This is a genomic window from Vibrio sp. QJM3NY_35, assembly GCF_057785915.1.
This window is the reverse complement of record NZ_CM173507.1, coordinates 1038085-1094157: the sequence shown is the minus strand read 5'-3', so window position 1 is coordinate 1094157 and position 56073 is coordinate 1038085. Positions and strand designations below refer to the sequence as shown.

The 56073-nt window shown below is 44.7% G+C and carries 54 protein-coding genes, 8 tRNA genes, 1 other RNA gene and 1 pseudogene (1 of these 64 only partly in view); 27 read left to right on the top strand and 37 right to left on the bottom strand.

Features of this window, described 5'->3' with window-relative positions; translation table 11 throughout:
* Positions 1-141 precede the first annotated feature (141 nt).
* Both AC3CH3_RS04990 and AC3CH3_RS04985 read left to right on the top strand, forming a co-directional pair.
* Complete coding sequence (locus AC3CH3_RS04990; protein ID WP_488537866.1) at positions 142-1227, top strand: porin; 1086 nt, start codon at positions 142-144, stop codon at positions 1225-1227.
* A gap of 197 nt (positions 1228-1424) precedes the next feature.
* Positions 1425-2450: a LacI family DNA-binding transcriptional regulator gene (locus AC3CH3_RS04985; RefSeq protein WP_488537865.1), complete on the top strand. Its 1026-nt coding sequence runs from the start codon at positions 1425-1427 to the stop codon at positions 2448-2450.
* Between the two features lie 68 nt (positions 2451-2518).
* Here the strand turns inward: AC3CH3_RS04985 and AC3CH3_RS04980 are convergent, their stop codons facing one another.
* Together AC3CH3_RS04980 and AC3CH3_RS04975 are read right to left on the bottom strand one after the other, a co-directional pair.
* Positions 2519-4021: an arylsulfatase gene (locus tag AC3CH3_RS04980; RefSeq protein WP_488537864.1), complete on the bottom strand. Its 1503-nt coding sequence runs from the start codon at positions 4019-4021 to the stop codon at positions 2519-2521.
* A 9-nt stretch (positions 4022-4030) separates the two neighbouring features.
* Complete coding sequence (locus AC3CH3_RS04975; protein ID WP_488537863.1) at positions 4031-4420, bottom strand: DUF4345 domain-containing protein; 390 nt, start codon at positions 4418-4420, stop codon at positions 4031-4033.
* Positions 4421-4562: 142 nt separating this feature from the next.
* On the opposite strand from AC3CH3_RS04975, the gene AC3CH3_RS04970 reads away from it, so the two are divergent.
* The gene (locus tag AC3CH3_RS04970) at positions 4563-5333 is read left to right on the top strand and encodes a DUF481 domain-containing protein (protein ID WP_488537862.1); all 771 of its coding nucleotides are present in this window, start codon (positions 4563-4565) and stop codon (positions 5331-5333) included.
* Between the two features lie 111 nt (positions 5334-5444).
* Here the strand turns inward: AC3CH3_RS04970 and AC3CH3_RS04965 are convergent, their stop codons facing one another.
* The 3 genes from AC3CH3_RS04965 to AC3CH3_RS04955 form a co-directional block, all read right to left on the bottom strand.
* A complete protein-coding gene (locus tag AC3CH3_RS04965; RefSeq protein WP_488537861.1) occupies positions 5445-5864 on the bottom strand; it encodes a globin family protein in 420 nt (139 codons plus the stop codon).
* A 154-nt stretch (positions 5865-6018) separates the two neighbouring features.
* A complete protein-coding gene (locus tag AC3CH3_RS04960) occupies positions 6019-6399 on the bottom strand; it encodes a VOC family protein (RefSeq protein ID WP_488537860.1) in 381 nt (126 codons plus the stop codon).
* A 78-nt stretch (positions 6400-6477) separates the two neighbouring features.
* A complete protein-coding gene (locus AC3CH3_RS04955; protein WP_488537859.1) occupies positions 6478-7362 on the bottom strand; it encodes a LysR substrate-binding domain-containing protein in 885 nt (294 codons plus the stop codon).
* Between the two features lie 102 nt (positions 7363-7464).
* On the opposite strand from AC3CH3_RS04955, the gene AC3CH3_RS04950 reads away from it, so the two are divergent.
* Together AC3CH3_RS04950 and AC3CH3_RS04945 are read left to right on the top strand one after the other, a co-directional pair.
* Entirely contained in the window at positions 7465-8805 is a 1341-nt protein-coding gene (locus tag AC3CH3_RS04950; RefSeq protein WP_488537858.1) for a 6-phospho-beta-glucosidase, read from the top strand.
* 76 nt (positions 8806-8881) lie between these two features.
* Positions 8882-9646 (top strand): carbohydrate deacetylase, encoded by a 765-nt coding sequence (locus AC3CH3_RS04945; RefSeq protein WP_488537857.1) that lies wholly within the window; start codon positions 8882-8884, stop codon positions 9644-9646.
* A gap of 15 nt (positions 9647-9661) precedes the next feature.
* On the opposite strand, the gene soxR is transcribed toward AC3CH3_RS04945, so the two are convergent.
* From soxR to AC3CH3_RS04925, 4 genes are all read right to left on the bottom strand, one after another.
* Positions 9662-10102, bottom strand: a complete 441-nt coding sequence (gene soxR / locus AC3CH3_RS04940; protein ID WP_004736387.1) for a redox-sensitive transcriptional activator SoxR — start codon at positions 10100-10102, stop codon at positions 9662-9664.
* 146 nt (positions 10103-10248) lie between these two features.
* The gene (locus AC3CH3_RS04935) at positions 10249-10788 is read right to left on the bottom strand and encodes an NADPH-dependent FMN reductase (RefSeq protein WP_488537856.1); all 540 of its coding nucleotides are present in this window, start codon (positions 10786-10788) and stop codon (positions 10249-10251) included.
* 252 nt (positions 10789-11040) lie between these two features.
* A complete protein-coding gene (locus AC3CH3_RS04930) occupies positions 11041-12603 on the bottom strand; it encodes a glutamate synthase-related protein (protein WP_488537855.1) in 1563 nt (520 codons plus the stop codon).
* 225 nt (positions 12604-12828) lie between these two features.
* Positions 12829-13386, bottom strand: a complete 558-nt coding sequence (locus tag AC3CH3_RS04925) for a YceB family lipoprotein (RefSeq protein WP_239917472.1) — start codon at positions 13384-13386, stop codon at positions 12829-12831.
* 282 nt (positions 13387-13668) lie between these two features.
* Here AC3CH3_RS04925 and AC3CH3_RS04920 point away from each other — a divergent pair, with 282 nt between their 5' ends.
* Positions 13669-15012: a sigma-54 interaction domain-containing protein gene (locus AC3CH3_RS04920; RefSeq protein ID WP_488537854.1), complete on the top strand. Its 1344-nt coding sequence runs from the start codon at positions 13669-13671 to the stop codon at positions 15010-15012.
* 86 nt (positions 15013-15098) lie between these two features.
* Here the strand turns inward: AC3CH3_RS04920 and AC3CH3_RS04915 are convergent, their stop codons facing one another.
* On the bottom strand, positions 15099-16889 hold the full coding sequence (locus tag AC3CH3_RS04915; protein ID WP_488537853.1) for a hypothetical protein: 1791 nt from the start codon (positions 16887-16889) through the stop codon (positions 15099-15101).
* A gap of 396 nt (positions 16890-17285) precedes the next feature.
* Here AC3CH3_RS04915 and AC3CH3_RS04910 point away from each other — a divergent pair, with 396 nt between their 5' ends.
* The 4 genes from AC3CH3_RS04910 to AC3CH3_RS04895 all read left to right on the top strand — a co-directional run bounded on the left by AC3CH3_RS04910 (position 17286) and on the right by AC3CH3_RS04895 (position 20309).
* Positions 17286-17672, top strand: a complete 387-nt coding sequence (locus tag AC3CH3_RS04910; RefSeq protein WP_488537852.1) for a thiol-disulfide oxidoreductase DCC family protein — start codon at positions 17286-17288, stop codon at positions 17670-17672.
* 221 nt (positions 17673-17893) lie between these two features.
* Complete coding sequence (locus AC3CH3_RS04905) at positions 17894-19213, top strand: ABC1 kinase family protein (protein ID WP_488537851.1); 1320 nt, start codon at positions 17894-17896, stop codon at positions 19211-19213.
* Positions 19214-19299: 86 nt separating this feature from the next.
* Positions 19300-19845, top strand: coding sequence for a glutathione peroxidase (locus AC3CH3_RS04900; protein WP_488537850.1), 546 nt, complete (start codon positions 19300-19302; stop codon positions 19843-19845).
* Positions 19842-20309, top strand: a complete 468-nt coding sequence (locus AC3CH3_RS04895; RefSeq protein WP_488537849.1) for a DUF3429 domain-containing protein — start codon at positions 19842-19844, stop codon at positions 20307-20309. The genes AC3CH3_RS04900 and AC3CH3_RS04895 overlap by 4 nt, the downstream gene beginning before the upstream one ends.
* 56 nt (positions 20310-20365) lie before the next feature.
* Here AC3CH3_RS04895 and AC3CH3_RS04890 read toward each other — a convergent pair whose 3' ends face one another.
* The 5 genes from AC3CH3_RS04890 to AC3CH3_RS04870 form a co-directional block, all read right to left on the bottom strand.
* Positions 20366-20800, bottom strand: a complete 435-nt coding sequence (locus AC3CH3_RS04890; protein ID WP_488537848.1) for a GNAT family N-acetyltransferase — start codon at positions 20798-20800, stop codon at positions 20366-20368.
* A gap of 48 nt (positions 20801-20848) precedes the next feature.
* Positions 20849-21463, bottom strand: coding sequence for a LysE family translocator (locus AC3CH3_RS04885; protein ID WP_488537847.1), 615 nt, complete (start codon positions 21461-21463; stop codon positions 20849-20851).
* Positions 21464-21567: 104 nt separating this feature from the next.
* Complete coding sequence (locus AC3CH3_RS04880; RefSeq protein WP_488537846.1) at positions 21568-21903, bottom strand: hypothetical protein; 336 nt, start codon at positions 21901-21903, stop codon at positions 21568-21570.
* Positions 21904-22039: 136 nt separating this feature from the next.
* Entirely contained in the window at positions 22040-23476 is a 1437-nt protein-coding gene (locus AC3CH3_RS04875; protein WP_488537845.1) for a lipopolysaccharide biosynthesis protein, read from the bottom strand.
* 16 nt (positions 23477-23492) lie between these two features.
* A complete protein-coding gene (locus AC3CH3_RS04870; RefSeq protein WP_019825989.1) occupies positions 23493-24419 on the bottom strand; it encodes a glycosyltransferase family 2 protein in 927 nt (308 codons plus the stop codon).
* 316 nt (positions 24420-24735) lie between these two features.
* Here AC3CH3_RS04870 and AC3CH3_RS04865 point away from each other — a divergent pair, with 316 nt between their 5' ends.
* Positions 24736-25881, top strand: coding sequence for a glycosyltransferase (locus AC3CH3_RS04865; protein ID WP_488537844.1), 1146 nt, complete (start codon positions 24736-24738; stop codon positions 25879-25881).
* A gap of 109 nt (positions 25882-25990) precedes the next feature.
* Here AC3CH3_RS04865 and AC3CH3_RS04860 read toward each other — a convergent pair whose 3' ends face one another.
* The 5 genes and pseudogenes from AC3CH3_RS04860 to AC3CH3_RS04840 all read right to left on the bottom strand — a co-directional run bounded on the left by AC3CH3_RS04860 (position 25991) and on the right by AC3CH3_RS04840 (position 29794).
* Positions 25991-26782: a ribonuclease H1 domain-containing protein gene (locus AC3CH3_RS04860; protein ID WP_488537843.1), complete on the bottom strand. Its 792-nt coding sequence runs from the start codon at positions 26780-26782 to the stop codon at positions 25991-25993.
* 191 nt (positions 26783-26973) lie between these two features.
* Positions 26974-27465, bottom strand: a pseudogene (locus AC3CH3_RS04855) (DUF2059 domain-containing protein).
* Positions 27466-27799: 334 nt separating this feature from the next.
* Positions 27800-28129 carry an AzlD domain-containing protein gene (locus AC3CH3_RS04850; RefSeq protein ID WP_017084573.1) on the bottom strand — a complete coding sequence of 110 codons (330 nt, stop codon included), beginning with the start codon at positions 28127-28129 and terminating at the stop codon, positions 27800-27802.
* The gene (locus AC3CH3_RS04845; protein ID WP_488537842.1) at positions 28126-28860 is read right to left on the bottom strand and encodes an AzlC family ABC transporter permease; all 735 of its coding nucleotides are present in this window, start codon (positions 28858-28860) and stop codon (positions 28126-28128) included. The genes AC3CH3_RS04850 and AC3CH3_RS04845 overlap by 4 nt, the downstream gene beginning before the upstream one ends.
* Positions 28861-28960: 100 nt before the next feature.
* A complete protein-coding gene (locus tag AC3CH3_RS04840) occupies positions 28961-29794 on the bottom strand; it encodes an AraC family transcriptional regulator (RefSeq protein WP_488537841.1) in 834 nt (277 codons plus the stop codon).
* A gap of 303 nt (positions 29795-30097) precedes the next feature.
* On the opposite strand from AC3CH3_RS04840, the gene AC3CH3_RS04835 reads away from it, so the two are divergent.
* A complete protein-coding gene (locus AC3CH3_RS04835) occupies positions 30098-30436 on the top strand; it encodes a hypothetical protein (RefSeq protein WP_488537840.1) in 339 nt (112 codons plus the stop codon).
* Between the two features lie 75 nt (positions 30437-30511).
* On the opposite strand, the gene AC3CH3_RS04830 is transcribed toward AC3CH3_RS04835, so the two are convergent.
* The 3 genes from AC3CH3_RS04830 to AC3CH3_RS04820 all read right to left on the bottom strand — a co-directional run bounded on the left by AC3CH3_RS04830 (position 30512) and on the right by AC3CH3_RS04820 (position 33047).
* A complete protein-coding gene (locus tag AC3CH3_RS04830; protein ID WP_488537130.1) occupies positions 30512-31849 on the bottom strand; it encodes an IS4 family transposase in 1338 nt (445 codons plus the stop codon).
* A 161-nt stretch (positions 31850-32010) separates the two neighbouring features.
* Positions 32011-32107: signal recognition particle sRNA small type (ffs, locus tag AC3CH3_RS04825), an RNA gene on the bottom strand.
* 196 nt (positions 32108-32303) lie between these two features.
* A complete protein-coding gene (locus AC3CH3_RS04820) occupies positions 32304-33047 on the bottom strand; it encodes a VP0952 family biofilm-associated protein (RefSeq protein WP_488537839.1) in 744 nt (247 codons plus the stop codon).
* 51 nt (positions 33048-33098) lie between these two features.
* Here AC3CH3_RS04820 and AC3CH3_RS04815 point away from each other — a divergent pair, with 51 nt between their 5' ends.
* The gene (locus AC3CH3_RS04815) at positions 33099-33401 is read left to right on the top strand and encodes an MGMT family protein (RefSeq protein ID WP_048664234.1); all 303 of its coding nucleotides are present in this window, start codon (positions 33099-33101) and stop codon (positions 33399-33401) included.
* Between the two features lie 93 nt (positions 33402-33494).
* Here AC3CH3_RS04815 and AC3CH3_RS04810 read toward each other — a convergent pair whose 3' ends face one another.
* The gene (locus tag AC3CH3_RS04810; RefSeq protein ID WP_048664235.1) at positions 33495-33935 is read right to left on the bottom strand and encodes a YbaY family lipoprotein; all 441 of its coding nucleotides are present in this window, start codon (positions 33933-33935) and stop codon (positions 33495-33497) included.
* Between the two features lie 168 nt (positions 33936-34103).
* Between AC3CH3_RS04810 and tesB the strand changes: the two genes are divergently transcribed.
* Positions 34104-34964, top strand: coding sequence for an acyl-CoA thioesterase II (gene tesB / locus AC3CH3_RS04805; protein ID WP_029405291.1), 861 nt, complete (start codon positions 34104-34106; stop codon positions 34962-34964).
* 120 nt (positions 34965-35084) lie between these two features.
* Here tesB and AC3CH3_RS04800 read toward each other — a convergent pair whose 3' ends face one another.
* Positions 35085-35750, bottom strand: a complete 666-nt coding sequence (locus AC3CH3_RS04800; RefSeq protein WP_019820401.1) for a hypothetical protein — start codon at positions 35748-35750, stop codon at positions 35085-35087.
* Between the two features lie 90 nt (positions 35751-35840).
* A complete protein-coding gene (locus AC3CH3_RS04795; RefSeq protein WP_017062025.1) occupies positions 35841-36314 on the bottom strand; it encodes an Lrp/AsnC family transcriptional regulator in 474 nt (157 codons plus the stop codon).
* A gap of 129 nt (positions 36315-36443) precedes the next feature.
* On the opposite strand from AC3CH3_RS04795, the gene AC3CH3_RS04790 reads away from it, so the two are divergent.
* Entirely contained in the window at positions 36444-37511 is a 1068-nt protein-coding gene (locus AC3CH3_RS04790) for a PLP-dependent cysteine synthase family protein (RefSeq protein WP_019820402.1), read from the top strand.
* Between the two features lie 90 nt (positions 37512-37601).
* On the opposite strand, the gene AC3CH3_RS04785 is transcribed toward AC3CH3_RS04790, so the two are convergent.
* The 3 genes from AC3CH3_RS04785 to AC3CH3_RS04775 all read right to left on the bottom strand — a co-directional run bounded on the left by AC3CH3_RS04785 (position 37602) and on the right by AC3CH3_RS04775 (position 42253).
* Positions 37602-37922 (bottom strand): DUF1244 domain-containing protein, encoded by a 321-nt coding sequence (locus AC3CH3_RS04785; protein WP_019820403.1) that lies wholly within the window; start codon positions 37920-37922, stop codon positions 37602-37604.
* Between the two features lie 141 nt (positions 37923-38063).
* Positions 38064-41177, bottom strand: coding sequence for a vibriobactin export RND transporter permease subunit VexH (gene vexH, locus AC3CH3_RS04780; protein WP_488537838.1), 3114 nt, complete (start codon positions 41175-41177; stop codon positions 38064-38066).
* On the bottom strand, positions 41177-42253 hold the full coding sequence (locus tag AC3CH3_RS04775; protein WP_139137168.1) for an efflux RND transporter periplasmic adaptor subunit: 1077 nt from the start codon (positions 42251-42253) through the stop codon (positions 41177-41179). Before AC3CH3_RS04775 ends, vexH begins: the two co-directional genes overlap by 1 nt.
* Positions 42254-42642: 389 nt before the next feature.
* Between AC3CH3_RS04775 and AC3CH3_RS04770 the strand changes: the two genes are divergently transcribed.
* The 8 genes from AC3CH3_RS04770 to AC3CH3_RS04735 all read left to right on the top strand — a co-directional run bounded on the left by AC3CH3_RS04770 (position 42643) and on the right by AC3CH3_RS04735 (position 44038).
* Positions 42643-42727, top strand: a tRNA-Tyr gene (locus AC3CH3_RS04770).
* Positions 42728-42830: 103 nt separating this feature from the next.
* Positions 42831-42915: transfer RNA gene (locus tag AC3CH3_RS04765), tRNA-Tyr, on the top strand.
* Positions 42916-43018: 103 nt separating this feature from the next.
* A tRNA-Tyr gene (locus AC3CH3_RS04760) sits at positions 43019-43103 on the top strand.
* Between the two features lie 102 nt (positions 43104-43205).
* Positions 43206-43290: transfer RNA gene (locus AC3CH3_RS04755), tRNA-Tyr, on the top strand.
* A 102-nt stretch (positions 43291-43392) separates the two neighbouring features.
* A tRNA-Tyr gene (locus AC3CH3_RS04750) sits at positions 43393-43477 on the top strand.
* A 102-nt stretch (positions 43478-43579) separates the two neighbouring features.
* Positions 43580-43664, top strand: a tRNA-Tyr gene (locus AC3CH3_RS04745).
* Positions 43665-43766: 102 nt separating this feature from the next.
* Positions 43767-43851 (top strand) — tRNA-Tyr (locus AC3CH3_RS04740).
* A gap of 102 nt (positions 43852-43953) precedes the next feature.
* Positions 43954-44038 (top strand) — tRNA-Tyr (locus tag AC3CH3_RS04735).
* Between the two features lie 160 nt (positions 44039-44198).
* Here the strand turns inward: AC3CH3_RS04735 and AC3CH3_RS04730 are convergent.
* Positions 44199-44354, bottom strand: a complete 156-nt coding sequence (locus AC3CH3_RS04730) for a hypothetical protein (RefSeq protein WP_162926809.1) — start codon at positions 44352-44354, stop codon at positions 44199-44201.
* Positions 44355-44686: 332 nt separating this feature from the next.
* Positions 44687-45607: a Tim44 domain-containing protein gene (locus AC3CH3_RS04725; RefSeq protein ID WP_488537837.1), complete on the bottom strand. Its 921-nt coding sequence runs from the start codon at positions 45605-45607 to the stop codon at positions 44687-44689.
* 200 nt (positions 45608-45807) lie between these two features.
* Here AC3CH3_RS04725 and AC3CH3_RS04720 point away from each other — a divergent pair, with 200 nt between their 5' ends.
* The 3 genes from AC3CH3_RS04720 (at position 45808) to AC3CH3_RS04710 (ending at position 49357) form a co-directional block, all read left to right on the top strand.
* The gene (locus tag AC3CH3_RS04720) at positions 45808-46398 is read left to right on the top strand and encodes a TetR/AcrR family transcriptional regulator (protein ID WP_017064073.1); all 591 of its coding nucleotides are present in this window, start codon (positions 45808-45810) and stop codon (positions 46396-46398) included.
* Positions 46399-46415: 17 nt separating this feature from the next.
* A complete protein-coding gene (locus AC3CH3_RS04715; RefSeq protein ID WP_488537836.1) occupies positions 46416-48290 on the top strand; it encodes an MFS transporter in 1875 nt (624 codons plus the stop codon).
* 146 nt (positions 48291-48436) lie between these two features.
* Complete coding sequence (locus AC3CH3_RS04710; RefSeq protein ID WP_146491727.1) at positions 48437-49357, top strand: YeiH family protein; 921 nt, start codon at positions 48437-48439, stop codon at positions 49355-49357.
* 106 nt (positions 49358-49463) lie between these two features.
* Here AC3CH3_RS04710 and AC3CH3_RS04705 read toward each other — a convergent pair whose 3' ends face one another.
* Both AC3CH3_RS04705 and AC3CH3_RS04700 read right to left on the bottom strand, forming a co-directional pair.
* The gene (locus AC3CH3_RS04705; protein ID WP_186728075.1) at positions 49464-49628 is read right to left on the bottom strand and encodes a hypothetical protein; all 165 of its coding nucleotides are present in this window, start codon (positions 49626-49628) and stop codon (positions 49464-49466) included.
* Positions 49629-49734: 106 nt separating this feature from the next.
* Positions 49735-50613, bottom strand: a complete 879-nt coding sequence (locus AC3CH3_RS04700) for a LysR substrate-binding domain-containing protein (RefSeq protein ID WP_146491726.1) — start codon at positions 50611-50613, stop codon at positions 49735-49737.
* A gap of 193 nt (positions 50614-50806) precedes the next feature.
* On the opposite strand from AC3CH3_RS04700, the gene nagE reads away from it, so the two are divergent.
* Positions 50807-52252, top strand: coding sequence for an N-acetylglucosamine-specific PTS transporter subunit IIBC (gene nagE / locus AC3CH3_RS04695; protein WP_186728077.1), 1446 nt, complete (start codon positions 50807-50809; stop codon positions 52250-52252).
* A gap of 110 nt (positions 52253-52362) precedes the next feature.
* Here the strand turns inward: nagE and menE are convergent, their stop codons facing one another.
* The 4 genes from menE to menH all read right to left on the bottom strand — a co-directional run.
* Positions 52363-53793, bottom strand: a complete 1431-nt coding sequence (gene menE, locus AC3CH3_RS04690) for an o-succinylbenzoate--CoA ligase (RefSeq protein ID WP_146491725.1) — start codon at positions 53791-53793, stop codon at positions 52363-52365.
* A 52-nt stretch (positions 53794-53845) separates the two neighbouring features.
* Positions 53846-54853 carry an o-succinylbenzoate synthase gene (gene menC / locus AC3CH3_RS04685; RefSeq protein ID WP_146491724.1) on the bottom strand — a complete coding sequence of 336 codons (1008 nt, stop codon included), beginning with the start codon at positions 54851-54853 and terminating at the stop codon, positions 53846-53848.
* 75 nt (positions 54854-54928) lie between these two features.
* Entirely contained in the window at positions 54929-55795 is an 867-nt protein-coding gene (gene menB, locus AC3CH3_RS04680) for a 1,4-dihydroxy-2-naphthoyl-CoA synthase (RefSeq protein WP_017060170.1), read from the bottom strand.
* Positions 55796-55897: 102 nt separating this feature from the next.
* Positions 55898-56073 carry the final stretch of a 2-succinyl-6-hydroxy-2,4-cyclohexadiene-1-carboxylate synthase gene (gene menH / locus AC3CH3_RS04675; protein WP_146491723.1) on the bottom strand. The gene runs 625 nt beyond the window's last position, so 176 of the gene's 801 nt are visible here — the last part of the coding sequence; the start codon falls outside the window, past its right edge; it ends in the stop codon at positions 55898-55900.

Genomic DNA, 56073 nt, shown 5'->3' with positions numbered 1-56073 from the left:
GAAGCAACCAATTCATTATTGCTCCACTAATAATTGAATCCACTAGTGCCTCATGGACGGGGTACACCCTGCCAAACCATTACTAATATAACGGGCTCGAAAGCACGGTGGCTTTCTGCGGCCTGAATAAAGAGAATAACAATGAAAAAGTCGATTCTTTCAGCAGTGATCCTGACAGCACTTACCTCAGGTTCTGCTTTTTCTGCACACACTTTTACCAATGACGCGGGCGATAGCGTTACTTTAGACGGTCGTTTCGACGTTCGTTACCAAGATAAGGGCGGCGACCACAACGGTGAGTGGAACAGCGGTAGCTCTCGTTTCGGCCTTAAAGGTCAAATGGGACTCGATAACGGCTGGACTGGCTTTGGCCATGCTGAATGGGGTTACAACTCAGGTGCTAACGGCGACAATATTTACGACCGACTTCTATACGCAGGCGCAGAGCACGACAAATACGGCAAGATCGCAGCAGGTACTAAGCAATGGTCTACTTTTTATGACGTAGCATGGTACACCGACTTAGGTCGTGTCTTCGGTACTCGCGGCTCAGGTGTTTACAACCTTTCTGACTGGGGTATTGCATCTGGTACAGGTCGAGCAGAAAACTCCATTACTTACCGTAACTCAATCAACGACCAAGTAAGCTACGGCTTCACTTACCAAACGACACGTGAAGAAGTGGCACTAGCGAGTAATGCGACAGCTTCATTGAAAAACGGTATGGGCGCGTCAATCACTTACAAACCGGTTGATGGTGTAACACTTGGTGCAGCTTACCACCAAAATGAAATTGCAGACCTAGACTCAGGTGTGGTTGGCGTAGAAAATGGCGACAACATGCGCATCATGCTATTGGGTGCGAACTACAGCAACGGTGGCTTCTACGCAGGTGCCACTTTCCATGTTGGCGAAAACTGGGAAGCAGTAAGCCAAGGCGGTACGGATGTAATGTTCGATACCCTAGGTGGTGAAATCTACACTTACTACCACTTCGACAATGGCCTACGCCCTACGTTGAACTACAACTACATGGAAGATCGTGATGACGAGACAGATGGCTATGAGCGTAACTTGCTTATCCCTGGTGTTGAATACCACTTCCAGAAGAACAAATTCCTAGTTTGGACTGAGTACCAATTCGACCTAGGTAAAGATCAGTTCGTTGGCGGTAAATTCGAAAACAGAGACGACCAGTTCGCTGCAGGTATCCGTTACTACTTCTAAGCTCCAGTTGGTCGATTCATAAATTCTTTAAACAAAGCTCTGCTCTTAACGCAGAGCTTTTTGGGTCATACCCAGAATAATATTCAACACTCTCTATTAACCCTTATTTTTCATCCAATCATGGCATATTGTATTTTTGAGTACGTACCTAATTATGTTACTCTATGCACAATCAATTTGGTTCAAAAGTATGGTATATGAGCTCTCCAAAACACTCCACGGCGTCAAAGCCAACCGTCACATCTAAAGATGTCGCTAAACTTGCTGGCGTTTCTCAATCAACTGTATCTCGTGTATTTGTCCCAGGCAGTTCAGTGTCTGAAAAGACCAAGCAAAAAGTGTTCGATGCAGCAAAATCGTTGAACTATCGTCCCAATGCCTTTGCCCGCAGTCTGACGACAAATGAGTCCAAATTGATTGGCTTAGTTTTCCCAGATGCTGATTACCCAATTCACATGAAAACCCTACAACTCATCTCTACTGAGTTACAAAAACAGGGATATTCTGCGGTATTGATCCCTTGGCAAGTGGATGGCAACGATAACCACTCAATTCCCAATATCTTCCAATACCGAGTTGATGGCGTGATTGCTGCTTCTGCGACCTTTAATAAGTCGCTTTATGAAGAGTGTGAAGAGTTTAACATCCCCATTGTTCAGTATGCTCGTGTAGTTGAGGGGACTAAGAGTAGCCATGTAATAAGTGACAACTACGCCGCTGGCCAAGTCGCCGCTCAGCATTTACATAGCGTAGGAACAAAGTCAGCGGTTTACCTGACAGGTAACGTGCCAACCTACACCAACGGCGAGCGTGAATCGGGCTTTTGCTCAGAATTCGAAGATCTAACAGGCAAGCAAGCTCGTGTTATTGAAGCTGACTATGACTACCTTGATGCTCTAGATACCATTCGGACTCTGTTTTCAGAACTCACACATCCTCAAGCGATTTTTTGTGCGACAGATAACCTCGCGATGGCAGTAATGGATGTGGCGCGCTTAGAATTTAACCTGCGTATTCCAGAAGATCTTCAAGTGATTGGTTTTGATGATATCCCACAGACTCAATGGTTGAACTACCAACTCACTACCTTCAAGCAAGATTTCAGACGCCTTGCACGTGAATCCGTGAAAATTGTCGTTAGCCAGATTCAAGAGCAAGACACGAGCTTGGTTAAGCTGATGGTGCCAGTGAAGTTCATTGAACGAAAAACGACGCTAAAATAGAACCAACGTTAAGACGCTTTCAAACAAAAATCCCGCTCAGTGTGAGCGGGATTTTTTATGATATCTAACTAGTTACCTACACCACCGGTCTTCTCTGCCGGAGAATCAGGCGTTACTGGAGGCCACTCTTGGAAGGTTGCTAAGTGTTGTTGGACAGCAGCTTGTGCCGGGCCAAATGCCCACATTTTTTGTCCCATCCATTTTAGGTACATGCCCGACTCTTCCGCCGCTCGCTCGTATGGGTCACGACGTAAGTTAAACAATAATGGTGCATTTAGCTCCTCTTTCGGACCACTCCAGCCATGATTTTGGACCACAAAGTGCGCCTTCCAATCACCAACACGAACCGCTTGCAGCTTGTCTCGTTCGTAGTAGTAGATCTCTTTACGGTTTGACTCGCCTTTCTCAGTCAGCATATCCACTTGGTTGTAACCATCAAGGTGCGCTTTAAAGCCATCGTGACCTTTCAGCAGTTTTTCTTTTAGATCCGTTGGACCACCAGCCGCAGCGACCAGAGTGGGTAACCAGTCCATACCATCAAAGATGCCATTGCCTACAGTACCCGCAGGGATTTTACCCGGCCAGCTAACCAGAGCAGGGGCTCTTACGCCACCTTCCCAAGTTGTGCCTTTCTCACCGTGATAAGGTGTCATGCCGCCATCAGGCCAAGTCATGATCTCAGGGCCGTTATCGGCAGTGAAAATGATGATGGTGTTGTCGGCAATACCGAGTTCTTCCATCTTCGCCATCATCTCACCGACGTGATCATCAAGATCTTTCATGACCACTTCTTGAAGCCCCCAACCGTTTTGGCCGAGCATCGCTTCGTATTCAGGTGAAAGATGCGTCCAAACGTGACCGCGTGATGGACAGTACCAAGTGAAGAAGGGCTTATCCGCCTCAACCGCCCTTTCGATGAAGTTGATCGCGTGTTTATTTACTTCGTCATCGAGTGTACGCATACGCTCGATCGACAATGCACCATCGTCTTCGATCGTTTGACCACCTTTACCGTCTGATCTTGCGTATATGACATTACGAGGTGCAAAGGCATCCAAAGATCCATCTCTTGGCCAATCTGGATCTTCTGTGTATTCCATTGCATTCAAGTGATACAACCAACCCCAATACTCATCAAAACCGTGCATTGTCGGTAGGAATTCATCTCTATCACCAAGGTGGTTTTTACCAAACTGCCCCGTGACATAACCCATGGTTTTAAGAATCTCAGGAAGCGTTGGCGTGTCGGCACTTAAACCAACTGGGCCACCCGGTAACCCAACTGAGTGCATGCCTGTTCGAACAGGAAGTTGCCCAGTTAAGAATGCGGAACGCCCCGCCGTACAAGAGGGTTGTGCGTAATAATCAGTCAATAGCATGCCCTTTTCAGCAATACTATCGATGTTCGGTGTTTCGCTGCTCATCACACCATTGTGATAAGCACTCAGGTTTGAGATCCCAATATCATCAGTGAAGATAACAAAAATATTCGGTTGCTCTTGGGCTGACCATGCCGATAGCGAAAAGCTACTCAACACACTCATCACAACAAGGTGGAAAATCCTTTTCATAGAATGTCCTTATACTGTTTCAGATTGCTCTTTGTGAACCATTTTTATTCCTACCAAACCAAAGCCAAGCTCCAATAGTAGATAGACGACAAGTAGCCAGTGAGGCATGCCATCTATCACCAAGCTAATGACTCGGCCGGCAGCCAAACCCAACATGAAGACCACCAAACTGTAGAGTGCTGGCAGTCGGTATTTCTTTAGTAACGCCCCTGCTATCCAAAACAGAGCCAACGCTAAGTACAACCCCATCACAGCACGAAAGATATGAGTGACATTGATAGGGCTAGCATCAATTCCGAAAAGATAATCAAGGGAGACAACGGGGGCATAACCGTACGACAACGCAATCGGTGTTAAACCCAAAACAGAGACGAACAAAAAAACACTTTGTGGCTTCATATCCTTACTCTTTTAATTTGGCTCTTTTCAAAAAACATAGTCTACAATCAGCAATAATATACAAGTTGCATATGTGGAAAATGGATAGTTAAAACACACATTCACATTCGTGCTATTTCACATCGAAGATAAGGATATCAATATGGCTAAATGGCATTACCTACTCGCATCAGCATTGGCTGCCAGCTCAAACGTAAATGCTCAGGAAGCAAGCACACAAGCGGATACAAAAAAGTGGCAACATAGCTTCGAAATTTACGCGCTCGCACTCAACATCCGCGGAGACAGCAACATTGGTGATTTGTCTGCAGATGTCGATGTTGATCCTGCATTCATCATGGATCACCTTGATATGACCGCAATGGTGCGTTTAGAGGGTATCTATGACAATCAGTGGGGCTATTACATTGACTATAGCTTCATGAAGCTAAGCGGAAAAACAAACTCAGTGTTAGGTAGCAACCTAGAGGTATTGAGGGGCAACCTTGATATCCGACAAGGTGTTTTAGATGTGAAGGGTTTTAAGCGCTACCAGTACGATTTTGGCACGATTGATTATCTGTTTGGGCTTCGTTGGTGGGATAACGACATTGATGCCAAGCTTTACGGTTCAGGTGGCAATCTAAGTACAGACCGATCACTCGATGAAGATTGGGTTGACTACCAAATAGGTGTGAGATGGATAACGCAGATCAATAAGGATTGGAAGTTTCACGCAACCATTGATGCAGGGCTTGGTAGTGACACCAACTTTACCTCATCTCTCTTAACTGGCGTGCGATACCAGATAAACAGTTGGTCTGACTTAAATGTTGCCTACAAATCAACCTGGGTTGATTACGAAAACAAAGGTACCTTTGAATACGATACCGCATCGCAAGGGTTCCTGATTGGTTGGGCTGCTCATTTCTAGTCAAACAATAAGAGGTAAGCCTGATATCGTTAGGCTTACCTGACAATGTCAATCTTTCAAGAGTTAATGCCGGTTTTAACTAACGAACAAGCAAAACTACCCATCAACGACCTAGTTATTCACAGTGTTTGGAACTACGCACTCTTTCTTCATGATAGTTAAGCCGGCCTCGAGAGTTTCTGTCCAAGCTTGTTCAACGCTTTCATCGTAGTGAGGGTCGTATTTTTTAACTGTATTGAGTAACGAATTGAACCACTCGTTGAGTTCAATCTCGGAAATATCCAGCCCTAGGTCTTTATGCCTTTTACCCAGTTTCTTGACCGAGTTCCGCACACTTGGCAGACCAGAGGAATTATAAATAAGAATGATCGAGGCCTTAAGCATCTTAGTTTGCTGCTCTAACCCTATTTTTTCAAAACGTTCTGAAAACCTTGGGTTATGCTCGCAGAAGTCTGCCAGAAAGCTTTCCAAGAATTCTTGATCAATCCGGCAACGCTCAAAGCTTTCATAAAACAGTTCATTCGGTTTCATCTAGCAAGTCCTTTGCAATAGTCAGCCAGTCTTTAAAATAACGTGTTAGTTCAGAGCATCATAAACTCACCCTGAACAATCAATATGACTTAATTATACGCCACTGTGGCATAAAGTTAACTATGATATAAAGTGAACTGTGGAATAACGTAAACTATGGCATAAAGTGAGTTGCACAAATCTTGTTTCCATCAGGGTCTCGCAAGTAAGCCATGTACAAGCGACGCTCGTCAGAACCTCTCGCTCCGGGGCCACCTTCAATGCTAGTACCACCATTTTCGACGCCGATGCGATGCCAATCATCCACCATTTCTGGTGAAGTTGCCAAGAATCCTACTGTCATACCATTGCCATAAGTCGCTGGCTGACCATCAATCGGTTTGGTTAAACCTAGTACACCCGTTTTGCTCACGTAAACACAACGCCCTTTAGGGTCGATTGAGCCTTCGTTGTAACCAAGCATCTTCATAATTGGATCATAGAACGACTTCGCACGTTCAATATCTTCGGTTCCGAGAAAAACATGGCTGAACATAACTCACCTCTTTTTATTGAAAGAAAGAACCACCCAAACTAGACCTTAAATTCGCTTTTGTCTAGGCATGCTATTCTGTCATAACTGCTGCTTAACCCATTGAGTAAACACTTGAAACTTAGTCCGTTGCTCCATCCCTTTCGGACATACAAGATCGTAACCTTTACCCGACTCAATACTCATAAAAGGAGCAACTAACCCACCCTGTTCAATTTGAGTTGTCGCAAACTCGAGTCTTCCTAGTGCTACACCCATCGATAACCTTGCCGCGTCCATCGCTATACGGTTGTCACTGTAGTAATCACACTTTAGAGTACAATCAACCTCACTTTGAGCCGCTTCCAACCAACGCTGCCAAGCCGTCACGTCTCCACTATGAATAAACTGCACACTATCCAATTGTTGCAAGCCCTTCTCAAGATTGAACCTCTTCGCATATTCAGGACTGCATACAGGCATTCTAATTCCTGAAAATAGTCGCTCACTATAATGATTCGGATAGTGACCCTCGCTGTAGAAAATTGCCACGTCATAAGGTTCAAACTGAAAGTCAGATTGGTTCTGTTTGGTTTGTAATTTGATGCTTAGATTCGGATACAAGCGTCTGAATTCTGACAAGCGTGGCATTAACCACGAGGAAGCAAAATAAGGCGATGTCGCGATGTACAACTCCCCACTTAGCTCTCCAGTTTGAATGTCCATCAGTTCAGAGAAAATAGATTCGAATGAGACACTCAGCATCGAGAGAACGCGTTGTCCTTCTGGGGTCAATTCTAGCTTTCTCGTTTTACGCACAAATAGATTAAATTTAAGCTGCTGCTCAAGTTTCTTGATGCGATGACTGACTCCACCTTGAGTCAGAAATAGTTCATCGGCGGCAAGGGTGAAGCTTAAATGTTTAGCCGCCACACAGAAGGTGTGCAGCAACGACAATGTTTGTTGGCGATTTTCAAACAGCCCCATAGATTAACCCCACTAATTCATAAATCATCAATATTGGTTTGTAGACGTACTGACTCATCATATAGATTAAACCATGTAATCTACATAATAATGGTGAGTCAAATGAAGCAAGCACAAAAACTCAAAGTTGCGGTCATTGGCGGTGGATCAAGTTACACCCCTGAGCTGATCGAAGGCTTACTAAAACGCTATCACGAATTACCTATTTCTGACCTTTGGCTTGTCGATATCGAAGAAGGTATGGAAAAAGCTCAAGTGATTGCAGATTTGACGCAGCGAATGATTAGAAAAGCGAACTGTGACATCACAGTGCACCTCACGACAGACCGAAAAGCAGCGCTTGTGGACGCGAATTTTGTCTGTTCTCAATTTAGGGCTGGTCGATTAGAAGCAAGGCTACGTGATGAAAGAATTGCATTAAAGTATCGCATGATAGGGCAAGAAACTAACGGATTGGGTGGTTTCTCTAATGCTTGTCGAACCATACCAATTGCATTAAAGATCGCCAAAGAGATGGAAGCACTTTGCCCCAATGCGTGGCTGCTCAACTTTACCAATCCATCAGGTATGGTGACCGAGGCCTTGATTAAGCACTCAACCATCAAGACGGTCGGCTTGTGCAATATCCCCGTGAACATGGAGCGCGGAGCAGCAAAAATGCTTGGCGCTGTACGCGAAGACATCACCATGCAAATCGCAGGTTTGAATCACCTAGTGTGGGCCCGAAAAGTACTTCATAACGGCGAAGACAAGCTCCAAGAAGTGATAGACCAACTCCTCGGAGGCAATGACCAAATGATGCCTAAAAACATCCCACCCTTTGAATGGGATGCCGAGTTGATTCGCTCATTGAACCTGGTGCCGTGCGCTTACCTACGTTACTACTACCAATCACGAGATATTCTAGACAAAGAATTTGCGGCGTCTGAAAAGAGCGAAAATCGCGCCGACTTGGTTGCAAAAGTTGAACAACAATTGCTCGAAATCTACAGAGACCCGATGCTGGATACCAAACCGAAATTATTAGAAGAACGAGGTGGTGCCCATTATTCTGAAGCAGCTTGTGAACTAATGAGCAGTATTCACAACAACAAGCGTTCTATCATGCACGTTAACACTCGCAATAATGGGGCGATTCAAGGGCTTCCTGATGACTGCGCGGTAGAAGTCAGCTCAGTTATTACTAACAGCGCGATCCTTCCATTGAATGTCGAACCTTTTGATAGCGATACGTTACGCCTAATCCAACAAATGAAAGAGTTTGAAACCTTAACAGTGAAGGCCGCGATGACGGGGGATATTGCATTAGCTAAACGCGCTTTGATCCTTAATCCTATTGTTGATAGCGGCTCACACATTGATGAGGCGTTATTAGAAACAATTAGAGAGAACCTAGACTTCATGCCTGCGTTTGCTCATCGATCAACACAAAGTGAGCAGTAACCTTATGTACATTAACTCAGTCGAAATTAGATTAATTCAAGTTGTTCACAATCCATTTTAGTCACCAGAGGTCACGATGAAACTAATACTGAACGCCGATGATTTCGGCCTCACTGAAACGGTAAATCATGGCATTGTTGAGTGCTTCAAAGCAGGCGTAGTAAAGTCAACCACCATCATGATGAACCAACCTGGAACCCAACACGCCATTGAGCTTTATCACCAAGGTTTGGTTCCGGAAGTAGGCTTGCACTTTACGGTTACAGCGGGAAAACCTCTTAGCGCACCTGAATTAGTACCAAGTTTGGTTGATGATCAAGGTAATTTCTTAGACAAAGCGGCCTTGTTCAACAAAGTCGATGTGGTCGAAGGCGAAGTTGTGCTTGAACTTAACGCGCAATATCAAGCGGCTATCAATGCAGGTTTAAAGATCAACCATATCGATAGCCATCATTTTGGGGGCGTATTTAAACCTCTCAAAGCGGCGTTTACTCGATCAGCTAATACGATTGGCCTGCCTGTAAGACGCATCGACAACATTGTGAACGGGCAAGATTCTCTCTTAGTACCGACACCTAATGCTTTTGACATGCGTTTCTTTGACGAAGGCGTATCGCTGAATGGCCTGCAAGATTTATTACTGAGCTACCAAGCTATGATGCCTGACGGTGTGCTTGAGTTAATGTGCCACCCTTCATCAGTGGCAAGTGAACAGCTTAAGTCCCTATCAAGCTACAGTGATAAACGCGTCAAAGAACATCAGCTTCTCACTAGCCCTGCGCTAAAACGGTGGTTGGCTGACCATCAGATTGAGTGCATTGGATTCGACGATCTCAGATAGTTTTTTAATTCAGGGCTACTCAACGATCCGTTGTGCACCCTGCCCTTGGTCATGCAGAATATCTTCAGGGTTCAACAAGTGGCATTTCTGCATGCTCAAACAACCGCAACCGATACAGCCGGTTAGGTTTTCTTGTAGCGATTTAATCTGCGCCATTTTGCTGTCGAGTTGTCCTTGCCACTTCTTCGCAACTCGCTCCCAATCTCGCTTAGTCGCGGTATGGTTCATAGGTAAGGTAGATAACTCTTCGGTAATCTCTTCCAGCGTGAAACCTATCGACTGCGCCACTTGTATCAACGCTATTCGTCTCAACATCGCCGACTGATAACGGCGTTGATTTCCATTAGTGCGAATCGAAGCAATCAACCCCTTGGTTTCGTAAAAACGTAACGCTGAAGGAGCCACGCCGCTACGCTCTGCCAACTGGCCTATGGTGAGATATACGATGTTTCTCATTGTTACACTATCCTTGAGATCATAAATAATTAAAGCTTACTTTAACTTTAGAATAGCGGCCTATTCCAGCCCTCACCAATGATTGACCTTAAACTTTGACAGAGAGCTCAACGAAAATCAGCCACGATCATAACTGCTTTGTTGAATCAGATGTCATTCGATTTCGAAATCTGACTCATGATCGATTTCAAGTTCTCTGCTATTTCGGCATTGATGATCTCACCCGTTTCTACATTAAAGTTGTCGTAGAAACTTGGTACCGACATCGAGCCCTTCACATCAGCATCAAAGTAAGGTGCAGAATGTACCGCAGACGACAACACAGAGCTTGCGCCACCTGGGCCTGGTGATGTGGAGAGCATCACAACAGGTTTGCCTTGGTACACTTTCATGTCGATTCGTGATGTCCAATCAAACACATTCTTAAAGGCTGCGGTGTATGAACCGTTGTATTCTGCAAAAGAGATGACCACAGCATCTGCTTCGCCAATCTTGCTAAAAAAATGCTGCGCGTGTTGATGAACGCCAGACTCTTTTTCTCTGTCTTCACTGTAAATGGGCATCTCGAAATCATTGAGATCGAGCACCTCTACTTGCGCGCCCTCGACTAAACTTGCGGTGTACGCTGCTAATTGTTGGTTAATCGATGCTTTACTGTTGGTCGCGCCAATCGCTAGTACTTTCATTGTTGGTTCCTAATTCATTTGTATCACCTTTCCACATTCATGGATTCAGAGGCGATTGTCTGTGTATTTAGATTGGGGAGGATGATAAAACCTCAAGTTAACTTGAGGTAAAGCGATATTTTCAAAAAACAGAAAATAATTTTAAAGTGCTTATAAAGCAGCCAATTACGACGAGTGATGTATGACGTTGTATGCCACAGGAAAAATAAGCACACCTACAAATGCAGTAGATGTGCTTTATCGAAAGGTTATTTACTTAAGTTTATTTAATGAGCTGATACCCGAATAAGCAACGCCCGATAGCTCTGCCATCTCGCGATTCCATGTTGCCAAATCATGAGGGTTAAATTGATTCAAATGATCATGACCACATGCTCTCGCCATCACTTGCATTAATTCTGTCGAGGCTTCGAAGAAGTTCTTAAGCTGATTCGATGCTTTCTCTACATTCAAACGCTGGCGTAAGTCGGCCTTTTGAGTCGCAATACCCGCAGGGCAATTATTGGTGTTACACATTCGGGCAGCAACACACCCAATAGACTGCATGGCACTGTTTGAGATAGCGACACCATCTGCACCAAGCGCCATCGCCTTCACAAAGTCCATCGGAACACGCAGCCCACCGGTAATGATTAAGGTGACTCTGTCACTTACACCTTGCTTGTCTAGATAGGCTCTGGCACGAGCGAGTGCTGGAATGGTCGGCACACTAATATGGTCACGGAACATCTCTGGCGCCGCCCCAGTACCACCGCCACGCCCATCCAAGATGATGTAATCTGCACTAGCATCGAGTGCGAACTGAATATCCTCTTCAATATGATTGGCACTGAGCTTGAAGCCAATAGGAATTCCGCCCGTCACTTCTCGAACTCTATCGGCAAATTTTTTGAAATCCTCGGCGGTTTTTAGATCAACAAAGGTCGGTGGAGAAATCGCAGCTGTACCCGCTTCAATGCCACGCACCTCTGCTATCTTGCCAATGTTCTTCGCTCCCGGTAGGTGACCGCCTGTTCCGGTTTTAGCACCCTGCCCACCTTTAAAGTGGAAAGCTTGAACGTTTTTGAGCTTAGATTCATCGTAACCAAATTGTGCGCTGGCTAATTCATAAAAGTAACGAGAATTCGCAGCTTGCTCTTCGGGCAACATTCCGCCCTCTCCCGAGCAGATCCCCGTTCCCGCAAGCTCCGCGCCTGTTGCTAAAGATATTTTCGCTTCTTCAGATAACGACCCAAAACTCATGTCAGATACAAACAAGGAGATGTTCAATTTAAGCGGCTTTTTCGCTTTTGGCCCAATAATAAGCTCAGTACCGACTGGCACATTTTCCAATAACGGTTTCGTCGCCATTTGTGCAACCATCACTTGAATATCATCCCAATGAGGTAATAGATATCTTGGGACGCCCATTGAGGTCATTGGCCCATGATGACCCACTTTGGATAAGCCATCTCGTGCCAGTTGATGAATGAACTCAACTGTGGGCTCTTCTTTGGTTGCAGAAGCCGCTGGCGAGAGGTCGGGCGTTACCGCTTGGATATGAACATCAGGGCCTTCTTGCCCAACTTGTTCAGCAGTAAACTGTTTATGAGTGCCATCGCAGAAAGGAAGGTTGTTGGAATACTTACAGCGGCAAAGGTAGGCGTCTCCGCTTTCTTCGGCGACAAAGCTTTTCGGTTTGAAACCCGTCCCGGCATGGGAACCGTCACAAAAGGGCTGACTTTTAGATCGGCCGCAGGTACAAAAGTAATACTCTTCTCCCTCTGTCAGCTCGACTTTGACGGGTTTGTTATCCGCGATTACTGGACTCTTCATAGTTCGTTCACCTTTGCTTTCTTATGATTTGATGACTAAAGCGATGATTTGCTCACAAGAATAAAGTAAAGGTGAGATACGCGGCTAATTCAATAAATGAACCTGAGAAAACAAGCTTAATAAACAGCCCAAAAACAGAAGTCTTGCTTGTTCAACACAAACAAAAATGGCCACCGAATCGGCAGCCATTGTATTTTTATGCTGAATCTAAGCTTATGTGAAAGATTAATCGAATAACTCGATGACCAGCTTATTGTCTTTAATCACCAGATTCGGTTCCGATGACTTGATCAATGACTCTTGCACCTTGTTACTGTCCAATTTGTAAACTGGCGACTGGGACAACGCAAAACCAATCATAGAAACGGCAGGCTTAAGTAACTTCTCTATTTCAGGAGAGAGCTGTTTTCCCTTTTCCTCAAAGCGCTCTAGGCGCAGAGACTTTAAGTAGACCTCACCACTCTCTTTGTCGTATTCGGGAATCGCACTGAACTCGATATCAAGATCCAACCCCATGTTCGGCATGTTAAACACCTGAACTTTTGCATTGGTATTCGCCAGAACAGACACACGCTCGGCATCAGTTCGGCCAATTTGCACCGCTAAGTCATCAACAGCCACTTGCGCATACATAACGTTTTGCACACCGACTTCTTGTTCTAACATCACCGAATCTTGCAGATAGTTCGTCATTTCTTGTTCAGTAACGCTATAGCTCACACAACCACCTAGCACCAGCGCAGAAGCTGCTAAAATGAACTTTTTTGCTACGTTAATTATCATCAATATCAGCTCTTTATCGTTAGTGATTAGCGCGGAGTTTACCTTGTGAACATCAATAAACAAAACAGTAAAAGCAGCAAACACACGATATTCATGGATGCCTTTACTCTCAGTAAGTAAAGCACCTGATTGACTTCCCCGCTTGAGACAATGCTACTTGCTAGATCAACGCTAGCAGATTTGTGTACTCGAATTAATTGAATTTTGCTTCTAAGCTTATGGGATATTTAGGGGGCTTACTGTAGGTTTCATCATGGAGTCGAAACATGAAGAGTGAGCACAATGCCATCAAAAAGAGTATCACCTGAGCCAATAACTCGTTCTGTGATTTTGTTATGCAACACCGCATGCCTGCACCATAGTCAGTGGGTTGGAGAACTGCGTCTCCATAACTGGGAAGCTCAAGTTGCAGAAACAACCGAACAGGCCATTCACTTACTCGATACACGCAGCGAAAGCTACGCACCAATTGTAGTTTCTTGTCTAACATCATCCTCGATCGACAAACAATGTGAGCAAATATCAGCGTTAAAGGTTCACTCTCCAAATTTAAAAGCAATCGCTATCTGCAACCAACCACCAAGCCGCAACTTATCGCTCATTAAACAAACCTTTTGGGATTATTACCACCTCCCTATTGATACAGAATGGCTTTGTCGAAATTTAGGACATGCGTATGGCATGGTCGACACCAAGCAAACTAAACCTAAGCCTGCCTCGTGCCATGAATGTCAATTGGTAGGGCAATCCAGAACCATCCAACAACTTAAAAAGAAGATAGCCAAGATCGCTGACAACGATTTTCCAGTGCTGATTCAAGGGGAAACAGGTACAGGAAAAAGCCTCTGTGCACGTTTAATACATGAGGCCTCAACCCGCTGTCAGAAACCGTTTATCGCTGTAAATTGTGGCGCAATACCACAATCCCTGATTCACTCCGAGTTATTTGGTTTTGAAAAAGGCTCATTCACGGGAGCAAACAAACGCTACGTCGGACATGTAGAAAGAGCGAATGGGGGGACTCTATTTTTAGATGAAATTGGCGACCTTGAACTGTCGCTTCAAACCTATTTACTCCACTTTCTAGAAAATAACTTGATAGAGCGATTAGGCAGTAGCAACCAATTGCCCGTAGATTGCCGTGTGATTTTTGCCACCAACGTCAACATCGAACAAGCCGTTGCTGCGGGTAAATTTCGTAAAGACCTCTTTCATCGGATAAATGTGCTTCCATTGGAGCTAGTGCCACTCAATGATCATAAAGAAGACATAGAAGATTTGGTTCGATTCGAACTGAAGCACAAATACGCATCCAAAACCAAGCTTCCTAGTGACACCCTTGAGCAAATGAAACAATATCACTGGCCGGGCAATGTCAGAGAGTTATTCAACTGTATAAAAAGAGCGATTGTTCTTTCTAACTCAAGCGCCCTTTCTACTCGCCATATGGGGATTCAATTGAAAGACGCGCTGCCCGACACAAAGGGGGACACTCGACTCTCCTCAAAAAATGTTCATCGTGTGATTCAGCAACACCACTACAATATTTCCCAATCTGCTAAAGCCTTGTCTATTTCTCGGACAACCTTATATAAGCTAATTAAAAAACATCAAATAGTAATTTAAGTCGCCTAGTTAATTAACTAATGAAAAAAGCAGCCTAACGAGCTAGGCTGCTTTAGAAGTAAAGTGAGTACAATTAATGAAAGTACTTATGGCTCAGGTACAGTAAATGGGCAAACATCACAGGTTGCAATATTCGATGTTTCCATAAATGCTTCTTGCAAGAACAGCGAGTCAAATGTTGCTGTCACTTGATTCGATAGCATTCCGTCAACTCCAGTTGGTAACACATTTGGCGCATAGGTTTTGCTTACTTGTGTACACACTTGACCTATCGCATCACCAAAGTTCGGTATCCACTCTCCCTCCCCCGTTTTACAAGCAAATAGTTCTGGGTCGGCACTTAATGCACTACACATATTGCCAGCACCACATGTGGTCACATCCTCAAGATCATCACAAGGTAACGCGAAGTCGAGGTAATAACTGCTGTTGACGACTTCGGTAGGTAAATCAGAACGGCTCAAAGAATCATCCTTAGAGTCCATCAGCGATTCAATGGCCAATGGAATATCACCGGTATTACATATTTCAACATCATAGGTTTTCTTAAGCACAACTTGACCGCTATCAACCTCTAAGAAGCTATTACATACCTTAGAAATCTCAACCATTGGACTCAAATCTATTGGCGGACAATTGTAAGCCACGGGCGCTTGAGCATTCACGATAAGCCCGTCAAGATCCACTGAACCATCGATCACGCCGACGGCACCATTATTTACAGACAGGTAATTACCCATGAATGAGAATGACTCACCGACGCTCCACACTTCATCACCATTACCCACCACTGGAAGCGCACCTAAGATTGGAGAATCCGACAAAAAGGCCACTTCGTAGCCACCATTAGTGCCCAACGAACCAGGACCAGTGTTAGTAACCGTCACGGTGTAGTCGATATTGAACATGCCATCAACAGTAAAACTGGTTGTGTTACAAGTCGCCGCTATGCTGATACTACATAAACTGAATGAGCCGACAACGAGGTCAGCCAAAGATGCATCAATCGAACGGGAAGCTCGTGACTCCACTAAGAAGCTACTGAAACAAGGAATGTCACTGATACCAAACTCATCATTCAACAGCGCAGATAAGTTCAGGCGCCCTTCAACAAAGCTCTCCGTCGGAATAGACGTAGTTTCCCCAGTTTTTGCCAAATATTCCCATCCAGAAACATTAGGCAACGGTATCGCACCAATTGAATCATCATTTGAAATCGCACATATCTTGTCTACGCCGATAGCACCACTGCCACATCGAGCCCCAACAAAATCATTGGATTTAGGGTCTCCCGCCGTCTGGAACAGTCTGGTCATGTTGTCAGTCACATCACCATTATTCAAATCCCATTGCAGCACTTCAATATAGGGTTTACCGCCACTCGCTTGCGGAAAAGAAATCAAGACCAATATGTCTCCATTGACGTGCTCGCCTATGAAATCACCTTTTGTCACTCCTGCCGGTAATCCTACTTGGTCTTGTAAGAACCAAAAACCAATGTACATATCACCATTGTTCGCATATCGATCGGCACCAAAATAAATCAGCAAATCACCTTCACTTTCAAAGGCAGTAGCATACGCATTGGTAAAGTCATCTTTTGGTTGCGGTGAAGCACTTCGGAACGCCCAGTCGGTAATATCCGAGTCATCTTTAGAACCACCTTTCCAAAAGATCTGATCCACACCATTGCGATCTTTTTGGAAAAATTCAGCAATCCCAACCATGCTATTGGGATCGTTAACATCATCCCAATCAATTGTGCTACCGGAACTAGTCACATCGCCGTCCAACTCCATCACATCAACGGTAGCACTCGCGACATTAGGAATACTAAACAGCAAAAATGCGACAAATAAATAATTTATAACCTTCATGTTCTCTCTCCATTTATCCATACTTATGCTTTTCAGGATGTTCTGCCTGCCCAAATTGGAGAAATCCTCTAGCAATTCGTAGGTTCGATAGAGCATATTCCAAGCCAACTTCAACTAATTGATTTGGTTGATGTTTGTATATTGAAGGCACAACTTTATTGGACGCTTTGTTATCATTTGTCCATAAAGTCGAGATTTGACCAAATAATCAAGAACTTGAAAGGGTGAACAAAGTGTCTAGGTCAGACATATTTAAGAGCTTTGATACGAGGAGAGTGATCTTTAAAAGGTACAATAGCGTAGCCACTTTAAGCTTATCGAATCACAAGCGTTTGAAGGGTGCCGACTTAGCGGGCAACTGAAGGTTCTTCTAACTAAGCAACAGGCGAAAAAACAATGACACAACTGACGATATTTTACGATGGAACCTGCCCACTTTGTGCAAAAGAGATGGGGGCACTGATTAAATCTGATACCAAAAATCAGATCCAGACTATCGATATCTACAGCGAAGCGTTTGCAAACTATCCTCAGATTGATGCGGATGCGGCCAATACAGTGCTGCATGCTCTTGATGAGAACGGAAAGCTGCTGCTTGGTTTAGACGTGACTTACCAAGCGTGGAAGCTAGTCGGAAAGGGTTGGCTGTATGCCCCATTACGTTGGGCGATCTTTAAGCCAGTGGCAGACTGGTGCTATCTACGGTTTGCCAAGAATCGATATAAAATTTCGTTCTGGCTAACCGGAAAGTCACGTTGCAACGGTAACAGCTGCACTAAATAGTGTTGAGTTAAGACATGCCGCTGGCGACTTTGTAGTACACGATGCCAAACAGAGCTGCGAACACCAATACCGTAACGGCCACTTTCAACCAAATAAATTTCATGCTTTGTCCTTTTAATTCTGTTTACTGTTCCACGCGACAAGTTAGCACAACAAAACATACGGTTGTGTAATGATTGATAGAACTTTGTAGTGAACCTTGATTCCCAGAGAGAACCTTTATGTCGGCAAAAGAGAGAAACCTTCCCACTCATCGACTTTCTAGATTTAGTAAGTTCGCTTCGTTGGCGACAAGAGTCGCGGGTAACGTGCTAACGGAAGGCACCAAGCAGATCGCACAAGGCAACAGGCCCAAAGCAAAAGACTTACTGCTCACACCACAAAACATTGCTCGCTTAACCGATCAACTCGCACATCTGCGCGGCGCTGCGATGAAGTTAGGACAAATGCTGTCAATGGATGCGGGCGATGTCCTAGAACCTGAACTCGCAGACATTCTTTCTCGCCTGCGTTCAGACGCCGACCCGCTGCCAACCAAACAACTCAATCAAGTGTTAGAAAGCTCGCTCGGGAGCAATTGGAAAACCGAATTCCTTTCCTTCAACTTTAAACCGATCGCCAGTGCATCTATCGGCCAAGTTCACCAAGCCTATAGCGATGCGGGGGACAAACTCGCCGTCAAAGTCCAATACCCAGGCATTCGAAAAAGCATCGACAGTGATGTAGATAACGTGGGTACACTGCTCAACATTGTTGGCTTGATACCAAAGTCGGTCGACTACAAAGGCTTGTTAGAAGAGGCAAAGAAACAGCTCCACGATGAAGCGGACTATGCTCGCGAGGCTGACTATGCGACTCGTTATCACAATGCATTAAAAGATCACTCTCACTTCGTCGTGCCTAAGATTCATGCGCAAATCTCATCAGAATCGGTGCTCGCCATGGACTTCATTGAGGGTATCTCGATAGAGCAAATCGAAGGTTATGATCAAAGTACTCGAGATTTTGTGATGCACAGCTTGCTCGAACTCATGTTCAGGGAGTTGTTCGACTTGCAGATGGTGCAAACCGATCCCAACTTCGCCAATTACTTGTATGTGGTACAAACACGACAGATTGGCTTGTTGGATTTCGGAGCCACCCGTGAATACAGCGACCGTTTCAGTGATGGTTATCGCATGGCTTTCACATCTGTGGTCAATCATGATGAGCAGGGGTTAAACAAAGCCCTAGAGCAAATTGGATTTTTTAGCGAGACCATCCTCCCAGACCAGCGCCAAGCGATTCTCAACTTAGTGACAATGGCGTGTGAGCCCATGTTGGTTGACGAAGAGTACGATTTTAAAGCCAGTGGACTCGCTCAAAAGCTACGCGAAGCCGGAACTATACTCAGCATGGAGCAAGAGTATTGGCACACACCACCAGCCGATGCCCTATTCCTCCACCGTAAAATCGGTGGCATGTACCTGCTAGCATCTCGCCTTGGAGCCAAGGTCAATATCAGGCGCTTGGTGGAACCCTATTTGCTAAGCGATAGCTGATACTTAAGCGATTCCGGTCTATAAAGTGATCATTTCAAGTCGCTGAACAGTAATAACAGTTACGCCAACTAAAATGAGTCAGACTTATGAAACATTCACTGCTGTGCTCCACCGCCCTAATCGCGAGCCTAACAAGTTCATTCGCATTTTCAGCTAGCTGCCCTGAGATACTCAACGGCAAACAAAGGCTGTTAAATTCAAACGAAGAAATTGAGCTGTGTGAAGAGTTTCAAGGTAAGACTTTATTGATCGTGAACACGGCAAGTCAGTGCGGTTTCACCCCACAGTTCGAGCAACTTGAGCAGCTTCACCAAACGTATAAAGATCAAGGGTTCACGGTTGTTGGTTTCCCAAGTAATGATTTTCGCCAAGACAGAGGAAGCGAGGAGCAATCCGCTAAAATCTGCTACCTAGATTACGGTGTGACTTTTCCGATGATGGCGCGCGCTTCACTCTCTGGGCCAGACGCAAACCCAGTCTTTGCCGAAATCCAACAACAAGCCGGTATCAAACCAAAATGGAATTTCTACAAATTCCTGATCAGCAAAGAGGGTAAAGTGGTAGCAACCTTCCCTAGCTCGACATCACCGGTGAGTGCGACACTCAAAAATGCGATTGAGCAACAGCTATGAGATCCGATTATATGGCGACAACTCAAACCCGCAATACCATGGCCAAGCTGGGTTACATGGGGCTAATCCCGTTTCTATTTGGCCTATTGTTGTCTCTGACCGACAGCCAATTCCTAGGCTTGAGCGGCGAAACACTCTTCATCACCTACAGCGTGGTCATCTTGAGTTTTTTGTCGGGTATTTTGTGGGGAAATGGCATCGAAAATTTCGAAAGCCAATCTAGCAATAAGGCTCTGCTTCTAAGTAACGTGATTGTGTTAGTCGCGTGGGTAGCGGTGCTACTTGGGGAACAAAAAGAGTTTCTCACTACCCTGATTCTTATCATCGGCTATATTGCGGTTTGGCGGGCGGAAAGGTCGATGAGAGAAGAAAACCAAAGTGAAGGCCCCGATGGCTATTTTGATATGCGAACCCGACTGACCTCTAGCGTGGTGTTAATGCACGGTATCGTGATGTTGACCTAGGTCTGTGAACCTTTAATTAAGGTGTGCGCCTTTGAATAAACAACGTTAGCAAGAAACTAGACGATGAGCTGCTTCACCAACCTTGGCTCATCATCGCCAAAATAGTTCGACTCTTCTTTGATAGTGACAAAACCCATAGAAACATAAAGCGCACAAGCCGACGCATTATTTGGATCAACGGTAAGCAACACCTTGGAATCTTGTGGCAATGTTTCTATCGCCTGCTGCATCAATGAACGGCCAATCCCCATGCCTCGGTAAGCAGTATCAACAGCCAGTGACAACACCCAATACTCTTGTTGTTTGTCGGTTGGCGTCATTAACACGTAGCCCGCAACCTGCGAGTTCTGTTTCGCCACCAACAAGCCCTTCCCCCAGCAATCAAATGCCTGACGAAAGAAAAACAACGGATAGGCGTGATCGCCAAACAAAGCATGTTCAAGCTGGTAGATATCAGCCAGTTCTTGTTTTTCCGCACAAACAACATTCATACATCGACCTTAAATAGATTAACTATAAACTAAAAAGCAAAATGAGAACTACTGACGGCTAACCAGCAAATTCGCACCGGATAAGGCAAGAAACACAGAACATGCTTTATTAAAGCGCTTGGCCATTTGAGGTTTTGAAAACCAATTTCGTAGATATAAACCAAAGGCCGCATAGATAGAAATCGCGAGCATTTCTAATACAAGAAACGTGCTTCCTAAAACAAAGAATTGAGTATTTACGTTCGCTGAAACATCGACAAATTGAGGAAGGAATGCAGTAAAAATGAGTATCGCTTTTGGATTGCCGGCAGCGAGTGCAAACTCTTGTTTAACCAGACCAAACCAGTTCTTATTTCGCTCGATATCCGCGACCGGGCTGGCTTGTGAACGCCATAGGTTGAACGCGATCCACAACAGATACATCGCGCCAAATAACTTGATGAGAAAGAACAAGGTTTCAGAAGTATAAAGCACGACAGCCAAGCCAGATGCAGCCAAAGCAATCATGCCAGAAAAAGCGAGGACTCTTCCTAGGCCAGCGACAAAGGCGGCCTGAAATCCGTAACAACGGGCGTTGTTCATTGATAACAAATTGTTTGGACCCGGAGTCATGTTGAGCGCAAAACAAGCAGGGATAAACAGCAGCAACTTCCATATTTCCATTGGTATTTCCTAGTTTAAATATGCCAAGGTTGTCGTATCATTGAATGAAATATGACCTTTATAGCAGCTATTAAAACCAGTACCAATCCTACTACCGTATCCTTTCAACTAATTCTCAAAAATTTCTCGTACTCTGGTGTCGCTAAGTTTTCTGCAACCCCCATTTCACCCACTATGTAAATGGCACTCGCAAGGGTTTCGATGGTTTGGTTAGGCTCCCTATCGGGCACTTCACCAACAACAGGAACGGGCTGACGTGCAGATGTTGAATTGCAGACTACGCTTTCACAAACGATGTTGTGTTGTTCCTGCTGAGAAATTTCAGGCGGCTTGAAATCCGGTGAATTGAAGTCGGGAACAGTAATACCCTCACTTGAAAAATCAGAGGCGCTGTATGAGGCCGCTGAAAGCATTGAGAGGAGCATCATCCACTTATTCATATATCTTTCCATCGTTAGTATTCACTGAATTTATAAATACTATCTAATTCGAATCATTATGAACAGTGTTTTATTGTCACAGATAATTATAGTTCTAAGTGCCGATTAGCAAGCCCAGTGTTTGGGCCACATGAATTCAACTCACATGTGAATGCTTGCCTAACGTAAACTTATCAAGTAGCACCTGTGGAACTGGAATAACAGAGTATCGAATGAAGGCCACTAACGTCACTATCGCTACAAAACTACCTAAAACAAAATCATGAATATCAACCAGCACCAAGCCAATAACTCGATCACAAATGATGGCAAGTATGGCGATACTCAGCGCTGCCATCCATTTACGATGATCGTAAGGTAAGTACTCCATCTTTTGGCTCACGGTATAGAGCAGTAACAGTCTCACGGCGTAAGTTCCGCACAGCACCACCACAACTCCCCACACGCCATAAATCGGTGTCACAACAAAATAACCAATCGCAGCTAAGATCGCACACCCGCCTTGTATCCACATTTGCGATTGGCTTGAGTGACCGCTGAAACAGCCAAGGTTAAGGTAATCACCTGCATTCTTAATCACACCAATCGCCAAGAGTGCAACTACAATAGTACCTGCATACTGATAACTGCTTGGTAAAATCAAAGTAATAAAACCAGGTACAGTGAGGATCATCAAACACCCCAACACAATGGCCAGATTAACGCCGACTAGCGCTCTGTCCGCACACTCTTTCTTACCATTAGATTGTTGCAGCATAGCCACTCGGTTTGGAAACCACCACAGAGCATAAGGCTGTAGTAGCAAACCAAGAAGCAACGCAAACTTGCCACTGACTGCATAAATCGCAAGTTCTTCAACACCGACGAAACTTGCCATCACCCAGCGGTCTAACCCTGTAATCATGTAAATCGAAGCGCCACCAACTAACGTGGGCAATCCAAACTTTAGGATCTTAGTAGAGTATTTGAGGCTACCAAATGAGCCCATTTCTCGCCATTGATAACGCAGCAAACACAGCATCAACAACACACTCGAAACAGCGGCAGATATGAGTACACCATCGATGCCATAACCCGCTTCTAACAGTACAAACGTCATTGCAGCTTGCACACTCGCCTTCATTACATTGAGCATGCAAAAGCGCTTAGCCATCGCATTCATTCGCATCAGTGTTAGCGGGATAGAGATCGCTCCGTCGAGCATGACAGGGATAAGGAGAAGGAGAATTTGGTACGGCTGAAACTCTACGGGCAGCATGAATATTAATAACGGCATACTGAGCGCAATTAAAGCGCCCCCTAGCACACACACCAAAACACTTAACGTGAAACAGTTCGAGACCAGCTTTCGCTTTTCATCACCCTCGACGACACCCACATACCGGTACATTGCCTCAACAATCCCAAAGCTAAATAGGATCGTCCCGATGTCAGCCAACAAGACAATGGCTTCTAAAGAACCGTATTCAACCAACGTCATCTTATGGGTGATATAGGGGATCATCACGAGTGAGATCCCTTTCATCATCACAATGCCAATGGCGTAATAGGCAGACTGTTTTAGTGACCCCATAGCAGACACCTATTCCTTACAATGCAGGCATTAGGAAACTCTTACAGTCTCCAAGAAGATGTCGTAAGGTTCGTTTTTGCGGAGCCAAAACTAACGAGCGGATACTGTATGAGATAGCCAATCGGTTTTTTTGTAAGCCTCGATAATAGTCAGCGTAGCCTTCCAATATTCTCGCCTTTGCGATTTTGAAGCTGGAAGTGGGTAGATTCCATCGTTGACTGTCATTTTGGTAATGTTGAAGAATAGTCTCTATAGATTGCAAATTTCTCAATTTAAGACTTTCAGTTTGGGTTACTGAACTCGCTCTCATCAAGTAACCAACCTGCACCGAGTTCAACACACCGATCTGATGGTTTTCACTCATTCGAAGCCACAGTTCCCAATCTTCCCCATACTTGATGTCAGCATTGAAACTGTCTGTTTGAGAAAACACATCCGCTTTCACCATGACCGTTGATGTTCCAATCACGTTATTTTCGATGATGAACTCAAGCGGATTCTCGATATTAATGAACAACTCATCTTGGTCTTGAAACTGCGACCAGTAACTAAAGCAGTCGATAATCACTTGGTAATCTTCAGTAAGATGCTCGTAGTTAGTAAAGCTCATCGCAAGATCTGGGTATCGTTGATGAAATTCGAGTTGGCGCTCAATTTTTTCTGGAAACCAAAAGTCGTCAGCGTCTAAAAAAGCAATGTATTCGCCCGTCGCTTTCTCAATGCCTAGGTTCCTCGCTTGAGGGGCACCAACACCCAACGTAGATATGATTATAATGCGCTCGTCGTCTATCGAAGCGAGATACGTCGACGTTCCATCGTTGCTGTTATCGTCAATGACAATGAGTTCAACATCTTGATGTGTCTGCTTCAGTACGCTGCCAATTGCCTTCGGCAGGTAATCCAAACAATTATAGGTAGGAATAACAACACTTACTTTAGCCATAATGACGCCCTCAGATTTATACGTTATATGGCTGACGTTGCATGTTCTATGCCGAGAGTGCCTTGCTATGAAATCACCTCTAGATCAGCCACCTACGCGTCCATTCTCAAAATGACGACAAAACACAGATGTCCAAAAAAACTGCAACTCCAATTTGATTATCAATTTGAGAAAACGAGCTACTTCTTAAGGGGTAACCTTCGGAAAGCAATCGAAAAGCCCTCCAAAGCTACGATTTTATCTTGGTTCGTATCTTGCTTTACTGGTTATTACTTTGGCTTGATAGCTTTAGTCATATGGATTTGAGGAGTAAGGAATGAAGAAAGTAGCATTTGTTGCGCCAACTTACCCTGTACTCAGTGAGACCTTCATTCAAACAGAAGTCGACTCAGTGAAAGCGTGTGGGCACGATGTTTGTGTAATGACGTTCAAAATTGAAAACAGCGAAAAACAGTTCGACTACGACATTGTCGAAATAGGTAAAAATGTTCGAAAGGGTAAAGTCGCCAGCATTAACTGGATAGGTTTCATCAAGGCTGTCTCATTTATTTCTAAGCAAACCAGCATGCCCAAAAAGTCACTGTTCGCTTATGGGTTTAAATTAGCGCTGCAACTCGCGGAAAACGACGTCGAACACGTTCATGCGCATTTCTGTCAGCACACTACAGCGCACGCCATCGTCGCGGCAAAACTGCTGAATATCACCTGTTCGTTCGTTGCTCACGGTCATGATGTTTACGAGTTTGCTTATGATATTGAACATAAGATTTCATCGAGTGATTTTGTGGTTGCCGTGTGCAAAGACATGCTCACTGACTTCAATACCATGGCGAAAGGAAACATCAAGCTTCTGCACTGCGGAGTGAATACCCAACAGTTCCAACTCAACCCAAAAACCGAATCGAAGCAACTTCGCTTTGTTTTTCTAGGTCGATTAGTCGAGCAAAAAGGCATCCATCATCTTATAGATGCGTTGGCACCGATTGCCCAACCTCTCGACATTCATCTTGATATCGTCGGCACTGGCGATTTAGAACAACAATTAAAAACACAAGTTGAGCAACAAGGTTTAACTCGACACGTCAATTTTCTAGGAGCTAAGCCCCACGAATGGGTGAAAGTGAACCTAACGAATTACGATAGCTTGATCGCACCGTTCTGCTTCTCGGCAACGGGTTGTGTGGACACAGGCCCATTGGTACTTAAAGAAGCGATGGCCGTGGGAACTCCAGTGATTACCACCAATATCATGGGTTGTAAGGAGATCGCCACTCCAGAGACAGGCTTTGTGGTTAGCGAGAAAAACGTCGAGGAATTAAGAGAAGCGATTGAGCGTTTTGCGCAGTTGAGCTGCAATGACAAAACAGAGATGGGGATGAGAGCAAGAACAAGAGTGGAAGAGAGTTTTAATTCGTTGAAGCAAGCTCAACAACTGTCTCATTGGATAGAAAATCCAGCTTAGTCTTCGACTAAACAAGTCGAGTGAAATGAGGTGGGAGCATACAACAAAGCGTTACCTTAATATAAACAGTAACGCTTTGGTTAACTCACTTTCTAACTTTTAACTCTTCCTAGCCCGCTCGCAAAGCTAAGATTTCAGTGAGATCGTCAGTTTCAGTATATCTACTCAAATCTTGCTCTTTAGAAGCAATCGCCACAATAGACATTCGGTCGGCAAGCTCGTTACCTTCAATACCGACGTGGCCATTAACGTGGTAAATGGTGATTTTAGAAGCCAACTCTTGGTAAAGGGCATACGCTGGCTTAATGATATCGAGGTTTTTAATTTCGCCGCCCGACTTCGTCCAGCCTTTTTTCTCCCAACCTGTAGCCCACTTGGTAATGCAATCAATCGAGTACTTAGAATCGCAATAAATCGCGACAGATAAACCAGCTTTCAGCTTTTCCTTAGCCAGAATAAACGCTTGCTTCAAGCCGTGCAGCTCTGCTGTATTATTAGTTCCAACTTGCTGATACAAGCCATACCACAACTCGGTTAATTCGTTGTTCAAGTAAACAGCTAAGCCTGTTCCCGCTTCACCAGGGTTCGGCTCACAAGCGCCATCTGTGTATATCTTGATATCGAAAGGCATTTCAGAGATTTGCTGCTCAGAAATAGGTGGGACTTTCGCTTTCTTAGGCTTACCCGCAACACTTGGCTTGGTCGATGAAGATCCAGATGTTGAAGCAGAACTAGACGCAGAAGATGCTTTACCGCCGAAAGCAGACTCAGCTTCGACTAATGTTGGAAACGATTTATATCTCGCACCAGCGAAACCATCGACTTGCGATTTACACTCGTTCCAAGTGGTAAAAATACCCGGTGTACGACCTTTCCAAACCACATAATACTTCTTAGCCAAATTAACTCCTTACCAAACCTAAATACACGATACCCACACCTAAAATGATTCAGCTGTGAGGTAGTAATTATGCATGATTAAGTTTGAAACACATAAATCATTGCATGAAATACAGCGTGTGTTTCAAGAATATCTACGTTATCGACCAAGTATAGAGCGTTATTTCAAATCACAAACCTGACTGCTTCTGATCAGGAACCTCTATGGGCTTCAAGGTCTTGTTTTAGTTTGGTCGTTAACTTTTGAACTTTAGGTATCACTTGCTGCATTAACGACTGAGTCATGATCATTGACTCTGTCGTCACTGTTGGCATTTTTTTCAGAATGCTTTTTCCATGTTCTGTTTTGTAGAAATCAATCATCGCACCGAGCTCATCTTCAGTGAATTGATTACTGTAGATCGTTACAATTGTTGGTTCTAGCTTTTGCCAACTGACCTCTTCTTTCATCAACTCGTTCATGCTCTGATAGTAATCATCAAAGATAGCTCGTTCTGACTCCGAAACCTCTAGTTCTTTAGACATATTGGTCATCATGCTATCCATTTGAACATATACCGCGTCCAACGTGGAATCGACATCCATGATCTAAAGAAGCTCTTGTACTAATGCTTGCTTAGTATCTTGTGCAGCCGATAATTTCAGAGGTACGAGTAGAAATAAGATTACGAGAAATCTGTACATTGTTAGGTCCTTTTAGCTTTATAAATCAGGGGGAGATATCTGTTCGATCATCAACACAAACAACTCAAAATGTTGAATTTTCTGCAAATTTACCTCCTTTTTAATCCATAAGTAAAACGAATTAAACAACACGGAATCATATAAAATCAATTGCATTTAAATAGGAAGCATCATTCGGAAATATTTAGGGAGGTAAGGACAGATCGTCTCTGAATAAAGAAGCACAGATATTTATACTAAATAGAACCTAGGGGCACTCGTTTCAAGTAATGACTCATACACTTGAAACGAGGATAACTAATGCCGTGACACACCGTATCAATTGAGCTGCGTATTAATGAAAAAGGAAATCAACCGCGACAAGGTTGTAGAACAAGAACACCGCCATGCTGACACCGATCGTTAGCAGCACATTACCCGTTTTCCAAATCAAAAGCCCAGTCACTACCGCGCCGATCAAATAAGGGTTTTCTAGGCTTGGCCAAAAAGCTTGCTCTGGTGCGAACACAATCGGCCCCCAGATTGCCGTTAATACCGCAGGGCTCGAATAACGTAACAACCGTCTCGCAGTGCTGTTTAATCGAAGCGGGATGGCCGGTTCTAGAAACAAATATCGACTAAGGAAAACAATCGCGGTCATGAGGAATATCGATAGCCAGATCATGCCGAATCCCCCTCTTTGATGAGCTTATTGCCGTTTCTACGTTCCACAAATGACTCACTGATAAAGCCGGCTAACATACCCGAAATAGCAGCAATCATAAGGCCACCTTCAACATTGTTGACTGACAAGGCAACTGAGGCGATCAAAGACACCACAACACAGACCACTACTGGCCAGGTTCTGATTAATGGGAAAACTAAAGCAATAAAGGTCGCTGCCACAGCAAAATCGAGACCGATTTCGTTGAGTGACGGGATTTGACTTCCTGCGACAATGCCGACGAAACTCGCAATATTCCAAACAAGATAAAAACCACCGCCGACCCCTGCTGCATACCAGCGGTTAAACTCTTGCTGAGATTGGCCACTGCAAATCGCGAACAGTTCATCCGTTAGCCAAAAGCCAAGCAGTAAACGCCAACGAGCGGGAAGATGACTAATTTTGTCGCGCATCGACACGCTATAAAGAAAATGCCTTGAAGTAATAAAGAACGTGGTTAACAACATAGTCCCTAACCCAATGCCCGATTTGAGCATCCCCGCCGCCACTAATTGCGCTGAACCCGCAAACAAAATAGCAGACATAGCCTGAGCTTGAAGCTGATTCAGACCAGCATCTATTGCATACGAGCCAGCTAATATGCCCCACGGTATTACAGCAATACTCAAGGGCATCGCAGCCAAAACGCCTTTCCATAACTGCGTGCGTCTATTCATTGTGTTGTTATCCATATTTTCCTAGTTCTCTTTGCATTGGCTATTCAATGTAAGAGAGGGTTAACTTATTCGATTGTACAAACTTGCTCTATATCTAAGGTATAAAGCACAAATCTCAACGCATCTTTACGTACTGACCCGGCGTATAACCGTTGGCTTTCTTAAAGTGACGATGGAAGTGGCTTTGGTCGTGGAAACCACATTCTTGCGCCGTATCGGAAATCAAATGCCCCTGTTTGAGAAGCGTACGAGCCAACCTTAATCGAGACTGGATCTGATAAGCATGCGGAGGAAGACCAAATTCTTTTTGAAAGGAGCGCACCAAATGAAATGGACTCAAAGCAGCTAGCTTAGACAGCTCATCGAGTGACACATCCGCTTGTGGAAAGTCATCAAGAAACTCTTTTACCAGTATAAGTTGACGTTGGACTTTGCTATCCAGTTGAGGCGTTAGACTCGACTTCCCGTGTCTGCTGATTAACTTAACCAACATCCCATACATCAAGGTTTCTCTGAGCAGGCGATTATCTGATTCTTCAATCGTATTGAAAACCAACCTCAGTTGGTTGGCGAGCTCTGGATCTTCAACAACGGCTCTTGGGAAATAAGGGGCACCATAGTTAGGTAAGTTCAACTCTTGAGTGATCTTGGCGAGTTGCTCAGGAAGTGGGTACATTGCACGATATGCCCAACCACCTTCAGTGGCAGAATGTCCGCTGTGTACCTCATCTGCATTGACCAGAATGATGGCATCTTGGGGGGCTATATGATGGCCGCCGGTTCGATAAAAACGCTGAGCACCCTGCTCTATCACACCGAACGTATAACCTTCGTGACTATGACGTGAGAAATTCTGCTTTTCGTATTCAGCATTGAGGATCTCAAGACCACCGAGTTCTTCCGTGACCTTATAATCGGCTTTCTCTTTAGAGCCCTTCTTGTTCTCCATAACCATCCTCAAACCTGCTAATCACCGAGCGATTCATCAGTCTAATCTATCGGCTCTTTCAGCTTTTGTACAAAATTGCGCATTCACCAATTAAATTAAAGAGCATTTTAACATTTGGTGCATTTTTAATTCACCGCCTCCGGCATAACAACATGAGTATCAGAGATAACATATAGCGTTAGCCGTGCCAGAAGAACTGGTACCAAGATCCCGCTAATCCGTCGTTTGGCAAAATACTGACAAATAGCATTATCGTACATGCTCATAATTACGTATCAGTCATCGTTCGTGAACCTAAGATCCATGAAAATAGTTCTAGCTACCTTGTTTCTGTTAAGCCTAACCGGATGCACTCACAATCAATCGAAAGCACTAAGCATGAACTCGTCATCGGTTAATTCATACCCACAATCGATGTCGAACCTGCAACTGTGCGACACCTTGTATTACGGTAGACCAAGTAACCAAACACTGGCTGCAATTGGCAGTGAATTTAATCGAAGAGGATTATCAAAGAGTTGGTGTGATACCGAAACCAACAAGCTTTATCTAACAAAGACGATTGATTGGGTAGCTGAACAAGTCGAAGACAAAGAAGATTCAGAGGAAGAAGCGTCGGCAGTGGTGTTGCCAGCGAATTAAGAAAGATGAAACGTTCTTGAACAAGAAAAAGGCAAACTGCAGATAGCAAAAAGCCGCTCTAGGAGCCAACACCTATCATTTAAGGTGTTTAGATAGCACAGTGTAGCGAGTCTTACTAAAACGAACGGTCCTATCTTTGGGCCGTTTTTGTTTTTCGGGCAAAATATAACGTTTCACTCGCTCTCTCATTGCTCGCAGCTTTTTGGGAACCGAACCTGGGGAGGCGATAGCACACCACATTAGCTCATCTTGAATATCTCGAAGTGCCATCGTAAAGCTTATCCTAAGTGGCGAGACTTCAGCCTCTTTTGCTATTCGGCTAATCTCCAGACGGATTAAGTTATACGCGATAAGGATACCCCATATCTCTTGCTCTACACCCTCTACAGATTGACTGCGGAGCAGGATTTCATCTCCAAGCATGTCATGCTTAATCTCGCCATAGCTATTCTCGATTTCCCACCTTTCGAAGTACACATCTAATAATGATTTTAAACTGTATTTTCTATCTGTTAGAGAAGTTAGCAGCCCTTGTATATGATTGGGTTGCTGTTCAACGTCATCGGGATATAGAGTTAGCCTAGCTTTCCACGTTTCAGGGAGACTCGGGGCTTGTTTTCTAGCCTGGGGAGAGACTTTCATCTCCACAATCAGATCTCGCCCATCATCATCGAGCTGCTCGATGATTTCATATTTCACATTTGACTTTATTGGCGTCATCCAGTGGCTTGTTCCATGCTCTTGTTGCCAGTTAAGCATTAGTTCTGCGCTCAAGTAGCAACGGTCAAAAATGGTCAATGAATTCGGAACTGCTGATGAAATTAAATCTTTTGCATAGCTGATTTCACCTTTAGAACTATCCCCAAAAGCCACATCATGAATAAGGCGACTCCGTAGTGATGTGAGTGCGCACATTCGAACGATTGGGTACTCAGTGTGCCTGTCTTTTCGGTAGTAAACATATTGATAATGCTCAGCTAAGCTTGGGTTATCGTGAGTTCTAAACTGTGTGCCATCGATTGAAAATAGGCTCAAACCATTCCATTTATCACCCGCATCTTCCGACTGTGTCCAGTGCTTTGCTGTGATTGAGAATAATGACTTTAAAGGCTTAGCGGTGAGGCGTTTTCTTGCCTGAGGAATTGCACTAGGTGCAATCGTTTCACCCAATGAATTAGACAATTTGAGGTCGAGCTTATCGAGTACATCGGTAATCGGTCTATCTCGATATAGACCAATACCAACGACTAACCATACAACGAGTTCTGCGGGTAGCTTTCTACGGCGCATACTCGCTTTATTCGTTTCAGATAAAGCTTGGTTTATCCAATCTAGCGGAAGGTCTTTTTGGAACAAAGAAAGAGATTCTGGATTAGCAAAATCGTCAACATCGATTAACCAGTGTGACAGCATAAAAAAATACCCTTAAACAAAAGTGCTTAAGGGTATTGTTAACCATCTGTAGGATCGTTCAACTGATCAGGAAAATGCTTAAATGATCAGTGTTAGCTCTAGGAGCGGCTTTTTTAAGTGATGCTTGCAACAACATATATTGCAGGCTTCATTAAGGGGTGGGAACCCAGCCACATCCCGGCACACAAGTCACTCGCTGCGGCTGCTCCCTTCCAGGCCTGACCGAGTTCACGAGCTATTGTTGCGGGAGGACCAGGCCCCCATAGATTCGTTTTCTAAGAGGCTTGCCTCAAAGAGTGATTGGATTATTAAGCATCACAGCAACCATTGCAAGCCCTTCCACCCTATTTTTGAACAATTGCGGTCTAAGTGCTTATCCTTTATTCAAACCACTAGAAAATCGCAGGTAAATTCACCATTTACCTGCATTTGGAAGGTTTGAATTCTTGTAGTACTAGATATCGATGTCTTCGTTATCTTCTGTGCGAATGATGTAATCTGTCATCCATGCAGTACCTAATAGGCATAACCACACAACAAAGACTGGGCTTGGTACTTCAATGCTTGGGGTTATCACCAAAGCCGCAAAACCAACCGTTGGCAGTGTCCAACATAATAGTTTATTCCAGCGGAACGTTTTCAAGCGCGTCAGCGTTTCCATTGATGCCATGATGCCCGTTATACACAAGGCCACCAAAGCAGCATAAGGTAAGTCAGCTATCCATAATGGGAGTATTAAGCCTAATGACCACCAGCTGTGTCGGCTGGCTGGCTTAAGATGATTGGCCGCCCACCAAATCATAATGATTGATAAGGTTTGAAGTGTAGTAACCCACGGGACGCCTTCAAGCTTGCCTGCTGATTGCGTGACCATGATTCCGACCTGCAATGTAGTCACGATCAAGCCAGAAATAATCACGACCGACAAACTACTGCGTCTTGAGAAGACCACCATCAATAGCGGAAATAGTACCCACGCACTAACAGACAGCGTGATGGGTTGTAGGGGCAGCGTTAAGCCGTAAGTCGTCATGGAAACAAGCAAAGCTAATCCTGCTATCCCCCCCTGCGGCAGAATCCATAATGCAGGAATGACCATAGCAAGCACTGGGATGTCCCCTTCACTTAAACTGATTGCTCTAGCGCAAACAACGGCTAATAATGTTGTAATTAGAAATTGAAATGTCGAAAAAACCATAGCTCTCTCCTTCTACCGATCCGTGGTATTTATGAACTAGGAACATTTAGTATGGACCAATTTTTGAGCCAAATCTTTGCTGTGATTCACCAAATTCCATATGGGAAAGTAACAACTTATGGAGACATAGCACGTTTTTCAGGATTTCCGGGCTATGCGCGCCATGTTGGTAAAGCGCTGGGTAACCTGCCAGAAGGCAGCAAATTGCCTTGGTATCGAGTGATAAACAGCAAAGGAGAGATCTCTTTAAAGGGCGATTCATTCGACCGACAAAAGCGGCATTTGGTTAAAGAAGGGGTTGAAGTGAGTGATGCCGGAAAGATCAAACTAAGAATATACAAATGGCAGCCCTAGAGCTGCCATTAATCACCTAGTTAGCTAGTAGACGAATTAGCTAATCAACTAACCAACTAGCCAAAATGCCTTAATATTGGCATCCATTTCTAATTAACGAACACCAACCAAGCGCAGATCTGCCTGTTGCGTGTTTTCTACGTCTGTAATCACTGACTTAATCGTGTCAGTTGTGAAACGCAGTTTGCCATCGACATGAATCGATGCACGCATGTTGTAACGGTGGTTAGCTTTAATCTTGTTGTTGTCGTAGCTCAGTTCGAATGCGAACGGTACTTGCTTACCATCAGTGGTGAACTCTTGAGTTGCGATAACCGTCGATGGTGCGTCAGCCAGTGAGATATCTTCTAGCGTAACGGTAACTACTGCATTCTCTGGCAATGCAATTCTTTCACGGTAGCTAACTGTTCCTGAAATCACTTGAGTGTTCTCTGCAACCACTTCTTGAGAAGCATTCGTTTCTGATGTTGCTTGGCAGCCAACAAGTAGGCCAAACGATACTAAAGACGTAATAAGAATTAGAGCCTTTTTCATATTCAATTTCTCTCAACATGTTTGCCGGACTCGGCAAATCTACCCACCAATTATAAGAGAGCTTTCATATTCTGTCTTGAAACCCTATGATTTATTGACAGATATCTGACTAATCTTAATGATTAACACCATAATCTGACATCCATTTTACGAAGGGGAATGCTGGCGATGAGTCAACCTTTACAAGAATTACTAAGTTTACTTCAGCTAGAGAAACTGGAAGAAGGTTTATTCCGTGGGCAAAGTGAGAACCTGGGCCTGCCACAAGTTTACGGCGGTCAGGTATTGGGACAAGCGCTTTCTGCTGCTCGTTATACTGTTCAAGATGACCGCAGTGTTCACTCGTTCCACAGTTATTTTCTGTTTCCCGGCGATCCTGAAAAGCCAATTATTTACGATGTTGAGAACCTAAGAGATGGGCGCAGCTTCAGCACACGCCGTGTTAAAGCGATTCAAAATGGCCGCCCTATTTTCTATCTCACAGCTTCTTACCATGGTGACGCTCCAGGTTTTGAACACCAAAATGAAATGCCAAACATCCCTGGGCCAGAGAACTTTGCCTCTGAAACTGAGCTAGCGAGCCACATTGCGGAATTTCTACCAGAGAAGCTACGTAAGACTTTCTGTGGCGAAAAGCCGATTGAGATGCGCCCAGTAACGGTTGTTAACCCGCTAAAGCCTAAAAAGACAGAAGCAAAGCAGTACCTTTGGGTGAGAGCGAATGGTGCGCTGCCAGATAACCAGCTTATTCACCAATATCTGCTTGCTTACGCATCGGATTGGGGGTTCTTGGTGACAGCGCTTCATCCTCATGAAGTGTCTATCATGACGCCAAACTTCCAAGTCGCGACGATTGACCATTCAATCTGGTTCCACCGCCCGTTCAAAATGGATGAGTGGTTACTTTATGCGATTGAAAGCCCGACGGCGGCAAACACTCGCGGTCTAGTTCGCGGCGAAATCTTTAATCAGAAAGGTGAATTAGTAGCAACTGCCGTTCAAGAAGGTGTGATGCGTTTTACTAAATAACGAATAAACGCTTTTTACAAACCAAAACAGGCACAAGCAAACAAAAAAGAGAGGCTAGATTCAATACCTAGCCTCTCTTTTTAAATCTAACGTTAAATCATTACTTCGAATCCATAAGCTCTACTCAGCTTCTAGCGTAGGCTCGAATTCACCTTGCACTCGTGTTTTGATGCCATCGCCAGCGTCTCTAAGTAAATTAAATGGCGATAATACTACGCCTTTCACCGCCCCTTCTGCGGCTCCCTGAGCGAGCTCTTTACTCTTATCAGCTAACAAATTAGCTTGTGCCAAAATACCTGGAACTTCCGCTCGTAGCATTTCAGATTCAGTGACGATGACAGGAATAGTCTGTTCACGGTAAGACTTACTTTCCGCAAGCATAGGTGGCATTACGTCGACGCGATATCGTTTTAACTCAGTTAATGTCGGTGGAATAACATCAGTTCTTACCTGCTCAACTTCCGTTCGAACATTTTTGACTTCATCTAAGATCGCAGGAATTTTATTATCGACCGACACTACGGTTTGATTCACGTCATCGATCGTCTTTCTCACTTCTTCGACAGTATCTAAAACTCGAGGGGCTAGCTCGTCAACATGAGCTGCAAATTCTAGCCACTCTTCAACTTTAAGACCTTTAGTCAATACTGATAGATCTTCGATAACTTGCGGGTAAGTATCAACGATTTCACCGACTTTATTGGTAAACGAGTAGATGGTGTAACCCAAGTAAAAAATGGCGACCGCCAATACCAGCTGGATCGCGGTAGATACTTTTGCAAACATGAATAATCCTTTTCTTTTATCGTAGAGGCGAGAACTAAACTGAGAAGATATCTAAACTGAGACGATAGTTAATGTATTACTAGGCGTAGCTTAAAGCGGCAGTGCTGTCGTGTACTTCAATGGTTCCATCGCAAACGTAGAGGTCACATTAGAAATACCATCAATACTATTCACCAAGCGCTTATAGAAATCATCAAAGCACTTCATATCTTTAACCTGAACCTTCATCATATAATCATATTCGCCAGCCATGCGATAGAACTCCATCACTTCTGGAAATTCCGACACAGTATTCACAAAACGACCATACCACTCATGAGAATGATCACTGGTTTTCACTAATACGAACGCGGTAAAGGAAAGATCCAGTTTTTCCGGGTTCAGCAGTGCGACTCTTTTCTCAATAATACCGTTCTCTTCGAGGCGCTTAAGCCTTTTCCAACAAGGCGTTGTAGTGAGATTGACCGCTTCAGAAATATCGTTCAATGACAGGGTGCTGTCTTCTTGCAGTAACCCTAATATTTTTTTATCTACGGCATCTATCACACTTTCACCAAATCGCATTTAAAGAGAATAATTTTCTACAATTTAAGCAAAACAAAGCAAATATGGCAAAGTTTTTCTCTCCGATTATGGATAAATTAGAACCATACCAATTACAAAGAATTCCTACACTCGATCAGGAGAACGCTTATGTGCACTGACCATCAATGGATTAACAACGCGATTCGTAAAATTGAAGCGGACTACCAACGCTCAGCGGATACGCACCTTATCAAGCTCGATCTACCAAGTATCGAAGGCATTGATGTTTACCTTAAAGATGAAAGCACACACCCTACAGGCTCTTTAAAGCACCGTTTAGCGCGTTCTCTGTTCTTATACGCTATCTGTAACGGTTGGGTTGGCCCAGAAACAACAATTATTGAATCTTCATCGGGCAGTACTGCGGTATCTGAAGCGTACTTTGCTCGCCTACTTGGCCTGCCGTTTATTGCGGTAATGCCAAAATGCACAGCTAAGAAGAAGATTGAGCAGATAGAATTCTACGGCGGCCAAGCGCATCTTGTTGACCGCTCAGATGAAATTTACGATGAGTCTCGCCGTTTAGCAGAAGAATTGAATGGTCACTACATGGATCAATTTACTTACGCTGAGCGCGCAACCGACTGGCGTGGTAACAACAACATCGCGAACTCGATTTTCAATCAAATGCAGATGGAAGATCACCCAGTTCCAGCTTGGGTAGTAATGAGCCCAGGTACTGGCGGTACTTCAGCGACGATTGGCCGTTTCATTCGCTACCAACAGCATGAAACCAAGCTTTGTGTTGTCGACCCTGAAAACTCTGTATTCCACGAATACTTCCAAACCGGCAATGCGAACGTGAAAGGCAGTACATTCAGCAAGATTGAAGGCATTGGTCGCCCACGAGCAGAACCAAGCTTCATTCCTGGTGTGGTTGACGAAATGCGTAAAATTCCAGATGCAGCAAGTATCGCAACGACACATTGGTTATCTGACATTCTTGGTCGCAAGGTCGGCGCATCAACCGGTACTAACATGTACGGTGTGCTTCAGCTAGCCAGTGAAATGAAAGCGCGTGGCGAAACAGGCTCTATCGTGACTTTGCTATGTGACAGCGGTGAGCGTTACCTAGACACTTACTTCAATGACGAGTGGGTAAACCTGAATATCGGTGACCTACAACCTTATGCGGCGAAGCTAGAAGCTTTCTCGCAAACGGGTGAACTGGCTTAACCACAGAACAAACAGCGACGCAAAAATAAAAAGAGCCCTGATGGGCTCTTTTTTGGTTTGTTCTATTCATCAATTTCTAGCGAGAACAAATTATTCTGGCTTCTGCTTCGCTTCAAACGCCGCTAGTTGCTCAGGTGTCGCTTTTGGTTGGTGGTTTTGTTTCCACTCATCGTAAGTCATGCCATATACGCGCTCACGAGCGTCATCGATATCCAAGCCTAGGCCTTGTTGCTCAGCTTCCGCTTTATACCACTTGCTGAAACAGTTACGGCAGAAGCCCGCCAAGATCATAAGGTCGATGTTCTGCACATCCTTATTATTGTCTAAGTGTGCTAGCAGACGACGAAAGGTTGCTGCATCTAGCTTATCTTGTTCTTCTTGAGAAAGATCTTTGTATTTAAATTCAGCCACTTTACTTTCCTTTATTCGATTTATTGTATTAATTCGTTGAGCTCTGTTTGTTATACAAAAAAAGCCTGCAATTCGCTAGGAGCAAACGCAGGCTTTTCAATATTGTTACACTATTCCATGTTCATTAACCGTGCGTATTCATTAACCGTGACTGCTTCTACCCACGTTGTCATGGCTCAGCTCTTTATTTAGAACGGCTTCCACATGGCCTGGTGAACGCGTCGTACCCGAAACCAGTCGATACATCGCAGGGATAACGAACAGAGTAACTAAGGTCGCAAAGCCCATACCGAAGAAGATAACCGTACCCACAGCCACTCGGCTTTCATAGCCTGCGCCCGTTGAAGTAATCAATGGGATTGCACCAGCTAGCGTCGTGAATGCTGTCATCATAATTGGACGTAAGCGTCGAGCCGACGCATCAATGATCGCCTTTTCAAACTCGATACCACGGTCACGAAGTTGGTTAGCAAACTCAACGATCAAGATACCGTTTTTGGTTACCATACCGATCAACATGATCATACCAATCTGGCTGTATACGTTGAGGCCTTGACTCATCAGCACCAAGCCTAAGAAGCCACCAAAGATACCCATAGGTACGGTGAACATCACCACCAGTGGGTTAATGAAGCTTTCAAACTGCGCGGCCAGTACCAAGTACGCGACCAGCATCGCTAGCGCAAATACCACTAAGATACTTGATTGGTTCTCTTTGAAGTCTTTTGACTCGCCAGAGTAGCTCACTGAAATATCACCCGGTAGCTGTTCAATCGCTTGTTCATCAAGGAAATCGAGCGCGTCACCCAGCGTGTAACCTTCCATTAGGTTCGCCTTGATGGTCACCGATTTCTGCTTGTTATAGTGCGATAAACGAATCGATGAAGCCACTTCTTCAATGTGCGTCAACGTATCGAGTGTAACCAACTCACCAGACTGAGTTCGCATGTAGATTTGGCTTAGATCGTTGGCGTTGTTAAAGCTGTTTTCATCACCACGCAGATACACGTCGTACTCTTCACCACGATCAACGAAGGTCGTTTCACTGCGGCCGCCAAGCATGATTTCTAGCGTATCTGAAATATCTGAAACGCTAACACCTAGCTCTGCTGCACGCTGCTTATCTACGGTTACCAATAGCTCTGGTGTTTTCTCAGAGTAATCGATGTCCGCGCCTTCCATCATTGGAGAATCTTCAGCCGCTTGCTTTAAGATCTCTGCCCACTTCTGAAGTTCAGAGTAATCAGAACCGCCAAGTACGAATTGAACAGGCTCACTTGAACCACCTTTGAAGCCCGGCATGAACGGGAATACACGCACATCTGGAATGCCATTCAACGATTTACGAACTTCGTTCAACGCTTCTTGTGCTGTAACGTCACGCTCATCCCAATCTTCTAGGATCATGATGACGAAGCCCGTTTGGTCGCCCGCATTACCACCGAACGCTGGTGATTGAATACTGAATGACTTCAAGAAGCCTTGACCAAGCAATGGCATTAGACGCTCTTCAACGATGTCCATGTTGGCAGACATACGGTTGTAACTGGTTGCATCGGCACCACGAACAAACGCAAAGATAACACCACGGTCTTCTTGTGGCGTCAGTTGCGACGGCACTTGTTGCATCAAGCCATAGCTACCGCCCATACACGCGATAATGATGATTGGAGCAGCCCAACGCCAGTTTAGAGCACGGCGCAATACCGCGCGGTATCCAGACTCAAGTTTGCCAAATACGCGCTCGACAAACAGGTTGAAACGGTTTGGTTTAACGTTCGCTTTTAGGATTTTACTGCCTAACACTGGCGTTAACGTTAATGCGACTAGCGACGAGAAGATCACCGACATCGCGAGCAATACAGAAAACTCGGTAAACAACAAGCCAACCATACCGTCCATGAACGAGATTGGTAGGAATACCATTACCAATACAAGCGTTGTCGCGATTACCGCAAAGCCAACTTCACGAGTACCTTTATAGGCAGCAAGCAGTGGTGACTCACCACGTTCAATGTGGTGGAAAATGTTCTCTACCACCACGATCGCATCATCGACCACCAAACCAATCGACAAGATAAGTGCCATCAGGGTAATCAGGTTGATAGAGAAACCGAAGTAGTACGCGGCAATAAACGACGAGATCAGAGATACAGGTACGGTTACCGCAGGAATAAGTGTTGCACGTGCTTGACCAATAAAGATATAAAGCACAAGGATAACCAAGCCACCCGTGATAAAGAGCGTGCTGTAAACCTCTGAGATCGAACGGTCGATAAACACAGTTGAGTCATAGTCGACCGCCAAACGGGTCCCATCTGGCAAGAACTTTTGAATTGCTTCGACTTCTTTATGGACTAAGTCAGCCACCTCAAGTGGGTTTGCATCTGACTGAGGCACAATACCCATACTTACGTTAACAACGCCGTCACTCTTAAAGGTCGAGTTCTCGTTTTCTGCGCCAATGTAAACATCCGCTACGTCTTTTAAGTAGATAGGTGTGTTATCAGAGGCACGTTTAACGACTAGGTATTCGAAATCTTCCGCTTCAGTGTAAGAACGAGCGGTACGAACCGACATCACAATCGCATCGTTACGTACTTCACCACCTGGGCTTTCAATGTTCTCATTGTTCAGTGCAGAAGTGATGTCCGAGGTCGTCACGCCACGACCCGCCATCTGCGCAGGTTTCAGCTTCACGTACATTACTTTGTACAAGCCACCTGAGATATCCACCGAGCTCACGCCCGAGATCAAACTAAAGCGGTCAATCAACACACGTTCGGTGTAGTCGGTTAACTGCGTTCGGTCCATCTCTGTCGAGCTTAAGTTGATGTAGACCGAAGCTTCACCACTACCATTGTTCTTGTAAACAATTGGGTCGTCGGCTTCATCGGGCAATGAACGCTGCGCACGAGCTACAGCATCACGAACATCACTCACACCGGTGTTGAGGTCGTAACCAAGCTCAAAAGTAATCGTGATACGCGACATACCGTTACGTGTTGTGGATTCGATCTCATCGATACCACTGATGCCGGATAACTGGTCTTCAAGATTGGAGGTTATTTGGCTTTCAATGATGGTGGCAGACGCACCCTCATAACGAGTACTGATCGATACCACCGGGCTTTCAATATCTGGCATCTCACGAACTGCGAGCTTATTGAAAGAAACAATACCAAACACAACCAATAGTAGGCTCAATACGACGGCCGCTACTGGTCTCTTTACAGAAACATCAGATAACAACATTAATTAGCGCCTTCTTGTGCTTTTTTATCGCTTGCTGCATCAGCCGGGCGATTAACGGTAAGCTCTTGAACCAAGACGCCGTCACGCATGTTCACGATACCTTGCACCACGATCTTCTGACCAATTTCGATGCCTTTGTCGATCACGACTTCGTTATCAATACGAGCCCCAAGGAAAACTTCTGTGCGAGTTGCTTTATTATCTTCGTCGATAACATAAACGAAACGCTTCGTACCTGAATACTCAAGCGCTTGAACTGGAATGATTGGCGCTTCAACTGGTGGGAAGTCCATATCCGCTGCCACTAACATGCCTGGCTTTAGATAATCATTATTGTTGTCGAAGTGGATTCGAACTCGAAGGTTCAAGGTTTCAGCGTTAATACGAGAATCAATGCCTACTACAGTACCAGAGAACTGAGTGTCGCCCCATGCGCTAGTGCGAGCCGTTACTTTCATACCTTTAGACAGTTTAGAAAGGTAGCGCTCCGGGATCTGCAGATCTAATTGCATTACCGATAGGTCATCTAAGGTCACGAGTTCAGTACCTGCTGTTACCATTTTACCGCGGCTAAAGTCGATAAAACCAACAGTGCCCGAGAATGGCGCGCTGATGTGAAGATCTTTAAGATTGGCATTTGCAGCAGCTAAACGAGCGTTGGCGATCTCTACGTTCGTTTTCTGAGCGTCAATTTCTGTTTGCGTGATCGCGTTACGTTTCACTAGGCGTTGAAATTCCGCCAGCTTACGTTTCTCGTCTTTTAAATACGCTTGCGCTTCTGCAACTGCTGCTTTTGCTTTGTCGTCATCTAATTGAACCAACATCTGCCCTTTGGTGACATCTTGATTGGCTTTAATGTTGATAGAATCAACTCTGCCAGCCACTTCAGAAGTGATCATTACCGATTGCTCGGCTTCTAACTTACCGACCAACGAAAGAGATTGGCTAACTTGGTGAATATCAACCTGCTCAGTAACAACAGTGACAGAGCTAGGGCCCATACGCTTTGCAAGTACGGCTGGAGACGCCATAAGAATAGACAAGCTAAGCAGGGTTAAAACAGATTTATGCTTCATAATAATGGTCTGCAAGTAAGATTTATTATCTATAAATGAAATTAACCGTATTCTATCAACTAATGAATACTGTAACGTCAAGAAGTGTAAATCTAGATTAAATTCCATTTACGTTTCTCGGTGAATGACACAAACCCAACACAATACAGAAAGCGAGTTACCTCAAGGTGTTACCTATTAATACGTAAACCTTAGTACAGATGTTCACTTCCCGAGCAATATGCGTACTTTTCGCCATCTTTGCCCAAAAAGGCAGCATTTAACACAAAACCATAAGAAAAACCCTTTACAGGTTTAGCGTGTTTGCTATGATGCGCTCCGCACTTGAGAGATGCGTTGGGAAAAACATCTCTTTAGCCTATCCATTATGAGTTAGGAAAAAACACCCTGGAGGGGTTCCCGAGTGGCCAAAGGGAGCAGACTGTAAATCTGCCGGCTCCGCCTTCGATGGTTCGAATCCGTCTCCCTCCACCATATTTCTTCTTACCTCTTTTAAGAGTTAAGAGAACAACCTGATTGATGGGCTTATGGGAAAACATCAATTTAGGCTTACTTTGTGAAAAGTAAGACACACCCTGGAGGGGTTCCCGAGTGGCCAAAGGGAGCAGACTGTAAATCTGCCGGCACTGCCTTCGATGGTTCGAATCCGTCTCCCTCCACCATATTTCTTCTTACTTCTTTCGAGAGTTAAGAGAACAACCTGATTGATGGGCTTATGGGAAAACATCAATTTAGGCTTACTTTGTGAAAAGTAAGACACACCCTGGAGGGGTTCCCGAGTGGCCAAAGGGAGCAGACTGTAAATCTGCCGGCACTGCCTTCGATGGTTCGAATCCGTCTCCCTCCACCATATTCTTCTTACCTCTTTTAAGAGTTAAGAGAACAACCTAGTTGATGGGCTTATGGGAAAACATCAATTTAGGCTTACTTTGTGAAAAGTAAGACACACCCTGGAGGGGTTCCCGAGTGGCCAAAGGGAGCAGACTGTAAATCTGCCGGCACTGCCTTCGATGGTTCGAATCCGTCTCCCTCCACCATATTCTTCTTACCTCTTTTAAGAGTTAAGAGAACAACCTGATTGATGGGCTTATGGGAAAACATCAATTTAGGCTTACTTTGTGAAAAGTAAGACACACCCTGGAGGGGTTCCCGAGTGGCCAAAGGGAGCAGACTGTAAATCTGCCGGCACTGCCTTCGATGGTTCGAATCCGTCTCCCTCCACCATATTCTTCTTACCTCTTTTAAGAGTTAAGAGAACAACCTGATTGATGGGCTTATGGGAAAACATCAATTTAGGCTTACTTTGTGAAGAGTAAGACACACCCTGGAGGGGTTCCCGAGTGGCCAAAGGGAGCAGACTGTAAATCTGCCGGCACTGCCTTCGATGGTTCGAATCCGTCTCCCTCCACCATATTCTTCTTACCTCTTTTGAGAGTTAAGAGAACAACCTGATTGATGGGCTTATGGGAAAACATCAATTTAGGCTTACTTTGTGAAAAGTAAGACACACCCTGGAGGGGTTCCCGAGTGGCCAAAGGGAGCAGACTGTAAATCTGCCGGCACTGCCTTCGATGGTTCGAATCCGTCTCCCTCCACCATATTCTTCTTACCTCTTTTGAGAGTTAAGAGAACAACCTGATTGATGGGCTTATGGGAAAACATCAATTTAGGCTTACTTTGTGAAAAGTAAGACACACCCTGGAGGGGTTCCCGAGTGGCCAAAGGGAGCAGACTGTAAATCTGCCGGCACTGCCTTCGATGGTTCGAATCCGTCTCCCTCCACCATATTCTCCTTAATTGGAAAATCGAAAAGCCAACTCATTGAGTTGGCTTTTTTCGTTTCTGAGCTTTATCTCTTGCTAAACGTATCTTCTAAAACAACCCTCAACTTCCTAAACACTAACCCGCTACTACAAATAACTAATCGAGCTAAATCATTCAAACATCAGTGGTCCCATACTTCAGCATGACGCTCACAAACCAGATAAGCAGCGCAGCCTAAACAATTGGTCGATACATGTTCTTCGCATTCATTCGCCATTCTCTGTTTCTGCTGCAAAGTAATCTCAGGCTCCAATACGGGTTCAAAAAACTTTGTCATTACTCCTCACATCCAAATAGAATCAATTGGTTAGCTCTAGGCTAATCCAACCTTTGAGCAACATACATCTCTTAATATTTGTCGTGATGACACACTTCCGCTACTCATGTTCTTTATTGATTCCGCACGTTTCGTCATGTTGACATTGTTCCTTGAATCTAAACCCCTTCCCCCCCACCCAAAAAAGCTCAAAACCAATTTCCATGCAGCGACTTATCGATACATATCATTAAAGGCAAAAAAGCCCCTGCTGATTTCTCAGCAGGGGCTTTCTATTATTTGGTGTTATTCCGAATAACTACATCCTATTGATGTTGAGTTAAATCCTGGAGTTAACCTTGAATACCAACAATTAACCAAGGTGCATTGTTAGTTGTTAGGTCACGCTCTAAGTGCCAGATATCAGTGATATCTTCTTCAACGCCATCCGCTGTGTCACGGTAACGACCGCTAAACTGAAGGCTTAGCTGTGCTTTGCTACCATCGTGGTCTGCGCGAACGATTTCAGCATCAACGTACATTACGTCAGTGTGCTGATCACCGTCTAGCTTATTACGCTCAGCTTTTAGGTCTTCAAATAGGCTTGGAGATACGTATTCTTCAATTGTGTTTAGTTCGTTGTGATTCCATGCACCTTGCAGTGTACGGTAGTGCTCACGAGAACCATTGATGAATGCCGCTTGATCAAAGCCCGGTGGGTAGTTATGTGGGACATCGCTTTGTGCACCAAAACCGAAACCACCAGCACCATTTTGTGAGTGAGGTTGTGATTGAGGCTGTGCTTGCTCGAAGTTATGAACATTTGGCTGTTGCTTAGACTGTTCAAACTTATTCTGACCCATGCCGCCGAATGCCGGCTGTTGGCCACGTGCATTCTGCTGATTCATAGAGCCCTGCTTCGCGCCTAACATTCCACGTAGGAACTTAAACGCTAGGAACGCAATCAGACCCATGATCAGAATATCCATAAACTGGATACCTTCAAATGCGCCACCAAAGAATGCAGCTAAAAGACCACCAGCAAGTAAACCACCTAGCAAACCGCCCATAAGGCCTTTTTTGCTTGAGTTAGCTGCTGTGTTCTTACCCGTTTGATCTTGTCGGATCGAATTCGTGTTTTGTTGTTTTGGTGCTGGAGCCGTTTTAAAGCTTTTGCCAAATGACTTACCACCACCAAACTTTTTCGCTTCCGCGATTGGCGTCACCGCGACTGTTACCAACAGGATCGCGACTAGTGAGAAAAATCGTTTCATTATTATCCTTTATAATAGGGTTCTTTATCTTTCGACACCTTAATCATACTCGTTAACAAAGAACAATGAAATATTCACCGTGCTTACACATGTATCATAATATTGCAGCTATTAATTGATTACTAAACTAGCGAAGGGATTGACGGCACTCAGGGGCAGCATTAAAATATTGAACGATGTTCATTTAATAGAAAGTACCCATGGCAAGACGAAACGATCATACTCGCGAGCAATTAGTGCAATTAACCTTAAAAACGGTGACCGACTTCTTAGAAGAGCACTCTTATCACGAGCTAAGTCTACGTAAAATCGCCAATATGATTGGTTACGTTCCAAGTACCTTAGTAAATGTATTTGGTAACTACAACCTACTGCTTTTGCATGTGGTCGCTCAAACATTAGATGAACTGGCGTCAGAATCGGCTGCAGCTGTTGAACAATCGAGCAACCCTCAACAAGCTCTATTCAACCTTGCCTACTGCTACCACGATTTTGCACAGAGACACCCACACCGCTGGCAGCTTATCTTCGAGCACAACATGAACGGTGAAAACCTTCCTGAATGGCAATCAAACCGCATCGATAGAATGACAGGCATGCTAGAGCAGTTGCTCGTAGCGATTGCTCCTGAACATACGAAAAGCGAAGTCGTTAAAGCCAGCCGTGTATTATGGTCTGGAGTACACGGAATTACTCTACTTAGCGTTGATGATAAATTTTTCGCCTCTGAGCCTATTGATGGTAAAGAGCTGATCAATAACCTAGTCTCAAACTACTTAACCAACTGGTAATCATCCAAGGAAAGATAATGAACAACAGCAGCCAATCTTCGCTGTTAACGCAAAAAAGGTTCCTACCCTACTTTATTACCCAATTTCTAGGAGCCTTTAACGACAACATATTCAAAAATGTCCTGTTACTGTTTGTTGCTTTCGCAAGCGTAGACACGCTGCCTATTTCCAGCAATCTATTCATTAATTTGGCCGCTGGCCTTTTTATTCTGCCCTTCTTCTTATTTTCAGCTTTGGCCGGTGTACTGGCCGACAAATACGAAAAATCGTGGTTTATCCGTAAAGTTAAGCTCCTTGAAGTAGTGATCATGTCACTGGGTGCGATCGGATTCATCTACGAGAGCTACGGAATATTACTTCTGCTTCTGTTCCTTATGGGAACGCAGAGTGCTTTCTTTGGTCCGGTGAAATACGCCCTGCTTCCACAGCAGTTAGAAACAAAAGAACTGGTATCTGGTAACGCTCTCGTCGAGACAGGTACATTCTTAGCGATCCTGATTGGTACTCTAGGCGCAGGCATCATTGCATCTGAAGAAGGCGCGAAGCTCATTGCTGCGGTGTGTATTGTTTCGTTCGCCGTACTTGGCTATGTATCAAGTTGCTTTATCCCACAAGCACCAAGCAATGCACCAGATCTTAAAGTAAAGTGGCAACCTGTAAAACTGACCCGCGCGACACTAGCGATTGCAAAAAAAGATCGCCCGACCTTTCAAGCTCTGATGTCTATCAGCTGGTTCTGGTTCCTTGGTGCGGCTTACCTAACTCAGTTTCCCAACTTCACTAAACTGCATCTAAACGGCACTGAAAGCTCGGTCGCCTTTTTACTGGCACTATTCTCGGTAGGCATTGCAATCGGCTCTTTGGCTTGCGATAAGTTATCGAATCACCGAATTGAAATCGGCATAGTGCCAATGGGCAGCTTAGGTATCTCGATATTCGGCCTTTTGATGGCGATATCCATCCCGGAGTCTTTGCCTGACTTTAGCTCTTTCCACCAATTCGTCACCTATTCAGAACTGTGGCCGCTATTTGCTTACCTTCTTCTATTGGGTATCTCTGGCGGTATCTTTATCGTTCCTCTGTATTCACTGATGCAGTTACGCGCCAAGCCAGATGAACGTGCCCAAGTGATTGCCGGGCTCAATATTTATAACTCACTGTTCATGGTGGGAAGTGCGGTTTTAGGTATTGTTTGCCTTAGTGTTCTAGAGCTTTCAATTCCACAGCTGTTTATCTTGCTCGCGCTGGGCAACACTTTGGTGATGCTGTACCTGTTTTATCAGGTGCCTATCTACGCTTTCCGCTTCTTTACGTGGGTGGTCACTCACACCATGTACCGAGTTAAACATAAGAACTTACATCACCTGCCAGAAAAAGGCGGTGCGTTGATTGTCTGCAACCATGTGAGTTATATGGATGCATTATTGCTGAGCGCCGTTTGCCCTCGCTTGATCCGCTTTGTGATGGAAGAAGATTACACCAAGTTGCCGCCTATTCGACGTTTCTTGAAAAGAGCTGGGGTGATTCCAATCTCCGCAACCAACCGTAGCTCTATTCGAAATGCTTTTAAAGAAGTAGAACGCGCCCTGCATGAAGGCCACATCGTGTGTATTTTTCCAGAAGGAAAGCTAACCTCTGATGGCGAAGTGGCTGAGTTCATGCGTGGTATGGAGCTGATCATCAAACGTTCTCCTGTCCCTGTGATTCCAATGGCTCTCAAAGGATTATGGGGCAGTTACTTTAGCCGTTACAAAGGCCGTGCCTGCAAAGGATTACCCACTCGCTTCTGGACTAAACTAGAGATAGAAGCTGGCGAGCCTATTTCACCTAAAGAAGCCTCTTGTGAAACTCTTCGACAGTCGGTGTCCAATCTTCGCGGCACCTTACGCTAAATAACCTTTACCGTATTCATATCAACTGAACAAGCGTTAAGTTTTCCTTAACGTTTGTTCAATTCATTTAGACTTACTTATCATTTTATTGAACGTATAGTGGTCTCATTACAATAACGTCACTACAAAACAAGACTCTAAATACAATGAACCTAAAAAAGTCCGTTCCGTTTTATCTTGCTGCACTATTTTGCTTAACGCCCTGGGTCAGTTCCCCGACAGCCCTCGTTATCGGTTTCCTACTGGCTAGTTTAGGTTTAGTTCCTGAACACTTGGAAGTCGGTAAACTCACCAAGAAGTTACTGGCCTACTCGATTGTTGGCTTGGGGTTTGGCATTCAGTTTGAAAAAGCATTAGCGGTAACAGGCGATGGTATTGGACTCATTGTAACGACGATTATTGGTACATTAGTCATTGGTTGGTTCTTGGCTAAACAAATGGGGCTAGACCGCACAACAGGCTACCTTATCTCTTCTGGTACCGCGATTTGTGGTGGTAGTGCGATAGCAGCTGTGGCACCCGCGATCAAAGCAGACGATGAACAGATTGGCTTGGCGTTAGCCACTGTATTTGTGTTGAACTCGGTAGCTCTATTCTTGTTCCCGATGATTGGCCATGCGCTTGAATTAAGCCAACAGACTTTCGGTACCTGGGCAGCAATCGCGATTCATGATACTTCTTCAGTTGTTGGTGCAGCATCAGCTTATGGTGAGGAAGCACTGACTACCGCGACAACATTGAAGCTCGCTCGTGCACTTTGGATCATTCCAATTGCTTTGGTTAGCGCAATGATCTTCAAGAGCGATCAAAAGAAGATTACCGTTCCCTACTTCATTTTCTTCTATTGCGCAGCTATCGCGGTTAGTGACCTATTGCCACAGTTTGAGATGGTGTATCAGGGGATCTTTGATGTGTCTAAGCGTGCGTTGGTTGTTTGTCTATTCTTAATTGGTTGTGGCATCTCTGTCGAGAAACTGAAAGCGGCTGGGCCAAAGCCATTGATGTTTGGTATTTCGATGTGGGTGATGATTTCTACAGGTTCGTTAGCTTGGTTAACCCTCGCTTAATCTCGCGAAAACTGAATCGCTCGCAAAAATAGCGAACAACAAAACAAAAAGGCAAAGCTCGTATGGGCTTTGCCTTTATCGTTTGTTATCGATATTGATCAAACTACTATTCAAACAGGGGCTTATCACTCTTATTGCTCTCTCTTTTCATTAAAACAAGTACCACAACCAACACAAATGCGGTGAGTTCAGCCAACGAGCGAGTCAACCCTGACGAAGTGACCGCTTGGCCTATCTGCAGTAAAACCGCAATGATGAGGGCAATTTTCATAATAAGACCTTATTCTATAATCCGTTATTTGTATGGCTTATTATGATGGATGGTTATAAAGATAATAAATTCTGTTTTGAACTATCTAATTGCTAAATTAACTAACCTAGCGTAACTGCCCCTCTAACCACTTAATAAAGGTTCTTACCTTAGGACGTTTTTCCGTGCCTAACGGGCAGATTAAGTCATACCCTTTGTCAGTATCCATACTCGGATAAGGCGTTATGAGCTCACCAGTCTCAATGTACTGCTTAACAAAATGATAGCGCCCCATCGCGACACCGATATTGCTGAGGGCACTTCTTACGCCCATATCCCGGTGGCTCACGCAGTAAAATTGCTCAAACAAGTTCACATCCAAGCCATGGTGTTTAATCCAACGCTGCCATACATCTGATCCTAGTGCATGAATGAAATTAATCCGGTGCAGCGATTCTAAGCCATCATCAAAGATGTCGTGCTCAGCCGCGTAACTCGGTGTACACACCGGAATATACTTTTCACCAAACAGGCGCTGTCGATGCATGTCTTTGAGATCTTCAGCACCATAGTAAATGGCGACATCGAGATGATTTTGATGAAAATCCTGCTCTTCTTGCGAGAAGATGTTGAGATTAAACTTTGGGTATCGCTGTTTAAAATCAGCCAATCTTGGCAGTAACCAACTGTTGGCAAATGCAGGACTAGTACCGATATTGATCTGTCCATACAAGTCTGTGTTGGTAATGTCTTCGATCTCACCAAAAATAGAGCTTAACGACTTGGATAACGTTCGTTGAAAACGCTGGCCTTCTTCAGTCAGTTCCAGTTTACGAGTCCCTCGCACAAACAAGTTAAATCCGAGTTCACCTTCTAACACTTTGATTCGATGGCTAACGGCTCCCTGAGTCAGATGCAACTTTTTCGCCGCTAGCGTAAAGCTCATTTTCTCTGCAGCAACATTAAAAGTATGAAGATTTCTAAGTAAAGATTGATGGTTAGCCATACGAACTCATGCATTAAAAATTTTAATTCATACTACTACCCGTTTCGTTTGTTTGCATTAAGAAATAAGTTTTTAATAGCCGAAGTTACTTAAAACCCTGCCTCGTTCAATCTTTGACTCCATACGTTGACGAGCAGAAACATTAAAAAAATTAATTACAAACTTAGGGGCACATATGAATATACTCGGGTATATGCAAAAAGTAGGTAAGGCATTAATGGTTCCCGTAGCCACACTGCCAGCTGCAGCAATCCTTATGGGGATCGGCTATTGGCTGGATCCTGTTGGTTGGGGTTCAGAAAGCATCTTAGCCGCATTCTTGATCAAATCTGGTGGTGCGATCATCGACAACATGGCAGTTCTGTTCGCGGTGGGTGTCGCATTTGGTTTGAGCCGAGATAAAAACGGCTCAGCCGCATTGTCTGGTTTTGTGATGTTCCTCGTCGTCACCACGCTACTTGCTCCAGGCTCTGTCGCTCAATTAATGGATGTTGAACTAAGTGAAGTGCCAGCAGCATTTGGCAAAATCAGCAACCAATTTGTGGGTATCATAGTAGGTATCATCTCAGCAGAGATCTACAACCGCTACTCAACCGTTGAACTTCCTCAGGCTTTGGCGTTTTTCAGTGGTAAGCGTTTGGTTCCTATCCTGACTTCAATCGCAGGTATGGCTCTCTCTTTTGCTCTACTATACATCTGGCCAGCTGTTTATGACGCTCTGATCGTTCTAGGTATAAAGCTAGAAAGCATGGGCGCAGTTGGCGCCGGTCTGTTTGGTTTCTTCAACCGTTTGTTCCTATCAGTTGGTATGCACCACGCACTTTACCCTGTGTTCTGGTTCGACGTTGTAGGCATTAACGACATTCCAAACTTCCTAGGCGGTGCACAATCTATCGCTAACGGTACGGGTATTCCGGGTAAAACAGGCATGTACCAAGCGGGCTTCTTCCCTATCATGATGTTTGGCCTACCAGCAGCAGCATTGGCGATGTACCACTGTTCTGATGCGAAAAATAAGAACCAAGTATTCGCTATCATGCTTGCGGCGGCTATGGCTTCATTCTTCACAGGTATCACAGAGCCGCTTGAGTTCAGCTTCATGTTCCTTGCTCCGGTACTGTTCCTACTACACGCTGTGTTAACAGGTTTGTCGCTTTACATTGCGGCAAGCATGGAGTGGATGGCAGGCTTCGGATTCTCCGCTGGCTTCGTTGACCTAGTACTATCAAGCCAAAACCCACTAGCGGTTAACTGGTACATGCTACTGGTTCAAGGTGTAGTGTTCTTCGCACTTTATTACTGCATTTTCCGCTTCGCTATCATCAAGTTCAACCTACGCACTCCGGGTCGTGGTGAGGAAATGGAAGCAGAAAGCGAGACTGCATCTCCTGAAGCATTAGTTAACCTAACCAACAACTACATTGAAGCGATTGGTGGTGCTGACAATATCCTTGAAGTCGATAACTGTATTACTCGCCTACGCCTAACAGTAAAAGACTCATCAATCGCCGACAGTGACAAACTGAAGAAACTGGGAGCGGCAGGTGTGGTTCCGGTGGGTAAAGGCGGACTGCAAGTTATCATTGGCTTAGGAAAAGTGGATAAGGTCGCAGAACAAATGAAGAAGGCACTCGCTTAACACGGCACCTTTGATGACAAGATAAAACAATAAGAATTTGTGATGGCTTCACCACCATCACAACCCCCTGAAGCGCAATTACGACTAGTCACCGTGTATTGCGCTTCGTTTTATTTAGGGCGAACCTCTTGTAACCACTGTGCTAATCCCGCTCTCGATACCTTGATGCCTAGTTGTTCTTGCTCTGGCATGCGGTAGTACTCGATCGGGCATTTAAACCGCTCTAGGCTTCCTTGTAGTTGCTCTGCAAACCACTCTTTGGTTGGCATTTCATCACAGTCAACAATCGCAACGGGTCTAAAGCCAAATTCACTGTCTTCAACGGGTATGATAAAGGCTTGCTTAACCTCAGGCAGTTGACTGAGTGATCGCTCAATTTCTTCACAGTGAATATTCTCACCGCCAGAAATAAACTGATTGTCGGCTCTGCCAATAATCGACACTTGCTCTCCATTCCATTGACCAAGATCTTTACTATCAAACCAGCCATCATCATCCACCAATGGAGTTAAAGTGCCTTGATAGTAGTAACCAGAAGCGAGGGTATTGCCTCCAATATAGATACGTTGGTTTTCAATTTTCAATTGACGATGATTCAGCACAAAACCGGCGGTGTTTTTGGCATCAACGGGCTTAGCTGTCACGGTTGAAGCCGCTTCTGTCATGCCGTAGCCAAGCCATGTTTCGATACCCATTTGTTGAGCCTCAAGCCCTAGCGCTTCTGGAATATGACTACCACCTAAAAGCACATGAGTTAAAGTAAGTGCTTGCTTACCCTTTAATAACCTATGCAGTTGCGTAGCAACTAACGAAGCATGGCTACAACCTTCAATGTCTGATTCAAGCTTACCAGAACCTATTTTTATACAGCCACCAGCAACGAGCCAACGATGAACAACCGCCAGACCAGATACATGGTACATAGGTAAACTCAGCAGCCACGTATCACTGCCTTTAAATTGGAAAACATCCAATAACCCGGCAGCAGAACATAGGTGCTGCTCAAGTGTGTGAGCCACCGCTTTCGGGTTTCCGGTAGAGCCCGAAGTAAATACGATACTCGCGAGGTTTTGAGGATTGAAATAAGAAAGTTCTGACGTTGCTGCTGGTTTGTCATCAACATTCAAGTCACTCAAGCAAGGCAATGTAAGTAACTGAGTGTTTGGTTCAGCAATGTCTGATTGATTTAAACCACTACTTTCTAACAACCATAGATAACGCCTAGCCGACGGCCTATAAAGCGATTCAAGCTTTTGTACTAAGCGAAGTGATGGCTGAGGCATAGTGAACGCGCAAAGCACGCCTAGGTTCAGTGCCGCTAGATAAACGGGGAGTACTTCTGCTTGGTTCCTACCAACAATGGTCAACACGTCGCCTTCCAAGAGGCCTTGTTCTGATAGCTGTTGTTGGTAATCACTCACTAACGCCACAACTTGCAGCCAAGTATAAGCGCAGTTGGGAGTAACGAATGCTGTTTGATGTGGGTTCTGCTGCGCCCACTGTACCCAAAGCGGGTGATGATTAGATTGTGGGCGCATCATAAGATAACCAAGTTATAGGTTGAAAACGGTCTAAGCCAATCGAACGATCAGCCTAAGAAGACCAAATCAGTTGCTGCTGTTCAAGAGTAGCAACAGGAAGCTGGCAACCCGGCCATGAAACTTCTAACTGTTGCTGATACAAACCAATCGTATCAAGTCCCGGTACTTCATTAGGCAAGTACTGCTGTGCTAATCGCGCAATCTGAGTTAAGCCAAGGCTAGACTCAATACTTGAGCTTAGAACCGGCTTAATACCAAGCTGCTCCGCACGCTCAATGATTGCAACACAACGCTCTACTGAACCAATCAAGGTTGGCTTGATCACCACAGCCTTAACACCCGTTAAGTCGCTTAAATCAAATTCAGGGTTACGCACCGCTTCTTGCAGAGTTTCGTCCCAAGCAATCGCCACACCGTGGTCAATAGCAAAAGCTAAGCTGTCTTCTGGCTTTTGGCAAGGTTCTTCAATAAAGCTAATACGCTGACGCAGTGACGGCGAAATGTACTTAATGAACTGCTTCGCTTTTTCTGGCTTCCACGCACGGTTGGCATCAAGCCTTAGAGTCAAATCCGGAATCGATTCAAGAAATAAACTAACAAGCATGCCATCACGAATCGCTTCATACAGGCCGACTTTCACTTTCGCGACTTTCTCACCTTCCATCTCATTCAGCACCGGAATCAGTTCATCTGGATCTCCGGTACACAAAGGTGCCGCTTGGTAGTTACCTTCAGTGTTGAGTTCGCCTCGTAATTCCATCATCGCCATCGAAAAACCGAAGGCAACAGAAGGATATAGCTCATTAAAAGGCGTTTGAGGGTTGTTGTGACTCCAAAGCTCTAATTCATGTTGGAGCTGAATACCGGCTTGTTCGGCATCTTCTTGACTGAAGCCCGGCAGAGGTGCAACTTCGCCAAAACCAGTTTTACCGTCACACTCAAGTTGGATGATATAGCCAACACGTTCGTTCAACTTATTATCACGAAGAACCACTCCACTATCCATAGGTAATTGATAACGGTAGAGTTTAGCGTGACGCTGAGAATTCACTGAGTTCATAAAGTTTCCTAAAAAACGGGGAACATCAAAACAAAACGAGCCGCTATTAGCGACTCATTTTTAAGAGGAGAAAGACTATGGATTACGCGGGAACTTGTCGAAGTCCGGTCGACGTTTTTCGTTAAATGCGTTGCGGCCTTCTTGGCCTTCCTCTGTCATGTAGAACATCATGGTTGCGTTACCAGCCAACTCTTGTAGACCAGCTTGACCGTCACAGTCTGCGTTCAGTGCAGCTTTCAGGCAACGCAGTGCCATTGGGCTATGTTGAAGAACTTCACGACACCAACGAACGGTTTCTTTTTCTAGGTCAGCGACAGGAACAACGGTGTTCACTAGGCCCATATCCAATGCTTCTTGAGCATCGTAGAAACGACATAGGAACCAGATTTCGCGCGCTTTCTTCTGGCCAACAATGCGAGCCATGTAAGAAGCACCCCAACCGCCATCGAATGAACCCACTTTAGGACCCGTCTGACCGAACTGGGCGTTTTCAGCTGCAATAGTAAGATCTGCCATCATGTGAAGTACATGACCGCCGCCTACTGCCCAACCCGAGACCGCTGCGATAACTGGTTTTGGACAAGTACGAATTTGACGTTGGAAATCAAGTACGTTCAGGTGGTGTGTACCTGAGTCATCTTGATAGCCGCCGTAGTCACCACGAATACTTTGGTCACCACCAGAACAGAATGCCTTCTCACCAAGACCCGTCAAAATGATCACGCCTACTTTCTCGTCGTAACGAGCGTCAGCCAGTGCATTAATCATCTCTTTTACGGTTTGTGGACGAAACGCATTGTGGACTTGAGGACGCGCAATCGTGATTTTCGCAATACCATCGTCAGACTTGTGGTACTGAATATCTTCATATTGACTGCTTTCATCGCTCCAGTTAACTGCCGCGTAAAGTTCTTCTTCTGTGATGCCTACTGTTTTAGCCATGGTGATTCCCATTGTTCTATTAGAGACCACGACTAACGAGTAGTCGTGACGGTGTTGCTCTGCTTTTGATAGTGCTTGATACGAGAGAACCGCTCAGTCAGATTAACGACGACTGGCGATACATTGGATTATCAGGTTAGAAAACAGCTCGGGTTGCTCAAAATGAACATTATGACCCGCGTAATCCACCTGACTATATTCAAAGCCACTATTCTCAGCTAGCTCCATGAATTTACGATCTTTTTTTCCACATACATAATGCAATAAATGCTCATGAG

What these genes read in the sequence shown, in the direction of transcription:
- AC3CH3_RS04990 (WP_488537866.1), top strand. Translation starts at nt 142, where the DNA reads ATGAAAAAGTCGATTCTTTCAGCAGTGATCCTGACAGCACTTACCTCA.
- AC3CH3_RS04985 (WP_488537865.1), top strand. Translation starts at nt 1,425, where the DNA reads ATGAGCTCTCCAAAACACTCCACGGCGTCAAAGCCAACCGTCACATCT.
- AC3CH3_RS04980 (WP_488537864.1), bottom strand. Translation starts at nt 4,021, where the DNA reads ATGAAAAGGATTTTCCACCTTGTTGTGATGAGTGTGTTGAGTAGCTTT.
- AC3CH3_RS04975 (WP_488537863.1), bottom strand. Translation starts at nt 4,420, where the DNA reads ATGAAGCCACAAAGTGTTTTTTTGTTCGTCTCTGTTTTGGGTTTAACA.
- AC3CH3_RS04970 (WP_488537862.1), top strand. Translation starts at nt 4,563, where the DNA reads ATGGCTAAATGGCATTACCTACTCGCATCAGCATTGGCTGCCAGCTCA.
- AC3CH3_RS04965 (WP_488537861.1), bottom strand. Translation starts at nt 5,864, where the DNA reads ATGAAACCGAATGAACTGTTTTATGAAAGCTTTGAGCGTTGCCGGATT.
- AC3CH3_RS04960 (WP_488537860.1), bottom strand. Translation starts at nt 6,399, where the DNA reads ATGTTCAGCCATGTTTTTCTCGGAACCGAAGATATTGAACGTGCGAAG.
- AC3CH3_RS04955 (WP_488537859.1), bottom strand. Translation starts at nt 7,362, where the DNA reads ATGGGGCTGTTTGAAAATCGCCAACAAACATTGTCGTTGCTGCACACC.
- AC3CH3_RS04950 (WP_488537858.1), top strand. Translation starts at nt 7,465, where the DNA reads ATGAAGCAAGCACAAAAACTCAAAGTTGCGGTCATTGGCGGTGGATCA.
- AC3CH3_RS04945 (WP_488537857.1), top strand. Translation starts at nt 8,882, where the DNA reads ATGAAACTAATACTGAACGCCGATGATTTCGGCCTCACTGAAACGGTA.
- soxR (WP_004736387.1), bottom strand. Translation starts at nt 10,102, where the DNA reads ATGAGAAACATCGTATATCTCACCATAGGCCAGTTGGCAGAGCGTAGC.
- AC3CH3_RS04935 (WP_488537856.1), bottom strand. Translation starts at nt 10,788, where the DNA reads ATGAAAGTACTAGCGATTGGCGCGACCAACAGTAAAGCATCGATTAAC.
- AC3CH3_RS04930 (WP_488537855.1), bottom strand. Translation starts at nt 12,603, where the DNA reads ATGAAGAGTCCAGTAATCGCGGATAACAAACCCGTCAAAGTCGAGCTG.
- AC3CH3_RS04925 (WP_239917472.1), bottom strand. Translation starts at nt 13,386, where the DNA reads ATGATAATTAACGTAGCAAAAAAGTTCATTTTAGCAGCTTCTGCGCTG.
- AC3CH3_RS04920 (WP_488537854.1), top strand. Translation starts at nt 13,669, where the DNA reads ATGCCATCAAAAAGAGTATCACCTGAGCCAATAACTCGTTCTGTGATT.
- AC3CH3_RS04915 (WP_488537853.1), bottom strand. Translation starts at nt 16,889, where the DNA reads ATGAAGGTTATAAATTATTTATTTGTCGCATTTTTGCTGTTTAGTATT.
- AC3CH3_RS04910 (WP_488537852.1), top strand. Translation starts at nt 17,286, where the DNA reads ATGACACAACTGACGATATTTTACGATGGAACCTGCCCACTTTGTGCA.
- AC3CH3_RS04905 (WP_488537851.1), top strand. Translation starts at nt 17,894, where the DNA reads ATGTCGGCAAAAGAGAGAAACCTTCCCACTCATCGACTTTCTAGATTT.
- AC3CH3_RS04900 (WP_488537850.1), top strand. Translation starts at nt 19,300, where the DNA reads ATGAAACATTCACTGCTGTGCTCCACCGCCCTAATCGCGAGCCTAACA.
- AC3CH3_RS04895 (WP_488537849.1), top strand. Translation starts at nt 19,842, where the DNA reads ATGAGATCCGATTATATGGCGACAACTCAAACCCGCAATACCATGGCC.
- AC3CH3_RS04890 (WP_488537848.1), bottom strand. Translation starts at nt 20,800, where the DNA reads ATGAATGTTGTTTGTGCGGAAAAACAAGAACTGGCTGATATCTACCAG.
- AC3CH3_RS04885 (WP_488537847.1), bottom strand. Translation starts at nt 21,463, where the DNA reads ATGGAAATATGGAAGTTGCTGCTGTTTATCCCTGCTTGTTTTGCGCTC.
- AC3CH3_RS04880 (WP_488537846.1), bottom strand. Translation starts at nt 21,903, where the DNA reads ATGAATAAGTGGATGATGCTCCTCTCAATGCTTTCAGCGGCCTCATAC.
- AC3CH3_RS04875 (WP_488537845.1), bottom strand. Translation starts at nt 23,476, where the DNA reads ATGGGGTCACTAAAACAGTCTGCCTATTACGCCATTGGCATTGTGATG.
- AC3CH3_RS04870 (WP_019825989.1), bottom strand. Translation starts at nt 24,419, where the DNA reads ATGGCTAAAGTAAGTGTTGTTATTCCTACCTATAATTGTTTGGATTAC.
- AC3CH3_RS04865 (WP_488537844.1), top strand. Translation starts at nt 24,736, where the DNA reads ATGAAGAAAGTAGCATTTGTTGCGCCAACTTACCCTGTACTCAGTGAG.
- AC3CH3_RS04850 (WP_017084573.1), bottom strand. Translation starts at nt 28,129, where the DNA reads ATGATCTGGCTATCGATATTCCTCATGACCGCGATTGTTTTCCTTAGT.
- AC3CH3_RS04845 (WP_488537842.1), bottom strand. Translation starts at nt 28,860, where the DNA reads ATGGATAACAACACAATGAATAGACGCACGCAGTTATGGAAAGGCGTT.
- AC3CH3_RS04840 (WP_488537841.1), bottom strand. Translation starts at nt 29,794, where the DNA reads ATGGAGAACAAGAAGGGCTCTAAAGAGAAAGCCGATTATAAGGTCACG.
- AC3CH3_RS04835 (WP_488537840.1), top strand. Translation starts at nt 30,098, where the DNA reads ATGAAAATAGTTCTAGCTACCTTGTTTCTGTTAAGCCTAACCGGATGC.
- AC3CH3_RS04830 (WP_488537130.1), bottom strand. Translation starts at nt 31,849, where the DNA reads ATGCTGTCACACTGGTTAATCGATGTTGACGATTTTGCTAATCCAGAA.
- AC3CH3_RS04820 (WP_488537839.1), bottom strand. Translation starts at nt 33,047, where the DNA reads ATGGTTTTTTCGACATTTCAATTTCTAATTACAACATTATTAGCCGTT.
- AC3CH3_RS04815 (WP_048664234.1), top strand. Translation starts at nt 33,099, where the DNA reads ATGGACCAATTTTTGAGCCAAATCTTTGCTGTGATTCACCAAATTCCA.
- AC3CH3_RS04810 (WP_048664235.1), bottom strand. Translation starts at nt 33,935, where the DNA reads ATGAAAAAGGCTCTAATTCTTATTACGTCTTTAGTATCGTTTGGCCTA.
- tesB (WP_029405291.1), top strand. Translation starts at nt 34,104, where the DNA reads ATGAGTCAACCTTTACAAGAATTACTAAGTTTACTTCAGCTAGAGAAA.
- AC3CH3_RS04800 (WP_019820401.1), bottom strand. Translation starts at nt 35,750, where the DNA reads ATGTTTGCAAAAGTATCTACCGCGATCCAGCTGGTATTGGCGGTCGCC.
- AC3CH3_RS04795 (WP_017062025.1), bottom strand. Translation starts at nt 36,314, where the DNA reads ATGCGATTTGGTGAAAGTGTGATAGATGCCGTAGATAAAAAAATATTA.
- AC3CH3_RS04790 (WP_019820402.1), top strand. Translation starts at nt 36,444, where the DNA reads ATGTGCACTGACCATCAATGGATTAACAACGCGATTCGTAAAATTGAA.
- vexH (WP_488537838.1), bottom strand. Translation starts at nt 41,177, where the DNA reads ATGTTGTTATCTGATGTTTCTGTAAAGAGACCAGTAGCGGCCGTCGTA.
- AC3CH3_RS04775 (WP_139137168.1), bottom strand. Translation starts at nt 42,253, where the DNA reads ATGAAGCATAAATCTGTTTTAACCCTGCTTAGCTTGTCTATTCTTATG.
- AC3CH3_RS04730 (WP_162926809.1), bottom strand. Translation starts at nt 44,354, where the DNA reads ATGACAAAGTTTTTTGAACCCGTATTGGAGCCTGAGATTACTTTGCAG.
- AC3CH3_RS04725 (WP_488537837.1), bottom strand. Translation starts at nt 45,607, where the DNA reads ATGAAACGATTTTTCTCACTAGTCGCGATCCTGTTGGTAACAGTCGCG.
- AC3CH3_RS04720 (WP_017064073.1), top strand. Translation starts at nt 45,808, where the DNA reads ATGGCAAGACGAAACGATCATACTCGCGAGCAATTAGTGCAATTAACC.
- AC3CH3_RS04715 (WP_488537836.1), top strand. Translation starts at nt 46,416, where the DNA reads ATGAACAACAGCAGCCAATCTTCGCTGTTAACGCAAAAAAGGTTCCTA.
- AC3CH3_RS04710 (WP_146491727.1), top strand. Translation starts at nt 48,437, where the DNA reads ATGAACCTAAAAAAGTCCGTTCCGTTTTATCTTGCTGCACTATTTTGC.
- AC3CH3_RS04705 (WP_186728075.1), bottom strand. Translation starts at nt 49,628, where the DNA reads ATGAAAATTGCCCTCATCATTGCGGTTTTACTGCAGATAGGCCAAGCG.
- AC3CH3_RS04700 (WP_146491726.1), bottom strand. Translation starts at nt 50,613, where the DNA reads ATGGCTAACCATCAATCTTTACTTAGAAATCTTCATACTTTTAATGTT.
- nagE (WP_186728077.1), top strand. Translation starts at nt 50,807, where the DNA reads ATGCAAAAAGTAGGTAAGGCATTAATGGTTCCCGTAGCCACACTGCCA.
- menE (WP_146491725.1), bottom strand. Translation starts at nt 53,793, where the DNA reads ATGATGCGCCCACAATCTAATCATCACCCGCTTTGGGTACAGTGGGCG.
- menC (WP_146491724.1), bottom strand. Translation starts at nt 54,853, where the DNA reads ATGAACTCAGTGAATTCTCAGCGTCACGCTAAACTCTACCGTTATCAA.
- menB (WP_017060170.1), bottom strand. Translation starts at nt 55,795, where the DNA reads ATGGCTAAAACAGTAGGCATCACAGAAGAAGAACTTTACGCGGCAGTT.